This window comes from Segatella copri (genome assembly GCF_002224675.1).
GTDB classification, from domain to species: Bacteria; Bacteroidota; Bacteroidia; order Bacteroidales; family Bacteroidaceae; genus Prevotella; species Prevotella copri_U.
In genome coordinates, this window is the sequence record NZ_NMPZ01000019.1 from 1 (window position 1) to 57,671 (window position 57,671).

The 57,671-nt window shown below is 42.6% G+C and carries 61 protein-coding genes and 1 pseudogene (1 of these 62 running past the window's edge); 17 read left to right on the top strand and 45 right to left on the bottom strand.

Going from position 1 to position 57,671, the window contains the following annotated elements:
* Nucleotides 1-93: 93 nt before the first annotated feature.
* The 4 genes from rplT to thrS form a co-directional block, all read right to left on the bottom strand.
* The gene (gene rplT, locus CFT61_RS11435; protein WP_089544559.1) at nt 94-438 is read right to left on the bottom strand and encodes a 50S ribosomal protein L20; all 345 of its coding nucleotides are present in this window, start codon (nt 436-438) and stop codon (nt 94-96) included.
* Between the two features lie 39 nt (nt 439-477).
* Entirely contained in the window at nt 478-675 is a 198-nt protein-coding gene (gene rpmI, locus CFT61_RS11440) for a 50S ribosomal protein L35 (RefSeq protein WP_006846865.1), read from the bottom strand.
* Nucleotides 676-753: 78 nt separating this feature from the next.
* Nucleotides 754-1,440, bottom strand: coding sequence for a translation initiation factor IF-3 (infC, locus tag CFT61_RS11445; protein ID WP_089544560.1), 687 nt, complete (start codon nt 1,438-1,440; stop codon nt 754-756).
* Between the two features lie 140 nt (nt 1,441-1,580).
* Complete coding sequence (gene thrS / locus CFT61_RS11450) at nt 1,581-3,533, bottom strand: threonine--tRNA ligase (protein ID WP_089544561.1); 1,953 nt, start codon at nt 3,531-3,533, stop codon at nt 1,581-1,583.
* A 285-nt stretch (nt 3,534-3,818) separates the two neighbouring features.
* On the opposite strand from thrS, the gene CFT61_RS11455 reads away from it, so the two are divergent.
* On the top strand, nt 3,819-4,850 hold the full coding sequence (locus CFT61_RS11455; RefSeq protein ID WP_089544562.1) for an asparaginase: 1,032 nt from the start codon (nt 3,819-3,821) through the stop codon (nt 4,848-4,850).
* 830 nt (nt 4,851-5,680) lie between these two features.
* Here the strand turns inward: CFT61_RS11455 and CFT61_RS11460 are convergent.
* Nucleotides 5,681-7,258, bottom strand: coding sequence for a DUF4301 family protein (locus CFT61_RS11460; protein WP_089544563.1), 1,578 nt, complete (start codon nt 7,256-7,258; stop codon nt 5,681-5,683).
* A 665-nt stretch (nt 7,259-7,923) separates the two neighbouring features.
* Between CFT61_RS11460 and CFT61_RS11465 the strand changes: the two genes are divergently transcribed.
* On the top strand, nt 7,924-10,143 hold the full coding sequence (locus tag CFT61_RS11465) for a RelA/SpoT family protein (protein WP_089544564.1): 2,220 nt from the start codon (nt 7,924-7,926) through the stop codon (nt 10,141-10,143).
* A gap of 123 nt (nt 10,144-10,266) precedes the next feature.
* Here the strand turns inward: CFT61_RS11465 and CFT61_RS11470 are convergent, their stop codons facing one another.
* The 4 genes from CFT61_RS11470 to CFT61_RS11485 are packed head-to-tail and all read right to left on the bottom strand — an operon-like array spanning nt 10,267 to nt 13,719.
* Entirely contained in the window at nt 10,267-12,228 is a 1,962-nt protein-coding gene (locus CFT61_RS11470; RefSeq protein ID WP_089544565.1) for a tetratricopeptide repeat protein, read from the bottom strand.
* A complete protein-coding gene (def, locus tag CFT61_RS11475; RefSeq protein ID WP_089544566.1) occupies nt 12,225-12,785 on the bottom strand; it encodes a peptide deformylase in 561 nt (186 codons plus the stop codon). Before def ends, CFT61_RS11470 begins: the two co-directional genes overlap by 4 nt.
* Nucleotides 12,782-13,195 carry a Holliday junction resolvase RuvX gene (gene ruvX, locus CFT61_RS11480; protein ID WP_089544567.1) on the bottom strand — a complete coding sequence of 138 codons (414 nt, stop codon included), beginning with the start codon at nt 13,193-13,195 and terminating at the stop codon, nt 12,782-12,784. Before ruvX ends, def begins: the two co-directional genes overlap by 4 nt.
* Before the next feature lie 41 nt (nt 13,196-13,236).
* Nucleotides 13,237-13,719 (bottom strand): SPOR domain-containing protein, encoded by a 483-nt coding sequence (locus CFT61_RS11485; protein WP_089544568.1) that lies wholly within the window; start codon nt 13,717-13,719, stop codon nt 13,237-13,239.
* Between the two features lie 381 nt (nt 13,720-14,100).
* On the opposite strand from CFT61_RS11485, the gene CFT61_RS11490 reads away from it, so the two are divergent.
* From CFT61_RS11490 to CFT61_RS11500, 3 genes are all read left to right on the top strand, one after another.
* Nucleotides 14,101-14,313 (top strand): YtxH domain-containing protein, encoded by a 213-nt coding sequence (locus CFT61_RS11490; RefSeq protein ID WP_089544569.1) that lies wholly within the window; start codon nt 14,101-14,103, stop codon nt 14,311-14,313.
* Nucleotides 14,314-14,378: 65 nt separating this feature from the next.
* A complete protein-coding gene (locus CFT61_RS11495; RefSeq protein ID WP_089544570.1) occupies nt 14,379-14,729 on the top strand; it encodes a phage holin family protein in 351 nt (116 codons plus the stop codon).
* 9 nt (nt 14,730-14,738) lie between these two features.
* On the top strand, nt 14,739-15,038 hold the full coding sequence (locus tag CFT61_RS11500) for a hypothetical protein (protein ID WP_367379341.1): 300 nt from the start codon (nt 14,739-14,741) through the stop codon (nt 15,036-15,038).
* 300 nt (nt 15,039-15,338) lie between these two features.
* On the opposite strand, the gene CFT61_RS11505 is transcribed toward CFT61_RS11500, so the two are convergent.
* Genes CFT61_RS11505 through CFT61_RS11515 form a run of 3 tightly spaced genes read right to left on the bottom strand, consistent with a single transcriptional unit; the run spans nt 15,339 to nt 18,123 of the window.
* Nucleotides 15,339-16,118 carry an MBL fold metallo-hydrolase gene (locus tag CFT61_RS11505; protein WP_089544571.1) on the bottom strand — a complete coding sequence of 260 codons (780 nt, stop codon included), beginning with the start codon at nt 16,116-16,118 and terminating at the stop codon, nt 15,339-15,341.
* A gap of 59 nt (nt 16,119-16,177) precedes the next feature.
* Entirely contained in the window at nt 16,178-17,233 is a 1,056-nt protein-coding gene (gene murB / locus CFT61_RS11510; RefSeq protein WP_089544572.1) for a UDP-N-acetylmuramate dehydrogenase, read from the bottom strand.
* 32 nt (nt 17,234-17,265) lie between these two features.
* Entirely contained in the window at nt 17,266-18,123 is an 858-nt protein-coding gene (locus tag CFT61_RS11515) for a DUF4348 domain-containing protein (protein WP_089544573.1), read from the bottom strand.
* 181 nt (nt 18,124-18,304) lie between these two features.
* On the opposite strand from CFT61_RS11515, the gene pheS reads away from it, so the two are divergent.
* From pheS to CFT61_RS11545, 7 genes are all read left to right on the top strand, one after another.
* On the top strand, nt 18,305-19,345 hold the full coding sequence (gene pheS / locus CFT61_RS11520) for a phenylalanine--tRNA ligase subunit alpha (protein ID WP_089544574.1): 1,041 nt from the start codon (nt 18,305-18,307) through the stop codon (nt 19,343-19,345).
* 19 nt (nt 19,346-19,364) lie between these two features.
* Nucleotides 19,365-19,916 carry a DUF3332 domain-containing protein gene (locus CFT61_RS11525; protein WP_089544575.1) on the top strand — a complete coding sequence of 184 codons (552 nt, stop codon included), beginning with the start codon at nt 19,365-19,367 and terminating at the stop codon, nt 19,914-19,916.
* Between the two features lie 142 nt (nt 19,917-20,058).
* The gene (locus CFT61_RS11530) at nt 20,059-22,476 is read left to right on the top strand and encodes a TonB-dependent receptor (RefSeq protein ID WP_089544576.1); all 2,418 of its coding nucleotides are present in this window, start codon (nt 20,059-20,061) and stop codon (nt 22,474-22,476) included.
* Between the two features lie 240 nt (nt 22,477-22,716).
* Nucleotides 22,717-24,282: an acyl-CoA carboxylase subunit beta gene (locus CFT61_RS11535; protein WP_089544577.1), complete on the top strand. Its 1,566-nt coding sequence runs from the start codon at nt 22,717-22,719 to the stop codon at nt 24,280-24,282.
* 24 nt (nt 24,283-24,306) lie between these two features.
* On the top strand, nt 24,307-24,456 hold the full coding sequence (locus CFT61_RS16995) for a hypothetical protein (protein WP_176425588.1): 150 nt from the start codon (nt 24,307-24,309) through the stop codon (nt 24,454-24,456).
* A gap of 10 nt (nt 24,457-24,466) precedes the next feature.
* Entirely contained in the window at nt 24,467-24,889 is a 423-nt protein-coding gene (locus tag CFT61_RS11540) for a biotin/lipoyl-containing protein (RefSeq protein ID WP_022252631.1), read from the top strand.
* 177 nt (nt 24,890-25,066) lie between these two features.
* Nucleotides 25,067-25,849, top strand: a complete 783-nt coding sequence (locus tag CFT61_RS11545; RefSeq protein WP_217899091.1) for a HesA/MoeB/ThiF family protein — start codon at nt 25,067-25,069, stop codon at nt 25,847-25,849.
* Between the two features lie 221 nt (nt 25,850-26,070).
* On the opposite strand, the gene CFT61_RS11550 is transcribed toward CFT61_RS11545, so the two are convergent.
* From CFT61_RS11550 to CFT61_RS11580, 8 genes and pseudogenes are all read right to left on the bottom strand, one after another.
* Nucleotides 26,071-26,298 (bottom strand): hypothetical protein, encoded by a 228-nt coding sequence (locus CFT61_RS11550; protein ID WP_089544578.1) that lies wholly within the window; start codon nt 26,296-26,298, stop codon nt 26,071-26,073.
* Between the two features lie 149 nt (nt 26,299-26,447).
* A complete protein-coding gene (locus CFT61_RS11555) occupies nt 26,448-27,614 on the bottom strand; it encodes a hypothetical protein (protein ID WP_089544579.1) in 1,167 nt (388 codons plus the stop codon).
* A gap of 228 nt (nt 27,615-27,842) precedes the next feature.
* Nucleotides 27,843-27,995 (bottom strand): hypothetical protein, encoded by a 153-nt coding sequence (locus CFT61_RS17000; protein WP_176425589.1) that lies wholly within the window; start codon nt 27,993-27,995, stop codon nt 27,843-27,845.
* 356 nt (nt 27,996-28,351) lie between these two features.
* On the bottom strand, nt 28,352-28,597 hold the full coding sequence (locus CFT61_RS11565) for a hypothetical protein (RefSeq protein ID WP_089544581.1): 246 nt from the start codon (nt 28,595-28,597) through the stop codon (nt 28,352-28,354).
* 164 nt (nt 28,598-28,761) lie between these two features.
* Nucleotides 28,762-28,938 carry a hypothetical protein gene (locus tag CFT61_RS17005; protein ID WP_176425590.1) on the bottom strand — a complete coding sequence of 59 codons (177 nt, stop codon included), beginning with the start codon at nt 28,936-28,938 and terminating at the stop codon, nt 28,762-28,764.
* A 534-nt stretch (nt 28,939-29,472) separates the two neighbouring features.
* Nucleotides 29,473-29,646: a hypothetical protein gene (locus tag CFT61_RS17010; RefSeq protein WP_176425591.1), complete on the bottom strand. Its 174-nt coding sequence runs from the start codon at nt 29,644-29,646 to the stop codon at nt 29,473-29,475.
* 464 nt (nt 29,647-30,110) lie between these two features.
* A pseudogene (locus CFT61_RS11575) lies at nt 30,111-30,503 on the bottom strand (sugar phosphate nucleotidyltransferase); the annotation flags it as partial.
* Nucleotides 30,504-30,915: 412 nt separating this feature from the next.
* Entirely contained in the window at nt 30,916-31,401 is a 486-nt protein-coding gene (locus CFT61_RS11580) for a hypothetical protein (protein ID WP_089544583.1), read from the bottom strand.
* A gap of 425 nt (nt 31,402-31,826) precedes the next feature.
* On the opposite strand from CFT61_RS11580, the gene CFT61_RS11585 reads away from it, so the two are divergent.
* The 4 genes from CFT61_RS11585 (at nt 31,827) to CFT61_RS17015 (ending at nt 35,766) form a co-directional block, all read left to right on the top strand.
* Nucleotides 31,827-34,103, top strand: coding sequence for a VapE domain-containing protein (locus CFT61_RS11585; protein ID WP_089544584.1), 2,277 nt, complete (start codon nt 31,827-31,829; stop codon nt 34,101-34,103).
* 221 nt (nt 34,104-34,324) lie between these two features.
* Entirely contained in the window at nt 34,325-34,534 is a 210-nt protein-coding gene (locus tag CFT61_RS11590) for a DUF4248 domain-containing protein (RefSeq protein ID WP_089544585.1), read from the top strand.
* Between the two features lie 257 nt (nt 34,535-34,791).
* Nucleotides 34,792-35,346 (top strand): DNA-binding protein, encoded by a 555-nt coding sequence (locus tag CFT61_RS11595; RefSeq protein WP_089544586.1) that lies wholly within the window; start codon nt 34,792-34,794, stop codon nt 35,344-35,346.
* A 324-nt stretch (nt 35,347-35,670) separates the two neighbouring features.
* Nucleotides 35,671-35,766, top strand: coding sequence for a smalltalk protein (locus CFT61_RS17015; RefSeq protein ID WP_153098218.1), 96 nt, complete (start codon nt 35,671-35,673; stop codon nt 35,764-35,766).
* 15 nt (nt 35,767-35,781) lie between these two features.
* Here CFT61_RS17015 and CFT61_RS11600 read toward each other — a convergent pair whose 3' ends face one another.
* A complete protein-coding gene (locus tag CFT61_RS11600; protein ID WP_089544587.1) occupies nt 35,782-36,156 on the bottom strand; it encodes a GxxExxY protein in 375 nt (124 codons plus the stop codon).
* A gap of 104 nt (nt 36,157-36,260) precedes the next feature.
* Between CFT61_RS11600 and CFT61_RS11605 the strand changes: the two genes are divergently transcribed.
* Complete coding sequence (locus tag CFT61_RS11605) at nt 36,261-36,695, top strand: N-acetylmuramoyl-L-alanine amidase (RefSeq protein ID WP_089544588.1); 435 nt, start codon at nt 36,261-36,263, stop codon at nt 36,693-36,695.
* A 114-nt stretch (nt 36,696-36,809) separates the two neighbouring features.
* Here the strand turns inward: CFT61_RS11605 and CFT61_RS11610 are convergent, their stop codons facing one another.
* The 24 genes from CFT61_RS11610 to CFT61_RS11705 form a co-directional block, all read right to left on the bottom strand.
* On the bottom strand, nt 36,810-37,493 hold the full coding sequence (locus tag CFT61_RS11610; protein WP_089544589.1) for a hypothetical protein: 684 nt from the start codon (nt 37,491-37,493) through the stop codon (nt 36,810-36,812).
* The gene (locus tag CFT61_RS11615; protein ID WP_089544590.1) at nt 37,490-38,653 is read right to left on the bottom strand and encodes an AAA family ATPase; all 1,164 of its coding nucleotides are present in this window, start codon (nt 38,651-38,653) and stop codon (nt 37,490-37,492) included. Before CFT61_RS11615 ends, CFT61_RS11610 begins: the two co-directional genes overlap by 4 nt.
* Nucleotides 38,654-39,013: 360 nt before the next feature.
* The gene (locus CFT61_RS17515) at nt 39,014-39,295 is read right to left on the bottom strand and encodes a type II toxin-antitoxin system YafQ family toxin (RefSeq protein WP_142990626.1); all 282 of its coding nucleotides are present in this window, start codon (nt 39,293-39,295) and stop codon (nt 39,014-39,016) included.
* Complete coding sequence (locus tag CFT61_RS17300) at nt 39,255-39,389, bottom strand: hypothetical protein (RefSeq protein WP_254918957.1); 135 nt, start codon at nt 39,387-39,389, stop codon at nt 39,255-39,257. The genes CFT61_RS17515 and CFT61_RS17300 overlap by 41 nt, the downstream gene beginning before the upstream one ends.
* Nucleotides 39,390-39,859: 470 nt before the next feature.
* A complete protein-coding gene (locus CFT61_RS17305; RefSeq protein ID WP_254918958.1) occupies nt 39,860-39,991 on the bottom strand; it encodes a hypothetical protein in 132 nt (43 codons plus the stop codon).
* Nucleotides 39,992-40,259: 268 nt separating this feature from the next.
* Complete coding sequence (locus CFT61_RS11620; protein ID WP_089544591.1) at nt 40,260-41,057, bottom strand: ImmA/IrrE family metallo-endopeptidase; 798 nt, start codon at nt 41,055-41,057, stop codon at nt 40,260-40,262.
* Nucleotides 41,050-41,391 carry a hypothetical protein gene (locus tag CFT61_RS11625; protein WP_089544592.1) on the bottom strand — a complete coding sequence of 114 codons (342 nt, stop codon included), beginning with the start codon at nt 41,389-41,391 and terminating at the stop codon, nt 41,050-41,052. The genes CFT61_RS11620 and CFT61_RS11625 overlap by 8 nt, the downstream gene beginning before the upstream one ends.
* Nucleotides 41,388-42,044, bottom strand: coding sequence for a hypothetical protein (locus CFT61_RS11630; protein ID WP_089544593.1), 657 nt, complete (start codon nt 42,042-42,044; stop codon nt 41,388-41,390). The genes CFT61_RS11625 and CFT61_RS11630 overlap by 4 nt, the downstream gene beginning before the upstream one ends.
* 643 nt (nt 42,045-42,687) lie before the next feature.
* Nucleotides 42,688-43,404: a WecB/TagA/CpsF family glycosyltransferase gene (locus tag CFT61_RS11635; RefSeq protein WP_089544594.1), complete on the bottom strand. Its 717-nt coding sequence runs from the start codon at nt 43,402-43,404 to the stop codon at nt 42,688-42,690.
* Between the two features lie 35 nt (nt 43,405-43,439).
* Complete coding sequence (locus CFT61_RS11640; protein WP_089544595.1) at nt 43,440-44,933, bottom strand: hypothetical protein; 1,494 nt, start codon at nt 44,931-44,933, stop codon at nt 43,440-43,442.
* 83 nt (nt 44,934-45,016) lie between these two features.
* A complete protein-coding gene (locus CFT61_RS11645) occupies nt 45,017-45,484 on the bottom strand; it encodes a hypothetical protein (protein WP_089544596.1) in 468 nt (155 codons plus the stop codon).
* The gene (locus CFT61_RS11650) at nt 45,471-46,358 is read right to left on the bottom strand and encodes a hypothetical protein (protein ID WP_089544597.1); all 888 of its coding nucleotides are present in this window, start codon (nt 46,356-46,358) and stop codon (nt 45,471-45,473) included. The genes CFT61_RS11645 and CFT61_RS11650 overlap by 14 nt, the downstream gene beginning before the upstream one ends.
* 54 nt (nt 46,359-46,412) lie before the next feature.
* Nucleotides 46,413-46,988, bottom strand: a complete 576-nt coding sequence (locus CFT61_RS17445; protein WP_367379342.1) for a glycosyltransferase family 4 protein — start codon at nt 46,986-46,988, stop codon at nt 46,413-46,415.
* Nucleotides 46,985-47,497 carry a glycosyltransferase gene (locus tag CFT61_RS17450; RefSeq protein ID WP_367379343.1) on the bottom strand — a complete coding sequence of 171 codons (513 nt, stop codon included), beginning with the start codon at nt 47,495-47,497 and terminating at the stop codon, nt 46,985-46,987. Before CFT61_RS17450 ends, CFT61_RS17445 begins: the two co-directional genes overlap by 4 nt.
* Nucleotides 47,498-47,502: 5 nt before the next feature.
* Nucleotides 47,503-48,453, bottom strand: coding sequence for a glycosyltransferase family 4 protein (locus tag CFT61_RS11660; protein WP_254918959.1), 951 nt, complete (start codon nt 48,451-48,453; stop codon nt 47,503-47,505).
* Nucleotides 48,454-48,563: 110 nt separating this feature from the next.
* Complete coding sequence (locus CFT61_RS11665) at nt 48,564-49,664, bottom strand: glycosyltransferase (protein WP_089544598.1); 1,101 nt, start codon at nt 49,662-49,664, stop codon at nt 48,564-48,566.
* Between the two features lie 106 nt (nt 49,665-49,770).
* Nucleotides 49,771-50,694 (bottom strand): alpha-1,2-fucosyltransferase, encoded by a 924-nt coding sequence (locus CFT61_RS11670; RefSeq protein WP_089544599.1) that lies wholly within the window; start codon nt 50,692-50,694, stop codon nt 49,771-49,773.
* A gap of 3 nt (nt 50,695-50,697) precedes the next feature.
* Nucleotides 50,698-51,699 carry a glycosyltransferase family 2 protein gene (locus CFT61_RS11675; protein WP_089544600.1) on the bottom strand — a complete coding sequence of 334 codons (1,002 nt, stop codon included), beginning with the start codon at nt 51,697-51,699 and terminating at the stop codon, nt 50,698-50,700.
* Complete coding sequence (locus CFT61_RS11680) at nt 51,671-52,660, bottom strand: glycosyltransferase family 2 protein (RefSeq protein WP_089544601.1); 990 nt, start codon at nt 52,658-52,660, stop codon at nt 51,671-51,673. Before CFT61_RS11680 ends, CFT61_RS11675 begins: the two co-directional genes overlap by 29 nt.
* Nucleotides 52,653-53,561, bottom strand: a complete 909-nt coding sequence (locus CFT61_RS11685; RefSeq protein WP_089544602.1) for a glycosyltransferase — start codon at nt 53,559-53,561, stop codon at nt 52,653-52,655. The genes CFT61_RS11680 and CFT61_RS11685 overlap by 8 nt, the downstream gene beginning before the upstream one ends.
* Before the next feature lie 5 nt (nt 53,562-53,566).
* A complete protein-coding gene (locus CFT61_RS11690; protein WP_176425592.1) occupies nt 53,567-54,694 on the bottom strand; it encodes a polysaccharide pyruvyl transferase family protein in 1,128 nt (375 codons plus the stop codon).
* On the bottom strand, nt 54,657-55,811 hold the full coding sequence (locus tag CFT61_RS11695) for an O-antigen ligase family protein (protein WP_089544604.1): 1,155 nt from the start codon (nt 55,809-55,811) through the stop codon (nt 54,657-54,659). Before CFT61_RS11695 ends, CFT61_RS11690 begins: the two co-directional genes overlap by 38 nt.
* 206 nt (nt 55,812-56,017) lie before the next feature.
* Complete coding sequence (locus CFT61_RS11700) at nt 56,018-56,794, bottom strand: acyltransferase family protein (RefSeq protein ID WP_176425593.1); 777 nt, start codon at nt 56,792-56,794, stop codon at nt 56,018-56,020.
* A protein-coding gene (locus tag CFT61_RS11705; RefSeq protein WP_254918960.1) for a lipopolysaccharide biosynthesis protein crosses the window boundary here: on the bottom strand, nt 56,791-57,671 show its 3' portion. Its footprint extends 538 nt past the window's final position; 881 of the gene's 1,419 nt are visible here — the last part of the coding sequence; its start codon lies off the right edge, out of view — the gene reads right to left on this strand; the stop codon is at nt 56,791-56,793. The genes CFT61_RS11700 and CFT61_RS11705 overlap by 4 nt, the downstream gene beginning before the upstream one ends.

Here is a 57,671-nt window from a genome sequence, read left to right on the forward strand (position 1 = left end):
TTTCAGGGCGTGTGGGGCCAGTTTGCCATCCCTGGAAAAGAAAAATCCTCAGCTATCAAAGATAACTGAGGATTCCTTTAAAAATCTTTCAAATTACTTCACCTTAGCAACGATAGCCTTGAAAGCCTCTGGGTTGTTAACAGCGAGGTCAGCGAGAACCTTACGGTTGATCTCGATACCAGCCTTGTGAAGAGCACCCATCAACTGGCTGTAGCTCATACCATCGAGGCGAGCAGCAGCGTTGATACGCTGGATCCACAATGCGCGGAATGTGCGCTTCTTGTTACGACGATCGCGATAAGCGTAGGTAAGACCCTTCTCCCAAGTGTTCTTAGCTACTGTCCATACATTCTTGCGAGCTCCATAGTAACCCTTAGTGAGCTTCAAGATTTTTGTTCTCTTTGCTTTAGATGCAACGTGATTTACTGATCTTGGCATAATTTTTTTTCTTTAAAAGTTCGACTAAAAAGTTAATAATTAACGAAGGCAGAGCAAGTCGCGAACCTGCTTCAAGTTTGAACGGTCTACGAGAGTCTCGCCGAGGAGATTTCTCTTCTGCTTCTTTGTCTTCTTAGTCAAGATGTGACTGTGAAAAGCGTGATGACGCTTAATCTTACCTGTACCGGTGAAACGGAATCTCTTCTTTGCGCCGGAATTAGTCTTTACTTTTGGCATTTTTACTTTTAATTTTAAATTGTTATTTATTATAGCGATGGCAACGCATATACCAGGGCGTTACGCATCTTTTTTTTCTTAATCCTCTGTTCCTTCTACGAGCTTCTTCAGGGCATCGCCGCCTTTGGCATTGGCGAGCAAGCCATTCTTCTCGGCATTGGCAGCGCGCTCTGCATCAGCAGCAGCCTTAGCTTCAGCCTCTCGCTTCTCACGGTCCATCTTCTGCTGGCTCTTCTTAGCTGTACCAGCCTTCTTAGGACTCATGTAGAGGAACATCTTCTTTCCCTCGAGCTTTGGCATCTGCTCTACCTTACCGCATTCCTCCAAATCATTGGCGAAACGGAGAAGGAGAACCTCACCCTGCTCCTTGAAGAGAATAGAACGACCACGGAAGAACACGTAGGCACGTACCTTGTTACCCTCATTGAGGAACTCTTTAGCGTGCTTGAGCTTGAACTGATAGTCGTGCTCATCGGTCTGAGGTCCGAAACGGATCTCCTTGGTCTCCACCTTCACCTGCTTCTGCTTCATTTCCTTAGCATGTTTCTTCTGCTGGTAAAGGAACTTAGAATAGTCAACAATACGGCAAACTGGTGGTTGGGCATTAGGAGATATCTCGACCAAGTCAAGCTCTTGCTGACGTGCCAAGTCCAACGCTTTACGTGTAGGCATCACTTCAGCTCCGCCTTCACTTACTACTCTCACTTCACGTACGCGTATCTGTTCGTTTACGCGGTACTGATTTTTCATTTTGTCATTTTTCATTAACTATTCGATATATTCAACGTTTTTTGATTAAACGGCTGCAAAGTTACGCATTTTCCGTGAAACCACCAAATTTTCAGCGGGTTATTTTAAAAAAATCCGCAGATTTCCAAAGAAACCTGCGGATTTATATCTTATTTTTACTCTTCAGCTGCCTTCAGCTGCTCTGCAACCTCGGCGTTGATGCGCTGAGCAAACTCTTCCATGCTCATGGTAGCCTGCTCGCCACCACCCTGCTTACGCATGGAAACGAGGCCCTCAGCACTCTCCTTCTCACCTACGATAACCATATAAGGCACACGCTTCAACTCGTTGTCGCGAATCTTGCGGCCAATCTTCTCGTTACGGTCATCAACCAAGGCACGAACACCCTGCTTGTCGAAGTACTGACGTACCTTCTGAGCATAGTCGTTGAACTTCTCTGAGATAGGAAGAATAGCAACCTGGTCTGGAGTCAACCACAATGGGAAGTGACCGGCTGTGTGCTCGATGAGAACGGCTGTGAAACGCTCCAATGAACCGAATGGTGCACGGTGAATCATCACAGGAGTCTTCTTTGAGTTATCCTCGGCTGTATATTCCAGCTTGAAGCGCTCAGGCAAGTTGTAATCCACCTGAATGGTACCCAACTGCCAGCGACGGCCGATGGCATCCTTTACCATGAAGTCGAGCTTAGGACCATAGAAGGCAGCCTCGCCAACTTCCTCATGAGTCTCAAGACCCTTCTCCTTGCAAGCCTCGCGGATAGCATTCTCGCTCTCTTCCCAAATCTCATCAGAACCGATATACTTCTCGGTATCCTTAGGATCGCGGAGAGAAATCTGTGCCTCGTAGTTCTCGAAACCGAAGATCTTGAATACCTTCAGGATTACGTCGATTACATTCTCGAATTCCGACTTCACCTGATCTGAACGAACGAAGATGTGAGCATCATCCTGAGTAAATGTACGAACACGAGTCAAACCGTGGAGCTCACCGCTCTTCTCATAACGGAACACAGTACCGAACTCAGCGATACGTAAAGGAAGATCCTTGTAAGAACGAGGCTTACGGGCGTAGACCTCGCAGTGGTGAGGACAGTTCATTGGCTTGAGCATATACTCCTCATCCTCCTCCGGAGTCTGGATAGGCTGGAATGCATCCTTGCCATAGTGAGCATAGTGACCAGATGTAACATAGAGGCTCTTGCCGCCGATACCAGGGCAGATAACCTCCTGATAGTTATAAGGCTTCAGAAGCGAACGGAGCAACTCCTGCAAGCGGAGGCGGAGCTGAGTGCCCTTTGGCAACCAGATAGGAAGACCCTTACCTACACGCTCAGAGAACATGAAGAGTTCCATCTCCTTACCGATCTTACGGTGGTCGCGCTTCTTAGCCTCCTCGAGAATAACCAGGTACTCATCGAGCATCTTCTTCTTAGGGAAGCTGATACCATAGATACGGGTCATCTGCTCGCGCTTGGCATCACCGCGCCAGAAAGCACCAGCCACACTTGTAATCTTCACAGCCTTGATAAGACCAGTGTTCAGCAAGTGAGGACCACGGCAAAGGTCGGTGAAATTGCCCTGGGTATATGTGGTGATGGTACCATCCTCCAAGTCCTGCTCAATGTGCTCGCACTTGTAGGTCTGACCGTCGGCCTTGAACTCAGCGAGCGCATCAGCCTTAGCCACCTCCTTGCGAACCACAGGCTCGTTCTTCTTGGCGAGCTCCATCATCTTAGCCTCGATCTTAGCGAAATCATTCTCTGAGATCACCTGACCCTCAGCAGGCATCACGTCGTAGAAGAAACCACTCTCTACAGCTGGACCGAAACCAAACTGGATGCCTGGATAAAGCTCCTGAAGAGCCTCTGCGAGCAAGTGGGCTGAAGTATGCCAGAAGGTATGCTTGCCCTGCTCATCCTCAAACTTGTAAAGTTCTACACTTGCGTCCTCATTGATAGGACGATCCAACTCTACTGTCTCACCATTGACACCGCAAGATACAACGTTGCGAGCGAGAGCCGGTGAGATGCTCTCGGCGATTTGTAAGCCAGTAACGCCCTGCTCGTACTCACGAACAGATCCGTCTGGGAATGTGATTTTTACCATAACAACTTAGTATTTTTATTAAATCGTGTGCAAAAGTACTATTTCTTTTTGTAACAAGCGAATAAAAATGCATTTATTTTGCTAAACTTTGCTAATACCTATTTATATAAGGGGATTTTCGGGGTGAAAACGGTGACATATTGAAGTCTTCATCGGCTTTCTGAGCGATAATCCATAACACTTTGCAAAAAGAAAGTGCTTTTTTAGCCGATAAGTTTTGGAAAAACAAATATTTTCCGTATCTTTGCAGCCGATAAAGTGACAAAATGTAAAGAAACAAAGAAAATGGCAACACCAAAGATTCTCATCATTTACACGGGAGGTACCATCGGCATGGGAAAAGACCCGGTGACAGGCGTGCTGGAACCGCTCGACTTCAACCATCTCGTCTCATCCATGCCCGAGTTCAAACTCATCCAGGCAGAAATCGACGTGCGAAAATTCGACCCACCCATCGACTCCAGCGACATGGACCCAATGAGATGGGCAGAAATCGTGAGCATGATAGCCAACAACTATAATGACTACGACGGATTCGTGATCCTGCACGGCACGGATACGATGGCATACACCTCATCGGCTCTGAGCTTCATGCTTGAGAACCTGACAAAACCGGTGATCCTGACCGGTAGCCAGCTGCCTATCGGCGAACTGCGTACCGACGGCAAGGAGAATCTGATGACTGCCATCGAGATAGCATCGGCAAAGGACGAGAACGGCAGACCGATGGTGCCGGAGGTATGCATCTTCTTCAACGGCAAGCTGATCAGAGGCAACCGTGCCATCAAGATCAATGCCGAGGGATTCCACGCCTTCGAATCGTTCAACTATCCGCACCTCTGCGACGTGGGCATCAATTTCCAGTATCACAAACACCACATCCTCACTCCGGATTACGACAAGCCGATGATACCCCACCTGAGACTCGACCCGAACGTGATCGTGTTCAGTCTCTTTCCGGGCATCCAGGACAACATCGTGCGCCACGTGATGGAATCGCCGGATCTGCGAGGCATCGTGATGCGTACCTTCGGTTCGGGAAACGCCCCTCATTCTCCATGGATCATGCGACTGCTGGACAAAGCTGCCCACCGAGGCGTGAACATCGTGAACATCAGCCAGTGCCTGACAGGTAGCGTGGAGATGGAGAGATACGGCGCCGGATTCCAGTTGAAGACTTCTCACGTAATCAGCGGCCACGACTCTACGGTAGAGGCGATGGTAACGAAGATGATGTATCTGCAAGGCAGATATGATGACAACCGCAAGGTAAGGGAGATGCTGAAGCAATCGCTTGCAGGCGAGATTACGGTATAAGATGTGTAAAATTTAATTCTTTTACTCAGGAGCACTTACCTCTTCGGAAGGTAGGTGCTCTTTTTCAATAAGTTACGAAAAAAGCGCATATTTTTGCAGATAATATTCGGTTTTAATTAAAAAAGTTTAATTCATAGACGTTTTTGGGGCAAAAGAAATCATCGTACCGATATTTTTCTTATCTTTGTAGTGTGAAAAGTTGCTATTGGGAGCAAGAAAGCAAAATTTGTTGCAATCGATTGCACTTCCCCAGCCGTAAGAAACAGAAATAAAATACGACTATAAAGATAAGGAAAGATGAAATGACTATGAATGGGCAGCAATGCCCACGATAATCTATCTCATTCAATCAATCAAATAATAAGTTTAATAAATCAACAAAAAACCTTTTAAATTATGCAGAGTAAAGCAAAGAAGTATGGTGAGTATGTAGAGATTACAGCTCCTGTAGAAAGAACAACATCAGAAGAGTATCCAACTTTATTGGGCGGAGAAATCTGGTACAACTAGAATTCGAGCAAAAAAGTATTATCGGAAAGCCAAACTCCAGGAAATCTCCCGGAAAAGCTAGAATCCAATAATAGAAAAGAAACAAGAATTTTGGTTCAATCAATCATCTGGTACAGCTATCCTGGATAGCATGTACATCAAGAATCCTTTAAGAGTGAAATCAAGGAAGCGCCAAGATCTAGTCCTTGCAGGTTTGTTATCTCGCAGCTAGATAAGTTTCTACGATTTCTAAACCTCTACTCTTAACAAAACAATATAGGCTCAATCCTCGACTGAAGAATCGGAGATTGAGCCTTTATCGTATCTATATCCGTGTGGGATTAGTGCTTGCCGCAGCAGCCACCCTCTCCGTGATGATGCTCGTGCTTGATGCCGCCCTCTACAGCCTGATGCTGGTCGCGGAGCAGATCGTTCACGGTCTTCACTGGGTTGAATGTGCCCAGAGGAACCTCTACGAATACAGTATTCCAGTCGCTCATCGCACCATTCCAGAGACCTGGCAACTCCAAGGCCTTGAGATCCTTACCGTTCTTGCTCTTGCTAGAGATGAAACCGGTAGATGGATCTACGAACTTAGGAAGATCGAAGGCATTGCCCTGGTAATCCTTGGTTGCACAGACGAGATCTACTGGGTTGAAGTGAGTACCCTCGGTAAACATCTTCATATACTCCTCGTTGTTCTTATCAATCTGTGAGCTCTCCAGAATCTGAAGACTTACAGTGCCATCCTGGTTATAGGTAAGGAATGGACCACCACCAGGCTCGCCCACGTTCTTAACGACACCGCAGACACGCATAGGACGGTTCAACTTCTTGCGCAGATAGATAACCAGTTCGGCATCCTCCAGCTCCTTGATATCAGCCTTGCGGCAGCAGAGGTCGCGCTGAACGAAGCGGATAATCTCCTCCAGCTTCTCGTGGTTGTACTGTCCGGAATCCAATACCTTCAAGTAATCGAATGCCTGCTTCTGCAAAGTAACCAATACACCTGCAATCACCTGCTTCCAGGTAACAGTCTCAGCCTTCAGACGATCAGGAACCACGTTGTCGATATTCTTGATGAATACTACATCAGCATCAATCTCGTTGAGGTTCTCGATGAGAGCGCCATGACCGCCTGGACGGAACAGCAATGAGCCATCCTCGTTACGGAATGGAGTATTATCCGGATTGGCTGCGATGGTATCGGTGCTAGGCTTCTGCTCTGAGAAAGAGATGTTGTACTTGATGCCGTAGCGCTGTGCATACTTATCAGCCTTCTCAGCTACCATCTGCTTGAAGAGTTCCAGATGATCGTGAGAAACGGTGAAGTGAACGTTTGCCTCGCCGTTGCTGCTTGCATAGAGCGCAGCCTCTACCAGGTGCTCCTCCATCGGAGTGCGTACCTCATCCTCATACTCGTGGAACTGGAGCAATCCCTTAGGCAACTGTCCGTAGTTCAATCCTTCTGGCTTGAGAAGATTAGCCACGACAGCCTTGTAATCGCCCTTCTTGATGAGGCACATAATGCCCTTCTCGTTGTTTACATGACACTTATCGCAGAGTGCCTTGCGGAAAGCAAACTTCTTGATATTCTCGAAGAATTGTTTTTCAAAGTCAGTAGTAGGAACATCGTATGGAGCATCCAGGAACGCAAACATATTCTTGAACATACGGCTAGCCGCACCTGAAGCAGGTACGAACTTCACAATCTTGTGACCCTCAGCCTTGTAGTCGTTCCACGCTTTCTCGTAGTCCTCTACTTCCTGAGCTGTAGGAGCCATGATACCCTTACCGATGGCAGCCGCACCCTCGAGCTTGAGGAATGGGAAGCCATTCTTGATTTGTTCCAACTGGTGTTCAATCTGCTGCTCGGAGATGCCGCGAGCAGCGATTTGGTTTAGATCTTGCTGATTCATAATACCATATTTATGTTAAATTTACACTATATGTGCTACAAAGATAATAGTTTTTTCTGATAATCAGAAATATTTCCGCTTTTTTTTGTACCTTTGCATTGAAAATTTAACGAAGTACGCGTTTTTTAACGCTGAAACGCCATTGTTTGTCAAATTTAAAATGGAATATTGCGACATGGTTAGTAAATTATCAAAGGAGCACGACCGAAGGTCGGGGCTATCACATTACCTCTATGGGGTATCTACATTATTCTTAAGTGGTGTAGGAATTGGCGGTTTATCGCCACTAGTAACAAACCAAGAATTGAACATATACAATTTACTGTGTTTGTTCATAGGTACGCTATCTGCAATTATCATTGCATATTGTGCTAATAGAATTATGAAGTATAACGATAAATAATATTATTATGGATGGATTAATGTTTATTTTTTCGCTGGGGCTAATTATCAGCAGCAGTTTTGCCATCTGGCTCAACACAAAGTCGGGCCAGAAGTGGATTGATAATTTATAATATAAGTTATGGAACTAATAACATTATTCATGTTTATCATGACAGTTATAGGTGCCAGCTTCGCCATCTGGCTCAACACAAAGTCTGGCCAGAAATGGATAGACGAGTTATAACAACTCAATAATATATAATCAACGGGAGGGAACGACAATGAACGAAACACCTTTTAAATTCACATCCGAAGAAAAGGAACAGACACTCCAAATCCTGGAGCGCCTGAGAACCGCCGTGGGCGACACATTCAAGCCGGGCGATGAGCAGCATCTGCGTGAAGACATACAGCATGCCTTCATCAACCACCAGATCAAGCGCAACGTCTTCGGCATGAACCCTATACTCGCAGCCCTGCAGACAGCAGAAATCGCAGTGAACGAAATCGGTCTGAAAAGAGACGGCATCATCGCCATCCTGATGCAGACCAGCGTCATCGACGGCTATCAGACCATCGAAGACATCCAGAAGAAATACGGCGACAGCGTGGCGCATATCATCAGCGGACTGCTCCGCATTCACGATCTCTACAAGCGCAACCCGATCATCGAGAGCGAGAACTTCCGCAACCTGCTCATCTCCTTCTCAGAAGACATGCGCGTAATCCTCATCATGATAGCCGACCGCGTGAACGTGATGCGACAGATACGTGATACCGACCAGAAGGAGGCAAAGCACGAGGTGAGCGAGGAAGCCAGCTACCTCTATGCCCCACTCGCCCACAAGCTGGGTCTCTACAAACTGAAGAGCGAGCTGGAAGACTTGAGCCTGAAGTATCTGGAGCACGATGCCTACTATATGATCAAGGAGAAGCTGAATGCCACCAAGGCTTCGCGCGATGCTTATATCGCCCGATTCATCCAGCCTATCAAGGAGAAACTGGATGCTGCCGGACTGAAATACCACATGAAGGGACGCACCAAGAGCATCCACTCCATCTGGCAGAAGATGAAGAAGCAGAAGTGCGCCTTCGAGGGTGTATATGACCTCTTTGCCATCAGAATCATCATCGACGCACCAAGAGAGAAGGAATACATGCAGTGCTGGCAGACCTTCGCCCTGATTACAGACATGTATCAGCCGAACCCAAAGCGTATGCGCGACTGGCTCAGCGTGCCAAAGAGCAACGGATATGAGAGTCTGCACACCACCGTACTGGGACCGGAGAAGAAATGGGTGGAGGTACAGATCAGAACCGAAAGAATGGACGATATCGCCGAACACGGACTGGCAGCACACTGGCGCTACAAGGGCATCAAACAGGGAGAAGGAGGCATTGACGAATGGCTTGCCAACATCCGTGCCGCCCTGGAAAGCAACGACGACCTGCAGCTGATGGACCAGTTTACCACCGACCTGAAGGAAGACGAGGTTTATGTGTTCACCCCTAAGGGCGACCTGCTGAACTTCCCGAAAGGTGCCACGGTGCTCGACTTCGCCTACTACATCCACTCTCGCATCGGAAACACCTGCGTGGGCGGAAAAATCAACGGCAAGGCGGTAACCTTCCGACAGGAACTGCACTCGGGCGACCAGGTGGAAATCCTCACCCAGAGCAACCAGAAGCCTAGAAGAGAATGGCTCAACATCGTGCAGACATCGAAGGCGAAGGCCAAGATCCGACTCGCCCTGAAGGAAACGCAGAAGAAGGACGGACTCTATGCCAAGGAATTGCTGGAGCGCCGATTCAAGAACCGCAAGATTGAGATTGATGAAAGCACCATGGCGCGCATCATCAAGAAGATGGGATACAAGGAGAACTCTGATTTCTACAAGGATGTAGCGGAAGAGAAACTCGACGTAAACACCGTGGTGGAGAAATACATCGAAGAGCGTGACCACGACCTCAACCTCAGCAACACCAACAAGCCTGCCGAGAGTGCCGAGAACTTCGAGTTCGAGAACCCTACCGAGGAACTGCTGAAGCAGAGCGACGACGTACTGGTGATTGACGAGCACCTGAAGGGCATCGACTTCGAGCTCTCCCACTGCTGCCACCCTATCTACGGCGACCCTATCTTCGGATTCGTAACCATCAGCAAGGGCATCAAGATCCACCGCATCGACTGTCCGAATGCCAAGGAGCTGCGCCGCCGCTTCGGCTACCGCATCGTGAAGGCGAAATGGAGCGGAAAGGGTACATCGAAGTATGCCATCACCCTGAGAATCATCGGAAACGATGATATCGGTATCGTGAGCAACATCACCAACATCATCTCGAAAGAGGATAAGCTCGTAATGAGAGGCATCAACATCTCGTCCAAGGACGGTCTCTTCTCGGGCAATGTTACGGTGATGATTGATGATGCCGGCAAGACGGATGCACTCATCAAGAAACTGAGCGCCGTAAAGGGCGTAAAGCAGGTTACGAGAATATAAATTGGTTTAAAGAAAATATAAAACCAATCGTATTGGAAAGCATAAAAATCAATGTTACAAAAAAATCCCGCAGACTATCAATCTGCGGGATTTTTTTATTATTATTTCATCTTGTTCAAGCACTTATTTCGTCTTATTCAACCGCTTGATTACCGAGTAGGCATCATACAAGCCCAGCTCTCCAGCCTTCGAGAGATCCTGGATACCAGCCTGCTTGTTGCCACTCTTGGCACGGGCGATACCTCTATTATAATACGCCTCAGCCAGACGGTTGTCTATCTTCAGCGCAATGGTATAATCATCTATCGCCTTGGAAAGCTCGTTTCTTCCGGCATGCAGATTACCTCTGTTATAATAGATGTAGGCATTGTTGCTGTTCAGGCGGATGGCATCGCTGAAATCAGCCTCGGCAGAATGGATATTCACCACTCCCTTGCCCTGAGCCTTGTTGAACTCATCCATCTCAGCCTGGCAGACGGCACGCTGCCAGTAAGCCAGCGCATTCTTATCATCCAGCGAGAGATAATAGGTGAAATCGCTGATGGCTGCCTCGAAATCGCGCAATACGCTATGAGCGATGGCACGACGCATCAATATCGACTTCTTCTGCTCAATATCCTTCGCCACACTCAGTTCTGCCGAAAGCTTATCGATGAGAGAGAAGATCTTCATAGAACTGTTCTCATCCAACTGCTCCTTGGAACATACGATATAAACCTTGTCCTTCATCTTCTGGTTCAGCGCCTCCACATCCTTGTCGAAAGCCTGTACCCCACTCACATTCTGAGTGTTAGGGAAGTAAGAAAGCTGGAACATCGGCAGATAGGCAGTCTCTACCTGGCGGTTCTGGACTCTTCCACGATACTCGCTCTTGTAGTTATGCTCATACTTCGGCTCATCATCCACCACAATGGAAGCGAACTTGTTTGGGTCTATCTCCGAACGCTTGCGCATCTCCTTCTTGGTCTTCGCACTCCAGCGAGGCTGGATACCGAGATGCTTGTTCATCTGTGCCTTGAAGATACGGAACTCATCCAGCTCAGCCTTCGCCGTCATACCCAGTCGGCGATAGCAATGAGCACGGGCGGAAAGACCCGTCCAGAAGTTAGGAAACTGATTGATTACCGTAGTATAATCGCGGATAGCCGCCTTCAGGTTGCCCGTCTTGTCATGCAAAAGCGCACGGTTGAATATCGCCATGAAGTTCTTCGGCTCCATCTTGATGACGAAGTCGAAATCGGTGATGGCACGGTTGTCATCACCCAACTGCACACGCATCAATCCACGGTTGTAGTGAGCGAGGAAGTTGTGCGGATCCAGGTCGATAGCGGCATCATAGTCGCTCATCGCACCTCGTAAATTATTGATGTTGATACGAGCCAATGCCCGGTTGATGTAACTGTTTACATTGTTCGGCTTGAAGTGAAGCGACTTGGTGAGTGCCTCATCAGCCACCTTCCATTCCTTCCGGGCAAGCGCCATATAGGCACGTGTAATCCAGGCATCACCATCGTATGGATTCAGCTTCAGGCTCTGGTCGAGCCATTTCTCAGCCTGCACCGTATCCTTCTGATGCAGATACACCTCAGCCTTCAGGGAGTAGGCATTTGAATAATCCTTCCATTTGGTGATGACCGTATCAAGTTCCAGCTGCGCCTTGTCGTAGTTCTTCGCCTCCATCTGGCAGAGCGCACGGTTGAACCAGTAGTTGCGGTTGCGAGGCTCCAGTCGGATGGCAGAATTATAGTCGGCAATGGCATCATCATAACGCTGCTGACGGATGCGGCAGATGGCACGCAAGTCGTAGATATCGTTGATATACGGATTGAGGTTGATCGCCTCGGAGGCATCACTCTCGGCACCCATATAGTCATCGAGATTAAACTTGGCCACACTGCGGTAATACCAAGGCTCATAGAGATAAGGCTTGGCACCGATGGCTAGATTAAAATACTTGATAGAAAGAACGAAGTCCTCGTAGAAGAGCGCACTTCTGCCCGCCGTAACGAGGCGGTCAACTCTATATTGCGCCGATGCTGACAAAGCCGCCAGCACCAGCACAAAAGTGAAAATAAACTTTTTCATCGACGAATCTTGGTACGATAGCTGCAGCGGAACTTACCCTTGATAATGTTCTTGAGCTTGCCAGCTATCATGTTCTTACGGAGAGGAGACACGCGGTCAACGAACATCGTGCCCTCCAGGTGATCGAACTCATGCTGCATCACGCGAGCCAAGTAGCCGCTCACCCACTCATCATGCTCCTGGAACTGCTCATCCATATACTTCACATGGATGCGGGTAGGACGAACCACCTTCTCATTGATGCCAGGAATAGAGAGACATCCTTCATCAGAAGAATCCTTCTCAGCCTCCTCATCATACTCCAGGATATGAGGATTGATGAAGGCATGACGGAATCCCTTATACTCAGGGAGATCATCACTGAGCACATCGAGATCGATGACAACCAGGCGGATAGCCAAGCCTATCTGAGGCGCAGCCAGACCGATGCCATTGCTCGAATCGAGAGTCTCGTACATATTATTGATTAATTCCTTCAACTCAGGATAATCGGGGGTGATATCTTCAGCCACTTTTCTCAATACTGGCTGACCATAAATATAAATTGGTAAAATCATCTTCTTGATTGCATAAAGTCTTGTAATATGATGGTAGCGCTTATCTCATCTACCAATCCCTTGTTTTCTCTTCTCGTCTTCTTCTTCACGCCGCCGTCTATCATGGCACGATGCGCCAAAACCGACGTAAAGCGCTCATCGTAGTACTCGATAGGCACATCGGGATGAGCCTTGCGCCAGCGGTTGAAGAAATTCTCCACACGCGCCAGGTTCTCGCTAGGCTGCCCATTGGGCTGGGTAGGCTTACCGATGACGATGCGCTCCACCTGCTCCTTCTGGATATAGGCTTCGCAGAATTCGAAAAGTTCGGGCGTAGCAACAGTTGCCAACCCATTAGCAATGATCTGCAATGGGTCGGTAACTGCCAGTCCGGTACGTTTCTTACCGTAGTCTATAGATAAAATTCGCATTCAGTTACGAAATTTCTAATCTTCTATGTGAAACGTGAAAATTACTTCTTCAAAAGCAACCAAGCATCTGGATACTTGCCAGCGCGGAGCTCGTTGCGGCTCTTCACTGCACCAGCCTTATCTACGAATGTAGAAGCAATGACACGATACATGTTACGTGCACTGTTGTAAACGATCTGAGAATCATAACCAGCGCTCTTCAGAGTGCTAGCCAATCCCTCAGCATTAGCCTTCAGAGAGAAAGAACCTACTACTACGCTGAAGTTCTGCAGACCAGAACCTGAGATGAGATCTACATTCTCCTGGCGAACAGTAGCATTATCAACTTCTGTAGTTGTGCTCTCTGTAGGAGTTGTTGTTTCCAATGGAGTAACTACTGGTTCCTGAACAGCTGGTTCCTGCTGAGCCTCCTGCTGCTGTGCCTTCTCGTATGCCTTCTTGTAGGCACTTTCCTTAGATGTACCACAACTTGCGAGTGCCAGAACAGCACACAATCCTAAGCTCAAAACTGATAATTTCTTCATAATCTTTTCTAAAATTGTATTTGTGTTTACTTAAATATTTTATATTGCTTCTCCTTATTATATATAGGTGCCGTCTCAACTTGAGTTCAGCCTACACCTTATTATATATAGGGGCAATACATAGCCTTACGCTTTTATTCTGCGAAAATACAAAATATATCCCAAAGAAAGAAACGTTTTCAGCATAAAGATTGTTAAACATTACGTAAAACAACATTTTTAACGAAATATTAAGACTTAAAAGCTTGTTTTTTGAAGAATAATTAGTATATTTGCAAATGATAAGCGAAATAAGTGCATCTGGACGCAAAAACTCCAAAATGCCATCGCTATCACACAATTAACATCAATATATTGTATAACATTTAAAACTTTTAGATTATGAAGGCATTAGGTTACATTGGCGCATTCCTCGGTGGCGCTATCGCTGGTACAGCACTCGGTATGATTTTTGCTCCTGAGAAGGGTGAAGATACTCGCAGCAAGATTGCTGGAGCTGTAGAAGATTTCTGCAAGAAGCACGACATCAAGTTGACACGCAAGGACGTTGACGACCTGGTTGACGATATCAAGGATGTTGCCCCTGAGGTTTAAGCCCCACCCAACTACCCTGAGATTTCGACAAGTACAACATATTATTACTTGAATAAGCGATAAGAATGTTTTCGAGCGATAAGAATGTAGAAACCATCGGGCAACTCGTAGAGGTGCTCAAGCATTACATCGGGCTCAGATCTGAGTATATGAAACTCGATGTAGCTGACAAGGTGGTAAGACTGCTCGCTGCACTGATCATGGGATCACTGCTGCTGGCTCTCCTCGCCTTGGCTCTGATATATCTTTCGTTTGCTGCCGCATTCGCCATGGCTGATTACGTAGGCTTGGCACCTGCATTCTGCATCGTGGCGGGAGCATACTTATTGATACTGGTTCTCTTCATCCTTTTCCGACATCAATGGATTGAAAAACCACTCGTGAAATTCTTAGCAAGCCTGCTTATGCAAAAATAAATAAAGAGCATGATGATGACAAATGAGCCAAACAATGACAACAGGTACCTGGACGACGACAACAGTTGCCCACAGTATAACAGCCTCAACGACATCAGACTGCGCAAGGAAGCACTTCGCAAAAGCATAGAGGCAGACGACAAGAAGATCAAGACCTTGTGGAACTCTCTCTTCACCAAGCCTGACGCCTTCAAGAAAGACGCAAGCAGAGGCAAGAGACTGCAAAGTATGATGTCTATTGGTATGGGAGCTTTCGATGGAGCTCTGCTGGCGTGGAAGCTCTACCGGAAATTCAAGAAAAAGAAATAAGAGAATCCTTCTATCTCAAGAGAAAGATATGAATGAAAACCATCATAAGAAATGCGGCCTTGCAAAAGACCGCATTTTTTGTGTCTTTACTAGGCTCTTTACTAGGGTATAAAAACAAAAAAGGGTCACCGCCGTGACCCAATACCTTGTTAACCTTAAATCTAATACTATGAAAAACACACATGCAAATGTAGAAAGAATCTGTGAACCTCACAAGCTTTTTCTCAAAAAAATGCTTTTTCTTAGAACTCTTTAACTTTACATGTTGCGTATTTTTATTTATTTCAATTTCATTAAGACTTATTCTTCGTCAATTTCCAGCTCCAGACCATCGTAGGCAAAGCAAAAACCAGCAGGAAGCTGGGCATTGGCGGCATCATGCAATCCTATCTGATGAGTAACGTGAGTAAGGTAGGTCTGCTTCGCTCCTATCCTGCGCGCCACACGGATGGCATCATCCACCAATTGATGACTATGATGAGGTTTATCGAAGCGCAGCGCATTGATTACCAAGGTCTCTACGCCATCCAGATAAGCATACTCTTCATCACTCATCGACTTCATATCCGTGATGTAGGCAAACTTGCCGAAACGATAGCCCAGGATAGGCAGTTGATCGTGCATCACCCGGATAGGCATAAACCCGACATCTCCAATCTGATAGGAATGATGGGGTACGATGGTATGCAGCTTCAACTTGGGAGCACCCGGATAGAGCTTCTCTGCGTCCTTAGGGAAGCAGTAAGGCATCGTATGCGGCAATGTCTCTGTGGTGATTTCATCGCCATAGATATTGATATCACCATACACACAGAAACCACGCAGATCGTCGATACCACCCACATGGTCGTAATGGATATGCGTAATCAGCACACCATCCAGCTTGCGGAAAGGAACCCGCAGGAGCTGCTGACGGATATCCGGTCCTGCATCTATCAGAATACGGGTACGCTCGGTCTCAATCATCGCCGCACAGCGCAAACGGTTATCCCGTGGATCCCTGCTGCGGCATACCTCACAATCACAACCTAAAACAGGAACACCGCTAGATGTTCCTGTTCCCAATATTGTTATCTTCATGAATATTCAAATCTTTCTCTGAAAAACAAACGAATTCTTCACTCTTCGTTCTTCACTTTTCACTTTACATTTACTTCCGGATGGATATCAATGCCAAACTTCTGCTTCACATCTTTCCTGATGGTCTCACAGAGATTGACGATCTCCTCACCCGTAGCACCGCCACGATTCACAAGCACCAATGCCTGCTTGTCATGCACACCGGCACGGCCCAGGCTCTTGCCCTTCCATCCGCACTGATCGATCATCCATCCTGCAGGAATCTTCTCATGCTCCTCGTCGATGGTATAATGAGGCATACCCGGATACTGGGCTGCCAAAGCATCATACTTCGCCTTCTCTACGATAGGATTCATGAAGAAGCTGCCCGCATTGCCCTGCACCTTAGGATCAGGCAACTTGGCATTGCGGATTTCGATGATGACATCACGAAGCTGCTGCGCTGTAGGATGTTCGATATTCTTAGTCGCCAGAGATGCACGGATGTTACCATAGTCCAGATCTGGGGCATAAGTCTTCTTCAGGCGATAGATGACATGGGTAACGAGATACTGATCTCTCCACTCATGCTTGAACTTGCTCTGGCGATAGCTGTACCGGCAATCCTTGTTATCGAAAACTACCAACTTGCCGGTAGCAATCTCCACAGCCTCCACCTTATATATAATATCCTTTGCCTCTACTCCATAGGCACCGATATTCTGGATAGCACTTGCTCCAACTTCGCCCGGAATAATGCTCAGATTCTCAGCGCCATAGAAGTCATGCTCAACCGCATAGGCAACCACATCATCAAAAACCTCGCCGCTACCACAGTTCAGGAACACCCAATCAGGATTCAGCAGGGCATCATCATGCTCAGCAGCAGCCAAGTCGCCATTCTCAAGCACCTCAATGCCCTTGATGGCAGAATGGAGCACCGTGCCCTGATAATCACCTGTAAGCAGGAGATTACTGCCCCCGCCCAGGATGAGCAGCGGCTGATCGGCAGCCGTAAGCCCAGCCACAATCTGCTGTGCCTCTTCTACCGATGAGTATTCCAGGAATCGCTTGCACTTTGCATCAATTCCAAACGTATTGTGAGCCAACAGGCTATAGTCTCGGATATCCTTCATATCTGGTCAAATTATTAACAGTGAACTAAAAACTACATCTCCAGCTTCATCAGCTGCCACCTACCCCCGATTCTCTTAAAGGTAAGACGGGTTTCCATTCCATTGGCAATACCGCGAATCACAAAGATTTTCTGGCTGCTCTCCGTATATTTCTGTCCATAGATGATATTATATATCATGCCATGAGGCAACTGCGGAGCAAAAGCAGGCCAGGTCTCAGGCTCAATCTCGCCCGTCATCGTACTGAAATCATCATCAGGATCTGGACCGGTAAACTTCACCGGATTATGCAGATGGCGAGACTGGAAAGCCGTATCCGTGGCAAAGGATCCATAGAACTTCAGGAAGCTGGAATTCATATTCTGATACATCGGCTTGTAATTGATGCTGGTCATCATCCACTGACCGTTGATGCGGTTGAAGAGGAACTGCTGAACTACTTTTCTACTATAGAATACTTTCTCTATCACCACATGATCGATAGTGGTATCCTTCATCAGGTTCATCTGCTTACGGTTATCGAAAATAAGCGTGTAGTAATCCTGACGCATGAAGAAATGTTCCATCTTCCAATGTCGCTTCGCGATGTGCTTCTTTAATTTATCATTACGATATACTGCCAGAGGGAAATGGATGCGTTCCATCTGAAGTTTGCGACTGGCTGCGAAATTGAACAGGAAATCATCAAACAACTCATCAGCTGCCTTCGGCATCGGAGTCTCCTCTATCAATTTCTCAGTTGAGTCCATAGCTTGTGTGTCGGCTACGGCAGTATCAGCCGCAGTCGAATCAACGGCAGGTGCCGGCTTCTTGTCTGTGCATCCTACAGAGGTGAAGCAAACTATGGTAAGCACCGCCAACATAACTGTTATCAAAGAGAGTTTCTTCATAAACTTATAAAATTTCTCAAATTTTCTATGCAAAAGTACAACTTTCTTTTGAGATATTTCATATTTTAAGCAAAAAATGTTATCTTTGCACTCAAAATAGATGAAATAGTGACTTTTGCGAGCCATTTATGGCGGACAAATCGCTTAAACTTCAATTTTGTAAACAGACAAATAATAAGATATGTTATTAGAGAAAATCGAAGAACTCTTGAAAGAAGTCAACGCTCTCACTGCCCAGAACGCAGAGGAGGTAGAGCAGCTTCGCATCAAGTATCTCAGCAAGAAGGGTGAAATCAATGCCCTTATGGCCGACTTCCGCAATGTGCCAGGCGACCAGAAAAAAGAGGTTGGTATCAAGATCAACGAATTAAAGAACGCAGCCCTTGAGAAAATCAATGGTCTGAAAGAACAGATGGAGGAGGCAGAGTCTTCAAGCGATGACATCGACCTGACCCGTACAGCTTATCCTGTAGCGCTCGGAACCCGCCATCCATTGACCGTGGTGAAGAATCAGATCATCGACATCTTCGGCCGCATGGGATTCACTCTCTATCAGGGTCCAGAGGTAGATGACGACAAGCACGTATTCACCATGCTGAACTTCGCTGCCGATCATCCAGCCCGCGATATGCAGGATACATTCTTCATCGAGAAGACCGACTCCGACGATGTTACCAAGAATGTACTTCTCCGTAGCCATACCTCTAACGACGAGGCTCACTATATGGAGACCCACGAGCCACCTATCCGCGTATTGTGCCCAGGACGAGTATATCGCAACGAGGCTATCAGCGCACGCGCTCACTGCTTCTTCCACCAGGTAGAAGGTCTCTATGTAGATAAGAACGTAAGCTTCACCGACCTCAAGCAGGTGCTCCTCACCTTCGCTCGCGAGATGTTCGGTGCAGATACCAAGATCCGCCTGCGCCCTAGCTACTTCCCATTCACAGAACCTAGCGCAGAGATGGATATCTCCTGCAACATCTGCGGTGGCAAGGGATGTAACTTCTGCAAGCATACAGGATGGGTTGAAATCCTGGGTTGCGGTATGGTTGACCCTCACGACCTCGAGGCTTGTGGTATCGACAGCAACGTATATACCGGCTATGCATTCGGTATGGGCGTGGAGCGTATCACCAACCTGAAGTATCGTGTGAGCGACCTTCGTCTCTTCTCTGAGAACGATACCCGCTTCCTGCGTGAATTCGAATCAGCAAAGTAATTCATTAATAAGAATCAACATGAAAAAAATTACAGTTAACACCATCATTGCGCTCGCATTGGGTTCAATGTGCTTAAGTTCTTGCATCGGCTCTTTCAGCTTGACAAACAATGTGCTCAACTGGAACAAGCGTGCAACAGACAACAAGTTCATCAACGAGTTGATTTTCATTGTCATCAGCCCTGCTTATGCAGTCTGCTCAGCAGCTGACTTGCTTGTACTCAACACTATCGAGTTCTGGACTGGCGACAAAGTGATTGCCAACGTTGGCAAGACTCAGAAAGTTACTGGCAAGGATGGCAGATTGTATGCCATCAAGACTCTGAAGAATGGCTACGAGATTACCGACCCTGCTGGCGAGAAGTCTTACTTCGTGTTCGACAAGAAGAACAAGAGCTGGTCTTACAGCAAGGATGGCGACATCCGTGAGCTCTTCAGCTTCAACGAGGATGGCAGTATCCAGGCTTGCCTGCCTAACGGACAGAAGATGAACGTAGAGCAGAACGAGATTGGTCTTTACCAGCTCCGCATGGCTGTTAACGACGGTTTGTATTTTGCTTGCAACAAGTAAGCTTGCAACAAGTAAAATACTACCCTACTCTATATGAAAAAGGTGAGTCATCAAAGAAATGACTCACCTTTTTTATTTTCATCCATTCCATTATTCTACTTCATTATTATAATAAATAAGGTGTTTCTGCGTTAGATAATGTATGAAACAGAGATTATTCATACTCACGATATGCCTGATTGCCACCCTGAAGATGATGGCACAGGAATTTACACTGCACGGCAGGGTGACTGATGAAGACAGCCATCCTATAGAGCTTGCCACCGTATCCGTGGCAAGCCAGGGAAAGGTAGCCTTTACCTCACTGAAGGGAGAGTTCAGCATGCGCCTTCATTCTGCCGATAGCGTGATGGTCAAGTTCTCCATGATAGGATACAAGAGCAAGGTTAGAGTGCTGAGAAAACCTCGAGGCAAGCAAAACCTGCAAGTCGTCCTCCATACCGATGCAGCCATGCTGGGAGAAGTGAATGTAACGGGAGAAAAGATCCAGACCGACCAGACGCAGGAAATCAAGCTCAAGGATGCCAGACTGGCCCCTTCTGCTAACAGCAATGCCGTAGAAGGCATCATCCAGCAGCAAGCCGGCGTAAGCACTCACAACGAACTTTCATCGCAATACAATGTGCGTGGCGGTGCTTTCGACGAGAACTCCGTATATATAAATAATGTGGAGGTTTATCGTCCTTATCTCGTCCGGAGCGGTCAGCAGGAAGGTCTCTCCATCATCAATCCCTATATGGTAGATAAAATCGGATTCTCTACGGGTGGATATGCAGCCAAATACGGAGACAAGATGAGTTCTGCACTCGACATCACCTACAAGACATTAAAGGCAAAGGGAAAGAACCCCATCCTGGAAGGAAGCGTAGCTGCCAGCCTGCTCGGAGCGGACGCCTACATAGGATTGGGAACCCGGAAGCTGTCCTGGCTCAACAGTGTGAGATATAAGACTACAGCCTATCTGCTCGGTTCGATGGAAACCAAGGGAGAATACAAGCCGAACTATCTCGATTATCAGACCTATCTGAGCTATCAGCCCAACAAGCGTTGGAAGATTGATTTCATCGGAAACATTTCTGATAACCACTACAATTTCGAACCATCCGACCGTGAAACCGCCTTCGGAACAATGGAAAACGTCAAGAACTTTAGAGTATATTTCGATGGTCAGGAGAAGGATCGCTTCCTCACCTATTTCGGAACACTGGGCATCACCCGCAACATCACTTCCAACACCAGCATCTCGCTCCTGGGCAGTGCCTTCTACACCAGGGAACAGGAAAAATACGATATCCAGGGACAGTATTGGCTCGACCAGACCGAGACCTCCGAAAACCTGGGTGTAGGAACTTACTTCGAACATGCCCGCAACTATCTCACGGCTCGTGTGATGAGTGCCAAGCTGATGCTGAAACATAAGGTAAAGAAGCATGATTTGGAGACTGCAGTCACGCTGAAACGGGAGCACATTGAAGAAAATTCCGTAGAATACGAGATGAGAGATTCTGCCGGATACAGCATTCCTCACACCGGGAAAGACCTCTATATGTACTATTCCATGAAGGCTAGAAACAAGTTGAATGCCAACCGCATAGAAGCCTATCTTCAAGACACTTACCATTTCACTAGCGGAGGAGATTCTACCCAGTCTGGCGATATCAGGCAAACACGCTATACATTGAACTATGGTCTTCGTCTGAGCCATTGGAACTTCAACAGGGAAACCATCCTGAGCCCACGCGTCTCCCTCGCCATCATTCCGGCAAACCATGAGAACACGACGCTCCGTTTCGCTGCAGGACTTTATTATCAGGCACCTTTCTTCAAGGAGCTGAGAGATACATCCACCATCAATGGAGTAACCATCGCCTCGCTCAACCGGAAGATCAAGAGTCAGCGAAGCATCCACTTCATTGTCGGTTACGACTACCGGTTCAAGGTGAATGAACAGAGATACAAGTTCTCTGCCGAAGCCTACTATAAGGCATTGAGCAATCTGGTGCCCTACTCTGTCAGCAATGTAAAGGTAGTTTATTACGGCCAGAACGAAAGCAGCGGTCATGCAGCAGGTCTCGACTTCAAGCTCTATGGCGAGTTTGTGCCCGGCACGGATTCCTGGCTCAGCCTGTCGCTGATGGATACCAGGATGAAACTCAACGGCAAGAGCATCCCGCTTCCTACCGACCAGCGGTATGCAGTGAACCTCTTCTTCACCGATTACTTCCCAGGCAGCAGGAAGTGGCTCCTGTCTCTCAAGCTTGCCTTTGCCGATGGACTTCCATTCGCTGCACCTCATAGAGAATTGGAAACCAACAGTTTCCGTGCCACCGCCTATCGCCGAGCAGATATCGGAATGAGCTATCAGTTACTGGACAACCGCCATCATGAGCACAGAACATTCCTCAAGAATGTTACAGTGGGCATAGATTGCCTCAATCTCTTCGGCATTGACAATGTAAACAGCTACTATTGGGTAACGGATGTCACAAATCAGCAGTATGCCGTGCCTAATTATCTCACCGGCAGACAGCTCAATGCAAGAGTGTTGATGGAATTCTGATAAGTCAGAAGTTAAAAGCAGACAGTTAAGGAGTTAAAAGCAGAGAGTAAGAAGTTAAAAGCGGGGAGTTTTAGCACTCAAAAATGGTGATTTTTCACATTATTCTAAATATTTAACCGTAGATAGTTCGCTATCTGCGGTTTTTTTCGTATCTTTGTGCCCGATTTATGCGATGATGGTTCATATCCATCATCTCAAATCACTATAAACGAAAAAAGAAATTATACATAATAATTAATTATGAGCAAACAAGTAGAAAAGATTAAGGAGCTGATCGCTAAGCGCGAACAGGCTCGTCTTGGCGGTGGTGAGAAGGCCATCGAGAAGCAGCATGCACGTGGCAAATATACAGCTCGTGAGCGTATCGAAATGTTGGTAGATGCTGGCAGTTTCGAGGAGTACGACATGTTTAAGCTGCACCGTTGCACCAACTTCGGTATGGAGAAGAAGCAGTACCTCGGTGATGGTGTGGTAGCGGGTAGTGCTACAATAGCCGGCCGCCTGGTTTACGTATATGCTCAGGACTTCACCGTAAATGGTGGTTCTCTCTCTGAGACTATGGCACAGAAGATCTGCAAGGTAATGGATATGGCAATGACTATGGGTGCACCTGTTATCTGTATGAACGACTCAGGTGGTGCCCGCATCCAGGAAGGTATCTGCGCCCTCGCTGGTTATGGTGAGATTTTCGAGCGCAACATCCTCGCTTCTGGTGTCATCCCACAGATCTCTGCTATTATGGGCCCTTGCGCTGGTGGTGCCGTTTACTCTCCAGCCTTGACCGACTTCATCATCATGAAGGAGCAGACTTCTTATATGTTCCTGACAGGTCCTAAGGTTGTAAAGACCGTAACTGGTGAGGACATCGATGCTGAGCACCTCGGTGGTGCATCTGTTCACGCAACCAAGAGTGGTGTTACCCACTTCGCTGCCAAGACAGAGGAAGAGGCTATCGAGATGATCAAGAGCCTGCTCTCTTACATCCCAAGCAACAATACAGAAGAGGCTCCACGCATAGAGTGCACAGACCCTATCGACCGTATGGACGATACTCTGAACGAGATTATCCCTGAGGATCCTAACCAGGCATACGATATGTATAAGGTGATTGGCGCTGTAACTGATAACGGAGAGTTCTTCGAGGTTCAGCCTAAGTTCGCCAAGAACATCATCACCGGTTTCGCCCGCTTCAATGGTCAGAGCGTGGGTATCGTAGCCAACCAGCCAGCAGCTTACGCAGGTGTACTCGATGTAAACGCTAGCCGCAAGGCAGCCCGCTTCGTCCGTTTCTGCGATGCATTCAACATTCCTATCGTATCTCTGGTTGACGTACCAGGATTCTTGCCAGGTACAGGTCAGGAGTACAACGCTGTCATCCTCCACGGTGCACAGTTGCTCTACGCTTACGGCGAGGCTACCGTGCCAAAGATCACTATCACATTGCGTAAGAGCTATGGTGGTAGCCATATCGTGATGGGTTGCAAGCAGTTGCGTGCTGACTTGAACTTCGCTTGGCCATCTTCAGAGATTGCCGTAATGGGTGCCAGCGGTGCCGTTGCTGTTCTCTGCGGTAAGGAAGCTAAGGCTAAGAAGGAAGCTGGCGAGGATGTAAAGGCATTCCTGGCTGAGAAGGAGCAGGAATACACCGACAAGTTCGCTAATCCATATCAGGCTGCTCAGTATGGCTACATCGATGATGTCATCGAGCCACGCAATACCCGTTTCCGCATCTGCCGTGGTTTGGCTCAGCTCGCAACCAAGCGCCAGAGCTTGCCAGCTAAGAAGCATGGCTGTATGCCAATGTAATGATATAATTAAACATTAGAATAAATGGATAAGAATATTTATGCTGCGATTGCCATGGCACTCTATGAGTACCAGGGCAATAACGTACACGACAAGGAGCCTGGCATCATTACGATCAAGCCACGTCAGACGATGTGGAACGCCAAGTTCTTGAGTTTAACAGCCAAACCATAAAGATAAAGAAATGAAAGAGTTTAAATATACAATTGACGGAAAAGAATACAAGGTTCAGATTGACGCTGTTGAGGGTAACATCGCAAGCGTGAACGTAAATGGCGAAGCTTACAAGGTTGAGATGGAACAGGAAGCTGAACCAGAGAAGAAGAAGGTAGTGCTCGGTCAGCCTGCTGCATCTGATGATGCTGAGGCTACTCCAGCTGCCAACGTAAATACAGCCAACGCTGTAAAGGCTCCTCTCCCTGGTACTATCACCAGCATCGAGGTAGCTGTTGGTCAGGAAGTTAAGGCTGGCGATACAGTTGTCGTTCTCGAGGCTATGAAGATGCAGAACAACATCGAGGCTGAGAAGGATGGCAAGGTTACAGCTATCTGCGTAAAGCCTGGTCAGGCTGTACTCGAAGAGGATGCTCTCGTGGTTATCGAGTAATTTGAGAATTCGAGAATTATACTTCCTGATTCGGGAATTTATGATTCGGGAATTTATAAAGAATATCAAAGGTCGCAAGCTACGATAGTTTGCGACCTTTTTCTATACTGCTGTATGAGCATAAACTGCTATACAAAGTATTTTTTTCCAAAGAAAAAAGACATAAAGTACAATAAAATGATAGATTTAACAGAAGAACAGATAAAAAGATACAGCCGCCACATCCTCCTTCAGGATGTAGGCCTCGAGGGACAGGAAAAGCTCCTCAATGCCAAGGTGCTCATCATTGGTGCCGGAGGCTTGGGTTCTCCAGTTGCCCTCTACCTCGCTGCGGCTGGCGTGGGACATATCGGTATCGTGGATGCCGATGTGGTTGACCTCAGCAACCTGCAACGACAGGTCATCCACCAGACCAAGGACTTGAACACCCCTAAGGTGGAAAGCGCCAAGGAGAAGATGATTGCCATCAATCCTGATGTGGAGGTAACAACCTACCATACCTTCCTCGCCTCAGACAATGCCGAGGAAATCATCAAGCCATGGGATTTCGTCATTGATTGCACCGACAACTTCCCGGCGAAGTTCCTCATCAATGACGCCTGTGTGCGACTGGGCAAGGCATTCTCGCATGGCGGCATCCTGAGATTCCAGGGGCAGACCTTCACCCATCTTCCAGGCACGGCTTGTTACCGTTGTTTCTTCAAGGAGCCACCTCCAGCAGGCGCTGTTCCTACCAGTAGCCAGGCAGGAGTCCTGGGTGCCATCGCTGGTATGCTCGGAACCATCCAGGCTGCCGAGGCGTTGAAGTACTTCCTCGGTGTGGGCGAACTGCTCACCGACCGATTGCTCACCTTCGATGCCAAGACGATGAACTTCCGCACCATCAAGCTAAAGAAGCGTGCATCCTGCGAAATCTGCGGCGACCACCCTTCCATCGATCATCTCATCGACTATGAGTAGGCTGCGTGTGATTTGAGATAGAAGAAAGCATCGGGTAAACACGCACAACTTGATAAAAACAATTTAGGCAGTAACGCATCCTTTCGGATTCCGTTACTGCCTAAAATTTACCTATAGATTTTCAACCCATTTTCTCCCACTTTTCGTAAAAGCAGACCACAGGTATAGGCAACATGCAATGATACCTACCCCACCTAAAACAATGTACATTCCTTCCATAATCATTTCTTTTTTAATATGTTATCAGCAAACAGCGCTAAGAAAACAGTAGCAAACAATCCCACACCAAGCAAAAAAGCATATGGTTTAGCATCATCTACACCAAGTACCAAACCTACCGCAGCAACAACAACCATTGCAGTAAAGCAGGTATTTGCAAGTTGATATATAAACTTGCTTAGGTTTTCTCTACGGGTCTTTTCTTTTTCCCTATCTTCTTTTGCCGTCATAGCTTACGTTTTTTATTATTCCTGCAAATATACGATAAAAACCAATACAGTACAACTTATCTCCCTATTTTTTAGCAATCTTTATCTTTTCAAGAGATGTACATAGCGAAGAACATCAATTCGTGTGACTAAGGACCTTTGCATTTATTTTACTTATTCAATTCAAAAAGTTCTTTATACTTCATACTGATTTCACAACCATAATACTTCAATGATTGCATCTCACTCTCATCCAAAAGTTCATTATGCTCTAAATAAGTATAATTAAATCCAAACTTTACCCTTGACAAGTACGCTTTCTTATAAGACAAATTAAAATCAGAATTAGACTTTTCAAATTTTTCAATAAAGAATGCAGAACCAACAGTAAAACCAGAATTCCTTGATTTTACTTCTGAACAATAAAGAAAATTTCCATCAACATAAACATTTGAAAGTTTTGAATTCAATAAGAATAGTTTTACTGCTATTTGATCATATAAAGACAGAATATTCCATTGGGCAAAATATTCTTGCTTCATTTTACGATCAACACATTGATAATGGATAAGCCAATATACAGATTCATTCTGCTTTGGTTGAGACAATAGCCACGAAACAGTATCCTTATAGATTTGTATCTGTTTATATCCCTCTATTACATCATAACCAATATATTTTGAAATGAAGTCAGGTGAAAAAGGTTGAGTTATTAGATCCGGAGAACGCAATACTAAATCATCATCAGCTAATACGACAGGAAAAGCGTCTAGCGATAATCTATATACTGCAACAGCCCCTATACAATCACATAAAATACGTTCATAATCAGTTTGAATCATATTTTTCCAATCAGATAATTCTGTTTCATTCCTCTGCTTTAAATAAAATGATTGATAACCTTGTTTATGAACATATTTATTCATAACAAGTTGATCTCTTCTGATTCTATCAAAGAAAGGAGCCATCAACACCTTCATTTGGGCAAATGTATCTTGATTGTCAACTAACCATTTTACCATTCGTCCGTTTTCAAAACCTTTCTCCAAACTCTTCCATCTTTTCAATTCCTCTGGGTGAGAAGTCAGATAGAGAGTACCTATAGAAGTCTCTAATGATTGCCTCATCTGATAAAATGCACAATCAAAAAATCCCTGCTGAAAAAGATTTATCGAATTTTTCAAACACTGACAAGCCTCATTGAAAAACAAATTAGAATCCCAAGCATAGAAAAATCCCGTAGTTGCCATCTGTATCTGACTGATGGCAAAAAGATACTCATCAATATCTTTCAATTGCATTTTCACTAGAGGCGTATAAGATTTATCAAACTTCATATTTTCAATATGATACTTTATTTTATGGATCGTATCGGTGAATCAGATTACTTCAATACCACAACGTCTTATACATAGGCCACACATCAAATTGTGGAACAGGAGTCAACTTAGCAAAATGATTCTTCTCATCAAAATCATCCATCTACTGATTACCACTTTCGAATGATTTCAAACTTTCATATTCATCAGCCACCTCTATGATCAGTTCTGAATCTTTATTCATAACTAGCGCACAATAAATTTAATCTTCCAAGGACCTTTTGTTGCAGGCTCCTTCCAATTTTCCTTTGCAACCATCGAATCGTGAACAGCTTTGCGAACAGCCTTGGCAAATTCACCTTTAACCAATGGCTTTGGTGCATTAATACCTAACATCATAATCTTATCTCCTATTATTTAGTTTTTATAACTTGCCGTCAAAATTACGCTTTTTTCTCGAAACCACCAAGAAAATCACAAGAAATCTGCAAGTTATCAGCAGATAACCACGAAATCAACCGTAAACTATAAACAATTAACTGTAAACAGCTTTCCCCATGCGGTCCCATCCCGCAAAACATAGCGAGGGCTTTGATGCCCCGCCAACCTTAGAGCGTAGCGGTTCTGAGCACCGAAGGGCGGTTACATCTTCTCCCTTCGGGCAAGAGAAAGGATTGATGAGAGATGTGGCATACCTATTCCATATCCTACCACACTACCTAGCGTATTATGAAACAAATGCCATCAACAATCATCTAAGCCATAGGACATTCCAAAATCTGGGTATGCAATAAATCCAAGAACATGAGCCTGGTATAAACAGGAGATGTTTCCGGAAAATGCTGTTCTGCTCTTTCTAATTCCTCTGTGGCATATAGATACTTGAACTTGTTGCGCTCATAAAAGCTAAGAACTTTTGACTGATTATACGCATCAACAACCAAGAATCTGCATCCAGTCTTGTTGTCCTCCTGAACAAACCAAGTTTTGATAAAGTTCATTACCTGTTGCCCAACTAAGAAATTTCGTCCTTGATATTTCTTATTAACCCCTAGTCTTCCCAATAATACGGCAGGATAAGTACGAAGATGTTTTTGACCTGGTATAGTTCGTTGAACCTTATTAGCAGAAGGCTTTGGAATAAAAGTTGTCTTTACATAATCTATTAATGAGGAAGTTTAATCTTTACATTTTTTGAGCGTTCCATCATACGACGGATTGCATCTTGTGCACCTTCAGGGATTACTGTTGTGGCCGTATTCCTACTACTCTCAGCAATCTCAATAAAGCGCTCTGCGACATCACCTGTCAATACAGGAATTGTTTTAATAGCTATTGCCATAATTCATATCTCCTATTATTTAGTTTATATAACTTGCCGCCAAAGTTACGCTTTTTTTCTCGAAACCACCAAGAAAATCACAAGAAATCTGCAAGTTATCAGCAAATTACTACAAAATCAACCGTAAACTATAAACTATTAACTGTAAACTATAAACTGCTATTTCCAGGCGGTCCCAGCCCGCAAAATCTGGCGAGACCTTTGATTGGTCCGCCAACCTTATAGCGTAGCGGTTCCGAGCACCGAGTAGGGCGGTTTCCCTCTTCTTCCCTGAGGGGAGAAGACCGAGATGAGAGGTGGAGCCTTCCTTAACGGTAAGGAAGGACGGGTAGGTTTTCGAAAAAGCCTTCTTTAACGGTAAGGAAGGTTTCTGTCCCCTAGAAGGGGAACCGAAGGGGTCGAAAAGACTATTGAAGGTAGGTTTTCGAAAACTTCGCTTGAATGAATTGCGGCACTTTCCATGCCATTTTCACTTGTTTTTAGAAAACATCATTATGAGAACCAGTATTAGTCATCACTAAAACCAGCTCATCATTATATTGTTTCCATATCAACAGTCAATCTGGCATAATATGATATTCCTAACTTTTCAAACATGTCATCAGCACTCTTATATTCTGTCACTCTACCATGGCGAATATCATCCATAGCTTCTTCTATTCCAGCCATAACACTTTTGTCCTCCACTTGTATAGTTAATGTTGGCATAATCTCTATTTTAAACGTTTAACTTCTGCCGCAAAAGTACGTTTTTTTCTCGAAACCACCAAGAAAATCAAAAGAAATCTGCAACTCATCAGCAAATTACTACAAAAAACTGTAAACTATAAACTGCTTTCCCCAGGCGGTCCCAGCCCGCAAAACATGGCGCAGACCTTTGATGGTCCGACAACCATAAAGCGAAGCGGTTCCGAGCACCGGAGGGCGGTTTCCCTCTTCTTCCCTGAGGGGGAGAAGATCGAGATGAGAGGTGGAGCCTTCTTTAATGGTAAAGAAGGACGGGATGATTTTAGAACACACTTCTTACAGAAGAAACAGAGTTGCAGAAAACATCCCTTTCTAGAAAGAAAGTAATAAATGAGGCGATTACAAAATCGCCTCTTTATACTTTCTACGATATAACGAATATCCATATACCGGCAATGGCTTGCGATGACGGATGTTGTTGATGGCTGATAAGCAATACCTTCCAAGCAAGCCACCTTCAAGCCCTGGCGCTTCTCCAAGACTTCGATATATGCTTGGCTACTTCCACCACCTTGTTAGGATAGAAGTACAAGCCTACCACAGCACAGTTACTCTTTGGATGTTCAGGCTTCTCCTCGATGCTCAGGCAATTGCCCTGCTCATCAAATTCAGCCACACCATATCGCTCAGGGATCGCTTACCCGATAACCAAAGACGGTAGCTTTGCTATTCTGCTCACGGATACCTGCCAGCATCAAAACCGAGATAGGATAATAAATCATCGGTTTATCAAAGATAGGAATCAGCTGCTTGCTGATACCTTTGGTGATGGGGTACAAGCGTGTTCCGCTTCCTCCTGCTAATACAATTCCTTTCATATAATTATTATTTATTGATCAATAACATTATTCGAAAACCTACCTTCAATAGTCTTTGCGACCCTTTCGGTTCCCCTTACAGGGGACAGAAACCTTCCTTACCGTTAAAGAAGGAGATTTTCGAATCCCTCCGTCTCCCTTTAGCCTCGGTACTTATCGAGTTCTAAAAATAATCTTAACTATCTATTGTGTGTTTCGTATGGTATCATTGAAGGGCCCACACGGATCTCACGAATCTCACGGATTCTTTTTCGTTGCAAGCAACGGGTATTCTCATTTGGTCTCAATGGAAAAACTCCGAAGGAGTAAAAATCCGTGAGATCAGTGAGATCCGTGTGAGAAAACAAAAAACTCCGCAAGGAGTCAAAAATTCGTGAAATTCGAGAGATTCGTGTTCAAAAATCTACATCAATTATTGTTTTCCAATCTCGTCCTGGGCCTTCTTCAAGGCGCGGATTCTTAACTCCTTCTCTACTCGCTTCTTCACCTCCTTCTCTATCTTGTCCTCAATAATCTGGTTGAGAGGACGGGAGAATGGATGCCAACCGTAATCGGCGTTCTCCTTCGTGTGACAGAACAACACCGTGCAAATTTCCAACAATGCCTCCAGGCGAACCTCCTCGCTATCATAATGGGTGAAAATCCAATTGGTGAAACGAACAAACTCGGAGAGCAACATATGATCGCCCTTGTTCAAATGAGTGAAGAAAGTGCGGTTCAGGTGAAACTCTTTCTTGATGTCACTCTTCTTCAACACCCAGGCACGCATGTCTTCGGTCAACTCATGATAAGTCGCCTTCTCTGAATAAATGTGCTTGGCAGACTTCACCAACTGGTTTGAAAACTTGTCGAAACGCTGCTCAGCAGTCTTCGACGAAATCTCAGCCGCGAGCTTCAACTTCTCAGCGGCAGAAAGCAGGAAATTCTTTTTTCCATCGTTCCTTTTTAAATAAAATTAATAATTAAATTATTTATTTTTACCACAATGTGGTAAATTCCGATTTCCTATATCGCCCTTTTGTCGTAACTTTGCCGACAGTTACCGATTGGTGAACAGCGGGGTGAACACTTGCCCCAAGCATTCACCTTTTCGGCTCCGGGGTGAACCCTAGTAAAAAGAACTTTGTATATACAGCGCATGCTAGAAATATAAAGAGTCTCTATTACAATGGGTTACGGGGTGTTTTTAACACATTATTAACGCTAAAGGTTGGCATCGGGGTTCACCCTTCACCGACTTCATCGCCAAGTGTTCACCCACACTCTTAGTTAGAGAACGTTGCAAACAAGAAAATAGTATAAACAACTAATAATTTTATCAATATGGAAGAAGAATCAAACACCAACTGCATGGAAGAGACAGCTACGATGCCCTCGTACTTCCCTTGCATCAAATCTTCGGAGAGCCATCGACTCGTCGACTGGCTGTATTTCAAGAGCATGATTACCTCTGGCACAGAGCTTCGAATGATGACCGAAACTTACCGCAAGCGCCTCGCCATCAGCAAGCAGTTTGCCGACCAGTACAAGCCTGAGATGCCTGCCATCACGGTTTCGGCGCTTATGGACGGCTACGGCAGACAACTTGCCAACTTCCTCAAACCGACCTACATGTTCCAGCTCGACTTCGACCATGTGAAGAAGGAAGATATGGAGCATCTTATCCAACTGGTGAGAGGCGACAACCATACGATGGTAGAGTATATCACCGTGAGCGGCAGGGGATTCAGAGTGTTCTGCGCCTACCATCCTGTGGATGATGACGACATCAGCGTACTGGAACTCTTCGATGCCGTGCTGCAGAAGGCGATGGCTTACTACACCCAGCTCCTGGGTATCGCTCCCGACAAGCAGTGTATAGATATCACCCGATGCGCCGGACTTGCCTACGACCCGGATGCCTATTTCCGTTGGGATGCCGAGCCTTTTGCCATGGGACCGAAGGACCTGAAGCCCCTCTATATGAAGAAGGCGTTGCAGGCGAAGTATTCTGCCAGGCGAAACGCCAAGGGCGGCAAGCGAACCATCAAGGTGAAAGAGGAGGCGAAGTCAAGCGACCAGGGGGCGCCTACCATCGAGGAGGCGGCTTCCCACATCAAGGAACTGCTCGACTTGTGGGGCTACCGATTCGAACCAGAGCATCACAACGAGTACGTGTGGCACTTTGCCGACATCTGCATCTACTATGGCATCCCGCTGGAAGAAGCCCAGTCCTACGCCGACCGTGAGTTTGGCTCCAGTTACCAGGATACGGCTTCCGTCGTCAAGTCTCGCTACAAGCATCTGCACAAGTTTGGCATCTGGCATTTCTATCGCCAGGGCGAGGGTCGCAGCGGCAAGCCATCAGTAAGACGCATCAAGCAGTGGCTACTCACCCACTATCTGTTCCGCCGAAACGTGCTGACGGGATTTTACGAGGTGGAGAGCCGCATCGTTTTAGACGGCAAGTATCCAGACTGGATCCGCATCGACGACAACATCGAGAACTCCATCTGGAGCGAGATGGACGAGTCGGGGCAGCATCTCTCGGAGAAGACCTTGCACAACATCATCAACAGCGACTTCAGCGAGCCCTTCGACCCCTTGGTCGATTACCTGCGCAGTCTGCCGAAATGGAAGAAGGGAGAGGATCCCGACTACATCGAACAGCTTGCCGACCGCATCGAGGTGGAAAACCTGCCCGCCAACGAGCATACGCAGAAACTCTTCCGCTATTTCTTCAAGAAGTGGCTAGTGGCGATGGTAGTGGCGTGGGTAACACCGAAGGTGGTGAACCAGATGATACTCATCTTCGTGGGCAAGGGCGGCATCTTCAAGACCACGTTCTTCCAGATGCAGTTGCCCCCACAGTTGCGCCAGTACTTCCTCAACGACTCGACGGGAGCCTATACCGACAAGGATTTCATGGAGGCTTTCAGCAGCAAGGCTCTGCTCTGTCTCGACGAGTTTGAGATGGTATTCGGCAAGAACCTGAGCGCCTTCAAGAGCAACATGACCAAGGTGACATTCTCCATCCGCCGGCCTTACGACAAGTACCGTTCGGAGATGCCCCACCGCGGATCGCTCTGCGGCACCACCAACAACCAGCAGTTCATCACCGACGAGGAGAATCGCCGCTACTGTCCTTGGCTGGTAAAGAGCATCGAGAGTCCGATAGACCACCCGATAGACTACGACCACGTGTTTGCCGAGGCAGTAGCACTGGGTCAGGAGGTGATGAGCCATCCTAAGGGCGAGCCCCTGGAGTGGACATACTGGTTGACGAGGGATGACATCGAACTGATGCGCAGCCACAACCGCCTCTTCATGGTAGCCAACTATGCTGAGGAGCAGATACTCCGTTTCTACCGGGTACCGGAGCCAGATACGCCGCTACAGTTTATCAAGTTCCGCTACAGTGCCGAGATACTGGAGAGGATAGGTGTGAACCCTGCCCTTCGCCAGAACCTGAACAACCAGAATATCGGTAACGTGATGAAGCGTCTTGGATTCAAGAAGATTCACAAGAAGAACGGCAACGGCTGGGCTGTGATAGAGAAGGAAGGTAGCGAAATCAACAGCGATTCCTTCATCGATCCCAGCGATACCATGGAGGATTAAGTATCTTGGTTACGATAGCTAAGTATCATGGTTACGATGGCTAAGTATCATAGTTACGGATGGTATTTAAGTCGCACACGGATCTCACGGATCTCACGGATTCTTTTTCGTTGCAAGCAACGGTTCTCACCTTGCCTCACAGTAAAAACTCCGAAGGAGTCGAAAATCCGTGAGATCCGTGAGATCCGTGTGGGAAAAATTCAACATTAATAATAAAGTCAATGGATTTACGAAGTTACACCAAGCAGGAGTTAGCCCTGCTCTATTTTCCGGATTCCGACCCGGACGTGGCAAGATCTCATCTGATGAGATGGATAGTAAGATGCACCCAGCTCTATGAGCAGCTGCTGAAGAGTGGATACACCAAGAACAGCAAGGAGTTCAATCCCCTGCAAGTATCCTATATTTTCTTCCATTTGGGAGAGCCCTGATATTTATCAGTGATAATCGGTGAGTATCGTGGAGCAACATTGAGCATCGGTGAGTTGGGAATGAGAAATGTTGTATCTTTGCATTGTGATTCAGAAAGAGAAGTCCCACACGGATCTCACAGATCTCACGGATTCTTTTTCGTTGCAAGCAACGATTATTCTCATTTGGTCTCAATGGAAAAACTCCGAAGGAGTAAAAATCCGTGAGATCCGTGAGATCCGTGTGAAAAAACAAAAACACTTAACATTTAAAAACTATGTTGCTTTACGTACTAAAACTAAATCAGAACGCCAAGATGCCAGAGGCATACGGCAAGTACTACGCCTATCCAGTCATCACGCAGACGGTAGGTACCGACGGCCTGGCCGGACACATGGCTAGCCACAACACTCCTTTCTCCAAGGGAGCCATCAAGGGCATGATTACCGATATGGTATCGTGCATCAAGGAACTCACCTTGCAGGGTATCGCTGTGAAGATCGACGACCTCGCCATCTTCTCCATCGGCATCCGCAACAAGGAGGGAGCTGCCTCGGAGAAGGAGTTCACCATCGCCAAGAACATCGACGGCTTCCGTCTCCGTGCTCGTGGCACCGGTGAGTTCAGCGCCAAGACCATCAACCTCGATGCTACGCTGAAGAAGGCCTCTGCTCTGTTAGGGGATGGCACCACCACGGATACCAACCCGGATACCGGGAAGGATACCACTGGTGGAGACAACACCAGCCAAGGCGGTAGCGGAACCACAGGAGGTGACAACACCGACCAGGGCGGTAGCGGAACCACAGGAGACGATAATGTAAGCTTGTAGTAAGCCTAGCCTCCTGGCATCTGAAACAAGAGAAAGCGCATCGGCAGGATGCAGTCCGGAGTAATCCGAGGGCACATCAGGAATGAGTTCATCACTCAACATTCAACATTGTCAATTCATCGCCCTGAACGGATGCTTGCTCATCCTGCCCGCTTCCTTCTTGGTTTCCCACACGGATCTCACGGATCTCACGGATTCTTTTTCGTTGCAAGCAACGGTTCTCACCTTGCCTCACAGTAAAAACTCCGAAGGAGTCGAAAATCCGTGAGATCCGTGAGATCCGTGTGGGAAAAATTCAACATTTAACATTCAAAATTAATCATCATGAAAGTAAACTGGAAATCCGTCATCAATTTCGTCATCACTGTCCTCACCGCCGTCCTCAGCTCTTTCTGCATGCAGAGCTGCGCCAACCTCTAAGTCGCTCACGGATCTTTACATCACTAGGCGATGAATACCTTTTGCCATGTCATCAACATTAAAGTTTACCAATAAGCCAACTTTCTTATGTGCGATTTTGAGATACGTCATCAACTGCTTATAATGTACCGGATGTAATTCTTCTACAGATTTCAGTTCAATAATCACCTTGTCTTCGACAAGAAGATCCAACCGATAATCACACGGAAGCTTTACTCCGTCATAGATGACTGGAAGCGGAACTTGCTGTTCTACCTTCAAGCCCTCCTTGCGAAGCTGATGAACCAAAGACTCCTCATAAATCTGCTCAAAAAGACCTGGTCCCCAATAGTTGTAAACTTCAAAGATTGCACCGCGAATCTTATAAGTCAAATCGCCATATAATAACATAAGCCATAAAAAAGACTCACACCCATCTTAAACGGAAAATCCGTGAGATCTGTGAGATCCGTGTGCAAAATTAAACATTAATTCTTAATAATCCAAAGAAAGCAATGAAGAATCCAAGAAAAATCGATCTGATTGTGGTACATTGCAGTGCCACACGTGTAAACCAGGACTTCCCAGTAGAAGCCTTGGAAGCCTGCCACAAGGCACGTGGTTTCCACTCCATCGGTTACCACTATTACATTACGAAGGATGGCATGGTCTATCCCTGCCGTCCAGAAACCGAGGTGGGTGCTCACGCCCGCCACTACAACGCCCACAGCATCGGAATCTGCTACGAGGGTGGTCTCGACGAGAAAGGCAAGCCTGCCGACACTCGCACTCCAGCCCAGAAGGATTCTCTGGAAGACCTCCTCTACGGTCTCTCCCTCGACTATCCCGATGCCAAGATCCTAGGCCATCGCGACCTCCCCTGGGTCCGCAAGAGCTGTCCTTGCTTCGATGTCAAGGAATGGCTGAAGGAAATCGACTTCCATCTCTAGAAAGCCCGAACAGACCCCAGAAATTCGTGAGATTCGTGTTCAAAATCATCCCAGCTTGTAAGTCCTAAAAAGCTTATGGGTTGGGATTTTTTCTTTGTTTATTCACATCATTCGTCACCACTTATATTCAGAAGGAAATTTTACTTGGACAAATCTGAAATTGTGCCCAATAATGGAAATCTCCTTGGCTAAAGTTCCACTATTCGCAGAGGGAGTCCTCATAAACGCCAACATATTTCTAGCGGCATCTCCACGTAGAGGAGTTACGTCAGGAGCATAATAATCTCTCCAACCAAACAGGCAGATTTTCTCTGGAAAAGTCAATATGTAATGAGCCATCAATGGGTCTAACAATAATCGTTCCAAGGATTTCTTCATCTGTGCAGAAGCCTTGGCTCTCTTGCCCAAAGGATACTTGCCATCATTGGGATTGACATACTTCTCTTCGGAGCAAGTCAAATCACAAAAGGCAATTTTGTTATGCTCGTCCGTTGCATCGACCAATAAGTAATCGCACCTATCCCTCATCGCAGCTACAGTATTATCAAATTGATTGACATACTTCTCAAAATCCACAATGGCTACAGGACTGGCAGATGTATCCAGTCTCAAATTAACCCTGTCACATTGAGCACGACGTGGACGGTGTCCTTGACAATCATCACAAGCCTTGGAGTCTGACAATTCGACAAGCCCCCTATGGATAGTCATATCAACAACCACCCCATGGGTATCCAAGTCATACTCCTGAGGATAATGCACTTGCAGCAATCGGTCTATCAACAATTCGTCTCTCATCTGCTCAACTCGTTAAACTCATTATATATGGCAGACATCATCTCTGTCAAGTCGTATGTATCAACCAGAGCTTTTCCTTCCTCATCCGTTGCCATGAGAGTTTGAGCATTTCCATCGTATATTCTATATACTGCCAAATCCTCAGGCTCAACTCTCGCACGATCCGCAGCCGTTTGACGAATCAAAACGTTCAAGTAGTTCAAGATATAAGGACTATGTGTAGCCATTATAATTCCCATCTTACGGTCATTGGAAGAAGCTGCATTAACTGTCTTCACCAAATCATCTATTAAGCGGCACTGAGCATCTGGGAAAAGACTAAGTTCAGGCTCCTCTAAATGAATATGCACATACTTTGGTAAGTCAGCCAGCTCGATAACCGGAGAAAACTTAGTCAACAATTCGTTGTCATAAAGGTAGTCAAGCACAGACCGACGGAAAGCCTCCTTAAAGGAATAATCCTTGGCAAAATGCTGCACGATGACGGAAAGAGGAGTGGATGTTTGGATACCAGATGAAGCCTGGGTAAGCTCTATTGGAGCATAGGCATCGTTAACAGGCATAACAGTTAATTTAACAGGACGTCCCTTAGGATGTTTCACGGAAAGTTTCAGTCCCAAATAAGAGAGATCATATTCCTTGTCATCCTTCACCGCCTGGGCAAAGTCATTCATAGTCTCATGAAAATAAAATCCCAAAGACGCATTCTTATTCGTCAAGGCATTAGCCGTCCATGAAGGGATGACATTTCTATTCTCCGAGACAAAAGACTCTTTCCAAAAGGTCAAATCTTCTTCACTTATCTCAGGCAAGAGCGTACGCTTAATCTTGGAATTGCCATACTCTATGCTATACACATTACCAGAATCTGCATGCACCTCATATCGTATATATGAATTACTCTGAAAGAAAGCCACAAGATTAGTAGTCTTTACCAAAGACTCGAAGCGTATTCTGAAAGGAGAGTTTGTTATTTTCGAATGTTTTAAAAAAGATCGAATATTAGCTCGCTTATATAGATAGCGCATTAGGACAAGTACCTTCATCAGTGTACTTTTCCCGATGGCAGACTCACCTATAAGAACTGTAAGAGGAAGAATCTCCAACTGTTCAATATGGCGAAGCGGTCCAACATTGTGTATGGTAATATATTCCTTCATATACTTTTTCTGATTGTATTCACTAAAAAAACATTTTTATGGTTGCAAAATTACATTTTTTTATTGAAACGACCAAGCAAAAGAAGAAAAAAGACCGAACAGGTCCTGAAATTCGTGTTATTCGAGTTATTCGTGTTCAAAATCATCCCAGCTTGTAAGTCCTAAAAAGCTTATGGGTTGGGATTTTTTCTTTGTTTATTCACATCATTTCTCTCCCCCATCAGCACTCTCATCACACTTGGCATATACATTCTCATCCCCCAATACGAATGTCCTGCATCAATCTGCTCAACGGACGTTTATGTATTTCTTTACTTTCACTATATGTTCCCAAGACAAACCTCTTCAAATTTTCATCAGTCAAGTTAAGTTTTCCCCAGGCGGTCCCAGCCCGCATAATCTGGCGTAGACCTTTGATGGTCCGCCAACCTTAGAGCGTAGCGGTTCTGAGCACCGGAGGGCGGTTTCCCTCTTCTTCCCTGAGGGGAGAAGACCGAGATGAGAGGTGGAGCCTTCCTTACTATGAGAACCAGTATTAGTCATCACTAAAACCAGCTCATCATTATATTGTTTCCATATCAACAGCCAATCTGGCATAATACTACATTCCCAACTTTTCAAACATATCATCAGCACTTTCATACTCCGTCACTCTACCATGACGAATATCATCCATTGCTTCTTCTATTCCAGCCATAACACTATTATCTTCCACCTGTATAGTTAATGTTGCCATAACCTATAATTTTAAACGTTAAACTTTTCCGCAAAAGTACGCTTTTTTATTGAAACCACCAAGAAAAAAGCCGAAAATCTGCAAGCTATCAGCAAATTACGAAATGCGCCAGCCGACAAGCACTCGCAACTCTGTTGCGCCAAACAATCGCAATTTTATTGCGTAAGCCCTCCCAGCCAGCCCCTTGTGGGCACAGGCTCCGCTGGCTGACCAAAACTCTGGCGGCGCTATAGCAGAGCCAGCTACATCCTCTCGTCCCTGAGGTTTCTGTCCCCCAGAACTGGGGGAACCGAAGGGGGCGTAAAGACTATTGAAGAGAGGCTTGGAGAGAAAGGTGGAGCCTTCCTTAAGGGTAAGGAAGGACGGGTAGGTTTTCGAAAAACATCTCCTTTTCGAAGTATTCCTTTGTTTCCATAATCCTGATTTTTAAGAATTCGGATGCAAAGGTAAATACTTAATGTGTTAAAACCTTACGCTGTAATGGTGATATACCGACGGTTGCGAGCATTTGCAGACTCACGCATCTCCTTCGCCTCATTGTCGCCGATTACAACCTCGGCGAACTTTGGCTTGCCGTTTAATTGTTTCTTGCCTTGTACCATAATTTGAACAGTTTAAAATCACGGTGCAAAGGTACGAAACTTTTTCTAGGCACACAATACGGCATTCACCGAAGACTTACCGTTCATTTTCCTCTGCCTCACGAACAAATCGTTCGGCAGTCTCACCTGTCAAAACAGGAATGCTTCTTATCTCTAATACCATAATCTTCTCCTTTTAAGCGTTTAACAGAATTAGGTTGCAAAATACATTTTTCCCCTCACAATGCCAAACTTCTTGTTTTATTTTAACGTAAAACAAGCGTAAACGTCATTTTTGCCATAACATACTAAACGCATAATCCTTATAGGCAATACAATATTCATAAAACTCCAATCTGTTTTGTTCTTCTTCATATGTATCAAAGCAATCTCCAGCATAAACAATTTCGTCTTGCTTACAACAACTTTCATCATGATTGAAGAAATAATCCCCCATAACAGTATTCTCAGGAACTTTATTCGTGCCGTATTTAAGCCTATAAAATGGAAAGTCATCACTCTTCATCTGCCACCTGACTTTTCCTTTTTGAGAAAATACCAACATGATGGGAACAATATTGAACTTCAGATATCGTAAAGCACACGCAGAGAAACTTACATTATATTTGTCTGCAACAGATTTGACCAAATCGCCTGATAAAACTTTACCTGCAAAATCAGATTTAAACTGCGTTGTTGGCATGAGTAAGTTCGCAGCGAACTCATCAGCTTCCCGCTCCACCAACCAATCCTCATTTTTACCAAAAGGTTCATAACGATGAATATGAGGTGACATGATTCCATTTTGCAAAGCTCGCCTATGATGATCTATAAAATAGTGACCAAGTTCATGTGCAAGAGTGAAACGCCCTTTAGTATTATTCTCGGCATTGTGTCTTGCCGTATTGATATGCATGTAAAACATGTCTTGCTCTGCCTCATACCATGTCATTCCATCAAAGGTGTTTGTTCCATAGTCATCAAATATGACACAAATACCTTCGTCTTTAGCAATTTCCATCAAAGGGATAGGAATGGGATAGAACGAGCCAATGTCTTCTATGACAACTTGACAAGATTTATTCATTTTTATTGTCTTTATTATGCTGTCTCTTCATTTTATCCAATACATCCTTTGGCAATTTGTCAAAGTTACGAGCTGCCATGGAATACTCCTGCTTTATATCCTCTGCAACTTTTGCCCGTTCAAGAATATGATTGCTTTCAACATATTGGTAATCCGTCACCACATGACATGCACCTCTCAGAATCATATCAACATCAACATAACGATTTTCTATACGAGATTTGTAATCATCGTACATTTCGTCGAAGAAATCCAATTCTTCTTCATTGCGAGGAGGAAGGTAACCTGTTGAACACAGTAGTACATCCCATTCTTCAATTGTCAAATCTTTCATGCCTTTAATAAGTTTAAATCATTAAGAGTTTCACATGCCTCTTTCTTATATACCCTAATCGTTGTCTGAGTCACATCAAGACGCTTCCGTAATTTCTCCAACAACTTTCTTGGGAGTTTCTTACCACTCGTCTGATACGCCTTATATGTCAAATAGATAATACGATGCTTCTCATCAAGAGCTGATATTTTCTTTTCCATACAGCTAACGTATTGTATTTTTTGCTCAGGTGTTAAATATGACAAATGAAAAGAGTCCACGAAATCTTCAGCATTTTCGATAACAGACAAGTCTTCATCGGATTTAATCTGTGCGCACACACCATGCCTTGCAAAATGATACATCTGTGACACTGCTATTCTGATAAGCCAGACAACAATTGCTTTTTCCTGATCCTTATAATAAGACTTGTTCATGTCAAACGTGGGATAAAGCCAAACCTTATTGAAAGCACATTGAATGGCCTCAAAAGCAACTTTTTCATCATAGCCATTTTTATTTGCAATAATGTCAACTTGCTTATTGATCTTGCTCTCAAAGACTTCTACGAATAAGCGAAAAGCCTTGGCTGCCGCCTCTTCATCTTCTTTTTTACGAGCAATTATCTTCAACAGTTGGACACCATCAAGAGAACATTCATCTTTTTTATTCATTGTTTCTATCAAAACTAACGGTTTTGGTATAAAGACGAGCACTCAACGAAGAATGCTCATAAAATTTATCATAAATATGACAAAAATTAAAAATGTGAACGGCTCAAGCCGTTTTTCAAGTCCTGCAGGGTATAATACTTGGTTGGACTATTGGGAAGCTAAAAGCGGTAAAACCGCAAGTAGATGTTCTGCCACAGACTGTCACCAGACTGGCAGATGGAATTTGGTCGGTGCTCATGTACAAAAAGTATACGGCTATGATAATAGCTGGTATATTGTGCCTCTCTGTAGAGGCTGCAACACTCGCACCGATGAGTTTTATGTTGACGAGACTTTGGTTCCAGTACCAAGCAATCTCTAACATTAAACGATTTTTATTAGGATGTGCCTCAAGGAATTGTTTCCTTGGGGCTTTTCTTTTTATTAGCTACCCCTATTATCCTCATGAATACTCCCACCTTCCCCCATGCGGTCCCAGCCCGCAAAACCTGGCGCAGACCTTTGATGGTCCGCCAACCTTAGAGCGTAGCGGTTCTGAACACCGGAGGGCGGTTACATCCTCTCGTCCCTGAGGGAAGAGAGGCTTGGTGAGAAAGGTGGAGCCTTCTTTAATGGTAAAGAAGGACGGGATGATTTTAGAACCCTACGCCTCTTTCACCATGTTCCAGAGGAATAAGCTATTACCGATGATATATCTTCTCCACATACGCTTAGGCTCCTTGATCAAGCGATAGAGCCATTCCAGACCGTGCTCCTGCCACCAGATAGGGGCACGCTCCACAGTTCCAGCGAAGAAGTCGAAGACGGCACCGATGGTACCCACATGGCAATGGATGTTCAACTCATTCCAATGAGAATAAGTCCACTTCTCCTGCTTAGGAGCCGTCATGCCAATCCAAAGCAGATCAGGGTTGGCAGCATTGATGGCATCAATGATAGCCTTGTTGTCCTCATCCGAGAACTCAGGCTTATACGGAGGCGAATAAGTCACCACCTTCAGGTGAGGATAATCCACGGCAGCACGCTTCACTATCAGGTCGAGTACCTTCTGTGAACTACCCATAAACATCACCGTACCACCCTTCTTCTCCAGCTTGTTCATCTCGAAGAAGAATAAGTCCCAACCAGCTATTCTTTCCTTCGGCTGACTCTTCGCCTTAATCCACTTGCACGCCTTCACGATACTCACTCCATCCGGAATCAGCACATCGCCATTAGTCAGAGCATCAGCAAAGAGCTGATCCTTCTTTGCCGTGTTAAAAGAATGAGCATTTACTGTGTTTATGAGCAATTTGCCCTCTGGTAATGAGGCCAATTCCGCCTTACTACCCAAAATTGTTAATGTTTTTAATTTAAACATATCTATATTTTCTTATTTGATTTCATTAGTAAATTCTACTTCAATAACATCTTCAGAGTATCTTCTTCTTCACTCATTGAAGCCAGCATTTTTTCTTTCTGTGTACTATCCGTAATGTTGTTTTCTATCATGCCCTTTAAAGAGGAAAACATATTGCTGATTTTATCTTGTAGCTTCTGTTGTTCAAGAGTAATTTCTTCACCTATTGATGCCAACAGACTATCTAAGAATCTTATAACCTTAATCAAAAGTTCAATCAAATCAATCACTTTATAAAATTCCTTAAGAGGATCTAAAGTATTCAGTATAGACAAAATACCCTTTACATCACCTGGTCTTTTCTTAGAGAATTTCAGATGAACCAGCTTTGCCCTGACCATTCTAACATTTTGGTCCTGTACACTCTCCTTCAAACAAGATTCCAACTTGTCTGCCATATTATGGAGTGGAACGTCTGATTCGGGAATAAGCTGTTTCATTTCATTCCATAGCGATTCACGAGCTTCTTCCTCTGTATATCCAACTATCTGAGTTAAGACAGATGTCTTTATAATCAAGAAATATCGCATATTCAAGGCGGCTTCGAACTCTGTATCAGAAGACAAATAGGAATCCGTGATAGAAAGGAGATCCAACATAGAGTACATCACTAATGAATAAAGATTATTCAACTGATAGAACCTATCCAGTTGCCCATTAGAAGATTTCTCACCTTTTTTGATACCCAAGAATTCATAACCTTTCTGGATTTTCTCAAATAATGCAATACTATCCAGAAACCTTTTACCATACTCGTTTAGATATTTTTCAGTAGAAGCCTTAAACTTCTTCCCTTCAAGTAAAGCCTGGATTGCATGCATATGCCTTCCATCATTACCCAGCAGACCAGTTTCATCAAGATTGACATCACTAAGACCCTGATTATTTCCAATAAGGCTCTGCAGGTATTCTATTGTACAGATAGCATGAAGAATATTCATTATCAGCAAATAATTAGACAATAAGGAGGCATAAGGCTCTTCATTTGTAATAGCCATAGTTTCCTTGATAAGTTTTTCTGCTGATTTGTCATAATGTAGAGCGATATCCCTCATAACCTTGCCATCCCAACCTACCCTAAACTTTTCAAGCAAATCCTGAAGAACAGAAAGAGAGTTTGAGATTTCAGGAGTCACCATACCGGAGTCGTTTAAGATAGTTATCAAATACCCGACCAGAGTTTTCTTCTCGCCCTCTTTAAAGGTGTAAATGTACTTAATACCTTCAGAAATACCTGCAACAACGTTCTTCCAATGATATCGCTTGGCATGCACATTATCAGTCTTCAATGCTGCAAGGGCACTTATGCAGACATTGATATAGACAAAGTCTATCCCCATAAGGCAAGCATTAAAGACATGAGTATTAAAGGCTTCTTTCTTCAACATCAACTCATTTCTATTTATCGCTATCAAGACTTCTTTACTTAATGTATCAACAGTGGCTTGCATAGAGTCAACAAGCCTCGATACATATTCTTCTTTACCCATAATCTACCAATAACTTACTAATTACAGATTACTATTCTAACTCGACAATTATATAATGAGCCCTGATAAGGTTCTAGGAAGAACTAAAATTCTAAGCTAAGTATTCTCTGGTAATAATCTAAGATTTTTCCAACAATGATATCAGCTTGAGCTTTAGTAGGGAATTGACCAGCTGAATGCATATACCTATTCCTCTCATTAGTAATTAAGTTCGTGATATTGGTAGCATCCATACCACTTAACTGCTTAAATGTCTGTCCAGGTCTTTTTTGCTGTAACTCATGAACATATCCACCGATGCTTGGAGTCGCAATATTCCCAAATCGCCCATGCTTTTCTATAAACAATCTCAATCCGCTATCAAAAGCCCTAGTAGAGTGCAAAACTCTGTTAAGTTGCGCTCTGTTAGCTTCACTAATAACTTTGCTAGAGTTTTCACAAAGTTCAAACTCCTGCTCTATAATAGATGCCTTTCGTTGAAAATCTTGATTCTCACCAACAAAAGTTCCCAGCTGAAAACATAATGTCTTTATTTGCTTAGCGATGCCCATGATACAGTTTATTTTGTATATCTATATAGAAACCATGAATACATTCCAATCGTTCTTCATCAAGGATATTCAAAGGAAGCACACCAGCAAAAGCCAATGTTCGATGATACATATTGTGATAGCCTTCATCGGTAAACATATTCCAATCAGTAGCTATGCCAAAAATATTATCTACTACCATATTATAAGGTTCGAGATAACCATCTGTTAGTCGAAAGCTTTTTAAAAAAGACTGGGTCATGATATTCTCAAATCCATCACGGAAAGTTTGCCTTTTACCCTTTCTCTTAATGCACATATCAATGTTACCGCAACGAGCCACATTTTTTATAATCCGTCTCTTATTATCAGTCCAACTAGGAGAGGATACGTTCCCTAAATCTAATTGGAAATTGTCATCCCAATTATATTTCTCAAATGTTTTATCAGCAAAATCTACAGTTAAATTATTGGCATCATATTGTTGGAACATCCATTGTTTCATATCTCCAATAAGACTCCAGTTCCTACCATTATTTATACGCGAAGATAAATAACTTATGGCATCTATTTTCCCCCAAGATATATGACAAAATGCAGCATTCAACACACGTTCGCCATATTCTGACAACTTCTCATCCTCTTTTAAGATGAGAAGAGTATGCAATTTGCTACCATACGCCAATTCCGAAGAAAATAATCTTCTCAGCAGATGATCAAAATTGATTCTCTCATGATACATTGGAACAAATATTGCATAAATAGTTGTGCCTTTTCGAACCAAAGCATCAGGATTATCAATAGAAAAAGGATTCTCTGGGCTAACGAGACAATCGCTAACGAAAGTTTGATCCATTTCTTCTATGATTTTTTGTCTAAAATCTACCTGTTCCATTGTTTATATATGTTCAACTTTAATGAATGAAAGTTAGTTCTAACAAAAATGCGATTAAGTTTCAGAATGAAGACAATCATTCAGGATATCAACCATCGTCTCCTCAAACTTTCTGAGGGTGAACTTATCATTGAACTTGCGATAACCGTTTTCTCCCATACGCTCGGATTCCTCCGGATGCTCTATGAAGTATTCCAGTTTATCTGCAAGAGTATGGAAATCACGCTTCTCTATCAGGAAGCCAGTATCTTTATCATCTATGATACCAGGGATACCACCCTCTGTTGTGGAAATACAAGGCAGATGATGCTGCATAGCCTCCAATAATACTAGAGGAAAACACTCATTGTGATAGAAAGTAGGGAAAACAAAGACATCGGCTGCAGCCCAGAAATCATCCTTCTCCCTGCCATACTTGCCACCATGGGCAAAACAGACTTCTTCCAAATGAGACTCTATCAAAGCACGCTTAAACATCTCTTCGGTGATATCACTCCATTTTCCAACGAAATGAAACTCTACAGGCAAATTCTTTTCATGCAGGATCTTTGCAGCTTCCACTATAGTCCAAACACCCTTTTCAGCAATCATATTGCTAAGAAAGAGTACATTCATCTTATTATTTTTCATTCTTCTGGTATTCCGTTAGGACAAACAAATACATCTTCTCTTTTTACATACTTCTTGACGTCATCATACAAGCACTCCGACAGGAGAATCACCTTGATTCCCTTGAAGAATCGCTGGTATAGGAAGTTATCCAAGAATCTGTTTTGGCGAGTTGACACACCCTTATTATGATAATGTACAACCACCTGATATCCCATTCGCTTAATCATCTGAACAACGATATAGTCTTTATAGAAGGCACCGCCACAGGCATTAGGTGTTACATACACCAAGTCTGGGTTGATTGTCTTCAAACTCCTACGGATTTTACGCAGCAACGCATAAAAATCAACCAACTTTCGGATTCCAACCTTACCAATATCTTGCAGATTCTTTGCCGTGGTAAGATTGATGTAATGACTATCAAACTTATCATTAATCAACTTACTGTCATGGATATATTGCCCCACCATCGCTGCACCATGTACAGGAGGCGGCATGTGCATAATAAATAAAATCTTTGGTTTCATCAATATTACCAACCTAAATAAATATTCTTGTATAATATTTCATATTCCTTTTGCATCTTCTCCAATGAGAAATGCTCTTGAGCATACTTATATGCCTTATCCGCTAACTCTTTATAATCAAAAGATAGCAATTTATTCTTGAACAAATTTATGTAATCGGCAACATTATTGTCCATAACCTTCAAAGGCCAATCCTCCGGGAGAGTTTCATTGACACCTGCACACCAATTTACAATAACTGGTGTTCGAGTTAATGATGCCTCAACAGAAATCAAGCCAAAGCCTTCATGATTTGAAGGCATAAATAAAAAGTCAAAAGAACCCATATATTGAGACAAACCATATACCTTATCATATAAAGATACAAATTCCAAACTTCCCAATGATTCTTTTACCTTTTGTTTTAAAGACCCACTACCTACAATATGAAAATAATAGCGTCCATCATCCTTCAATGCGGTAACAACAGCAATCAACTGGTCGATACCTTTTTGGTCTTCCAATCTCCCCGCAAACAAAACATTTACTTTTTCCTTAACTAAATGAGGAAAAGCTTTCTGCTTCATTTCTTTTACGCCATTATATATCAACGGAATATGATGCTGCCCATACGTTTTTTCATAAACATTACGTACAGCTTTGGATATGGCAACGTTACACTTATGTTTCAAATAGAAACGTTCCACCATACTACCTATTCCTTTCCAATCATTCCACAACTCTGTATTATGAATTGTTCGCACATATCTGGTCTTTATCCAGAAAAACAGCCAAGACAGCTTTCTAAACAGCCACAATGCCAAATCAGGAATTTCCGTATGTGAATGAATGATATTCGGTCTGTATTTCAGATAAATAAAAGAGAACCACAAAGGAAAAAACAAAATGGCCAACTTGCTATGAGATATAGGAGAAGTATGATACATAATGCCATGTACCTCCAATTCACGCTTCATTTTCACAGAGAATTCCGATTTACCTTTTGATACCTCTACAATGTGGTATTCTATAATCTTTATTAGAAGATTCGGCAATGTTAAAAGCAATTCTTTCTGCGCCCCCTATATCAATGAAAGACTCTTAGCACTTGCCTATTAACTTCTTCTTCCATGGACTTTATCGCATCAGCAAATGTTATGGACATTTTAGAAGTCCTGGCAGAATCTACTGATAACCGGCAAGCTTTGCCTATTTGTTTAGCAATATCTTCCACAGAATTTGGATCTGCAAGGAATCCATTTATGCCTTCTTCTATCAAACAAGCAGATCCAGCAAGTTTGGAGATAACACAATTGCAACCACAAAGTAAAGCTTCATTGGTTACTGCACCAAAAGCTTCTAAAATACTTGGAAGCACAAATACATCAGCACAGCAATACCAAGCGGTCAGATCAACACCATTTTTGCGACCTACAAACTCAACATTGACATTAAGCTCTTTTGCCTCATTCTCAAGACAGTCTCTCAATAAGCCTTCACCAACGATTATCAACTTGTATTTAAAAGAAAGCAACGAACAAGCCTTTAACAGGCTGGATAAGTTTTTAACGTCAACCAAACGTCCCACAAACAGGAGCGTTTTCACACCATCAAGCTTATAATGTCTTTTATATTGTTCAGCTTTTGCTCTTACATCGTCATTAATACAAGCCGTGTTATCGTCAGTCAATAAAGGCATAAATATTCCTTTGTGATAATGTTGCTGATACCAATTCTGTGCACGAGAATCCAACAAAATCAAATTGTCCATAAAAGGCATACATAATTTACGAGACCATGCATGAAAGCGAGAAAAGCCTTTACCTATCAACATAGCATAGCTATCATCACACTGTGATATTATCTTATATTTATAACCAAAAAGCTTCTTGATCAATATTACCTGCATAGCAAGAAAAGAAAACTCCGGAACCATAATAAATTCCGGTTTGTTTTCCTTTATCAGTTTTCGAAGTCCCCAAACCAATTGACGGTCTCCCATTAATCGAGTAATTTTCAAGTATTTTGGAGTAAAAGTACATTTCTTCTCCAATTCTTCCGTGGAGAAAAGCTGACCATCAAAACCTCTTAACTGAAAATATATATCACAATTCATATGCTCAGATATATAGTTATAATAATCCAAGCGATAGGGTGCAAGCAAGACTCCTAAAGACAAGTTTTTCATACAAAAACATTTTTATTTAACATAAAGCATAACTTTTCAATAGCTCAGCCAAAGTCGTTTAATCTTGATTATTTGGAACAACAGAGTATTAAAAAATAATACTTTTTCAATTAAAATACTTATAAACAACTTTTTTAAATATTGACAAATATGGAGCAACATAACCCAGAATAAAAGAAAGTTTGTTATGCCCAGTCTTTACTCTAACCCATTCTTTTGGACATATCTCAAATTTATAGTGTCCATGCGGAATTGGCCATATAGATGGACAATAAGTATTTTTACCAATACCTTTTTTGTCCATCAAAGAAGCCATAATACTAAAAGAACTATTACATACAATATGATAATCACATTTAGAAATCAAAGAGAAATCCTCCAAGAGAGATGCATGTAAGGTCTCACAATCAAAACTGTTTTCAAACTTTGACACAAGTTTACTATATCTGTCATAAAACACCAAAAATATTATTTTTTGATTTTTATAGTTCTCTAATACTTTTTTTGCAGCATTCTGCCAATAATCAGATGAAAGCATATAGCCTTTTACACGATAGTCCAGAGCATTTCTAAAGTGTACAGAACAGAACTTTACATTTGGATATTTATCTTGCAATAAATCCATTGTTCTATCTGTTTTTTCATCTATATCTGCCGGCATTTTAAACCACCCCTGTACTTCTTTAAGCCTATGAGAGAAATATCTAGGAGAAATATAATGCCCAAGCATTAAGGTATCATCGCCGACCTTTAAAGCCTCTTCTTCGACATCACTTTTACTATCTATAGTTATATTTTCTCTATAAACAGAATATCCTTCTGGCACATCTTGAATAGTTTCCTTTGCGATATCTGCAAAAACAGAAGTCAGAGTATTTCCATATTTTTTATCTGTGTCATTCTTGAGAAATTGATTATTATATTCTCCGAGAATTCGAAATTCATAGCCTTTATCTAGGGCTATTGACTTTATCGCAGCATAAGCAAACATCTGATTGCCTAACTGATCACTAAGCTTACATATAATCATAACTTATCGTATTATACTTTTAATTTTTTTGAGAAAAGAATATATCACAATTGGTTTGAATGGCAAATACATACACCATCCCAATAATACGGATTGCTTTTTACGTGATTTGCACAATATGTAACTAACAGTCCTCTCTCTTCGACAAAAATTATTCACATCGTGTAAAACTTTTCTATCCATATTACGTGAGGCTTCAAAGAAACCTAAAACGATATCACTCAAACACGCACAAACAAGTTTGATATCCTTCTGCTGTACTTTAGATTTCAAGAAAAGCGAGTAATGACAAATAATCTTCATCATATCATAAACTCTTTTTGGGTTTTTTACCTGAGTTATTGAACCTTCTCGTTGCAAATAATGATATAATGGTTTATGGCAAACCGTTATAGAATCAGCCTTATAAACAACCCTTGGCATCAATTCATAATCCTCGTGCAAAATGCCCTCATAGAACTCAAAATGATTTTCAAACCAAAAAGTTCTCTTTAAGACATAAACTGGAGCCATAAACATCGGATGTAACCCCATCAATTGTTTTCCATCACTGTCATTTAAAGGAATATCAGTAGCACTTACAGACTCACCGTCAACTTTATTTATAAACAATGTAGAGGTATATAAGATTTCCGGATCTTTCTTTAGTAATTCCATTAAATACCTAACACTATCAGGTTCAATCCAATCATCAGAATCAATACACCAAATATATTGTCCTAGAGAATTATTAATTCCATAATTGCGAGCAGAACTTAAACCACCATTTGTTTTTTCTAAAAGATGAAAGTTTCTTCTACTATCAAAATCCACACATTTTTTTAAGACTTCTACACTTCTATCTTTAGTTCCATCATTAACAAATATAACTTCAAAGAGTTCTGGAGAACATGTCTGCGCCAGTAAACTTTCTGCACATTTACAAACATATTGTTCAACATTATATACTGGAACAATAATAGAAAGAATTATTTTATCAGAATGTTTTGTAATATTTTCGTTCATGAAATTGAGATATAATATTTATAAAAACGTCCTTTATGAAAAGAGGCATACAAGATTTTACAATTCTATAAATTAACTTATCCGTATTACCTAAATCCATTCTATCTAATTTTACATTCTTAGCATCGCATAGAATTTTGTAGCGAAGACCTCGTGCCAAGCGATTCTTCTTATAATATGCATATCTAATAATTGATATTTTATATTTCCAAAACTCAGAAAGAAACCACTCAAAATAATGATTATATGGGTGTTTTTCTTCTAAAGCTTTACGTAATTGAAAGATAGCATCATTCGCCGTTTTAAGCTCTTTATAAGATCTTAATCTAGTCATAAGAGAGCCTTCTGATTCAATATAATTATAGAACGCAACATTTCTATATTGAAGAGAATTAGCTGCATTTAAAAAAATCAACGTAAAAATCATATCCTCCCTTAATGAAATACCTACAGGAAAGTAGATTTTATTATTACGAATTATCGAGGCCTTAAACATCTTATTGAATGTCCATCCAAGCAAGTCCTCTTTCTCAATTGAAAATACCTTATCAATTAGCGTTTTACCATTATAGTTTTTTAAAAGGAGTTTTTGTTTGCTAGAGTTTGAACATCTGCATATTCCTTGAAAATTAACATCTCCTAATTCACCATCGAAATATGATGAAATATATTGAGGAGAAATCCAATCATCACTATCAACAAAAATAATCCAATCGCCTACGGATACGTCAAGTCCCTTATTACGAGCAGCACTTACTCCCATATTACTCTGAGTGTACACTATGAACCTCGGATCGGACGCAACAAATTCATTACAAATTGACAAAGAAGAATCCGTAGCCCCATCAACAATTAACAAGCACTCAAAATTACTCCAAATCTGTTGCTTTATACTATTCAAACATTTTGCCAATGATTTTTCCGCATTATACACCGGCACTATTATAGAAACCTTATCCATACAAAAAACTTTTAAGTTTTAACAACATCATCTCTATTTTCCACCTCAGTCGTATATATCTCAAATCTTTAAACTGCATTTGATACAGGAAACATTTCATAGTTTTTCTTTCATTCTCATTGAGTAAGTAACGGTTATCCCATAAAGAATATACAAGAAAACCATATTTTAATCCCATACATACGCCATGCATCTTATTTTCATTATCATAATTTTCAATTATGGCTATGTGTTCAAATGTAATTCTTATTCTTTCACGCGGATTTTTATAAAATTTATTCATGGCAGAAGCATCATGAATGAAATAATTATAATGTCCCACAGCACACAATGCATATCTTTTTATGTTATGAAATATAGAAGTAAAAAACAAAAAATCCTCAGAAATTGAAATTCCTGGAAAAAAACGAGATGTTCCAATTAAACGCCTAGCAATAAGTTTATCCCATAGAGCTCTTTGCGGTTTATTAACCCAAAGGAAAGCGATATCATCCCAATTCTCATATAAATGAGTATGAACTATATATGACTCGATACCATCTTGTTTTATACACTTATATGATTTCTGCAAAACATCCATATTTTTAAATTGCGGAGGTATTGTCAAGAAATCCCTAGAAATCGTGTCATCCGCATCTACGAAACAAACATAATCTCCAGTTACCAAATCCAAAGCTGTATTTCTTGCAACACTTACACCTTCATTTTCTTTATGGATAACATGAAAGCGTTTATCTGCCAAAGCATACTTATCGCAAATTTCTGGTGATGCGTCAGTACTTCCATCATCTACTAAAAAGACTTCAAAATCTTGATTTTCAGAAGACATTATACTATCAAGACATGCTGACAAATATGCTTCAGCATTAAAAACTGGAACAATAATTGAAATATTCACCATATTGTTTACTTTAAGCTATCAACAAGATAGTCCATAGCGTAAGCACGCATCTCATTAATTCTCTTATTTACAGGACTGAAATCTATTGGTGCCATTATATTATTGTTATTCTTTAAATCATCTATCATTTGATATCTATCCATTAATCCCATTTGTTCTAAGATAGCAGTAGCACGGTCATCATCAGGATTATGCATCCCTACCCAATTATAAGACCAAAAATTTCTATTAAACAAAGAAGAGAAAAGAGTTCCATGGAAAGACTGTGTCAAAACGAGAGATGCATTCTTCATCAACCCTAAAAATGCCAAAGGCCCCGTATAATCAAATCTCTTTATACCATACTTATTTAGATGTTGGATAGCATAAGACTTCAAATCTAATGTATATACAGGCATATCTGTTTCTTCAGAAATCCGCTGAATAATTTTATTTGTTTCAGGGCGGTCATAATAAAAAGCATAATTGAAAATGAATTTTCCTGGAATTTCAGGAACAGGGAGCGCCTCGCACCATTCTGCAGGAGAAAGGAGCAATGTAGGATCGGCAACGATTTTCACTTCTCTGCCAGATAATTCTTCCAACCACAATTTTCCATGCGGTTCTCTAACAGAAAGAGAAGAAAACTCATTTAATAATTTACGATATTCTTCAAGATTATCTGCATTTTTAAGAATGTTAGTACCACCTAGACTAGGAGAATAAGCTACTTTCTTAACATTGTGTGTAAAACACAGATAGAACTCTTTTCCTGCGTCAGGACAACATACGTTCCAAACTTGATCACCTCCTGCTATTATGATATCATACTGATTTGCAATCTGGGCAAGATCTTCTTTATTACGATAATAACCATCTGATAAAACAAGATATTTATCAGAAAAATCCTGATATGCACGAGCAGACTCTTTAAAAGTCTTAATATGCAACAACGTGTTAACATTTCTCTTTAATGAACCTCTACCAATACGATGATCAAAAAGGCCATACATATTTCTAGACACATCATTTGCATAATTAATTAATTCACACTCATAGTTTAGCTTTTTTGCTATAACATATTGCAAAGCAAAAGCCTGAAGCATTGACCCACAATTATGGGATGCTGAAAATGTTAGAATTCCAATTTTCATAATATGTTTTGTTTTCAAATAATGCAACATAAGTTAAATAGATAATTACCCATGGGGCTATACCTATAAAACTTTCAGAACTTAAACCAATAATTATAATATCAAGTATTATCACTAATCTATTATTACTATTAATCTTATTAAAGTAATTATACAAATCCTTATATTGAAACAACATAAGTGGTAATGCAATAATAAGACCTCTACTAAGAATTAAAGATATAGGAGTACTCTCAATATAAGAAAATTCATTTTTTTTAAACACATCCTCTATCTTATTCATACCAAACAACCATTCATTTATATCCATATTCAATACATAATCGTATAAATAGAAACGGGTCATAGCACTTCCATCTTGAAGATTTCTAGTGTCTTGTACAAATAATTTTCCTCCAAGTTCACTAGTAGATATATAACCGAACAAATAAAACACCAACAATATCGCCAATGCACCAACTAAAGGGGTATGCACAATAAAAGCGAATACTTTTCTTTTATTAATAAGGCCCAATAATATAAGGCATAATATAGTACTAATAATAGCAGCACGTCCATTAAAAGTAAATAAGACAACAAAACCTACACATACTATCAGCACTTTATATGTACTTCGTATCGAGCTCATTACAACCAACAAAATAATAACACTAACTATTGAAGCATTATGTAAAGGATGCCCCCAAATACCTGAAGACCTAAAGCGACCATACTCTTCAATTGTATAAAACAAATTAGATTGAGTAAAATACTCACATATACATAAAAGAGCTTCGAAACCTAAAATACCAAATATAAGAAATCTAATATATTTGTAATGAGGCAATACAGAGCAACAAAACATAGGTATCAACATGTAACATAATAATGTCAAACTAGAATTACCTGAATCACGCTGAAAAATAACCGACATAAATAAATAGGATGCGGCCGTAAGAAGTATCCATTTTTTATCCAGGCTGAGAGAATACTGTTGTTTATAAAACAAACAGAAAAAAAGAACTGGTAAAATGCTCAAATAATGGTCATAATAAAGCGGAATATTTTCATTACCATATAGGCAACAATTACCCAATACCATTATAGCAAAACAAAAATATACAAAAAGTGTACTCATATTAAAAAATTATCTTCCTCCATTAAGAATTTTCCATAATCTAAAACATCTTTTTTTTACTATATATCCTATTCCAACTGAGATCAACAGCACAATTCCAATACTTACAATATATATATAAAAACTATATGGAAGCTTTTTTATAATTGAAAACAGGAAGAATAGAATGAGACTATGAGAGCAGTAAACAAAAAGTGTATAATTTTTCATATTAATCCAAATGTGCTTGGGGGGGGCATCCTACCCATCAGAACCAAAAATATTATAGGAGTCATTACTCTATAAACATAATATACAAAACTATTTCTATCTGTTATATCATAAAAAGAAAAACAAATAAATAACCAAAGAACTACTCCTAAAATGGAAAGACACAAAAGATTTACATTTCTAAAAACTTTAAGTATAAAATTCCACCATATACTACAATAACATCCAAATATCAGTACAGGAAGCCAAAAGAATATGTTTGAATAACTAAGATTATGGCAATAATAAATAGTAATAGGCATTAACAATAAAGAAAACTTTGTTGTTTTCACTGCATATCCTATAATCGGAGCTAAAAGAACAAATTCAAAAAGAGAGGTTAAATACCATAATGGGGGATTTCCCTTCGATAAACAAATATAAGCAAAAACCTCTTTAAATGAAGTTATATCACATGGTAATATCTCATTTTTAAATATAGCCTTACCTGTAAAAACCAAAAAACCAAAAGAACTAAAAATCACATAAGGAACTAACAACGAAAAGACTCTTTTTTGAATACTTTTTCCATAAGAATAGAGAGGTCTATTCCAGTCAAACTTTTCATAATAAAGATATGATGATATGGCGAAGAAAACTGGAACAGCTGCATCCGATAAAGTTCCTATAATATTATAAAATCCATCATATTCATAACGAGTATGTAGACATATAATTAGTATTGTACATATAATATTTGCACTTACTATTTTTTCAGAAATAGCTCTAGTCATACATTTACCTTTTTTATTACATTTCTTACTTTCATATTTATTAAACATCGTTCCTTAGCATCCATACCCAAACAATATATTGCTATTAAAGTTAATACTAATGACAAGAAGCCAAAAGCCACAAAAGTAAAGATATTATACTCTAAAATTGCATATATATTATACTGCAATACAAAAGAAACTATTGAAACCAATATAATAGGACACAATACATTCCTTAGATACACCTTAAACGGTATCCGTACTTGTTGTTTAGCAAAAAAAAGTTTCAAAAACAGTGCAATCATCGTCATTAGCAATTGGCTGTAGAAAACCATATTAGGATCTGTTTTAAATAATAATGCAATATATCCTATAGGCAGAACTAAAAGCATAAAGGAACCATTAACCAACTGATACAAACGAATCTTACCTGATGCATGAATGGCTGTATTCAATGGTGTAGAAAGGCTGTCTACCATTGTAATAATCAACATAATTTTTATAAAACCTGCTGCATACATAGGAGGTGTCTTCAACCATAATTCCAAAATTTGATCTGTCATTATCAACACAGGCAGAGATAACAAGAAAACCATAAGAAAAGAAAATTTAGCGGCTCTACAAACTAAAGTATGCATATAATCTAAATCATTCGAAGCATAACTTTTCGTTATTTGAGGATTAATTGCTGTTTGGAAATTATTGGCAAATTGCTGAACTGCCCCTTGTACCTGAACAGCAATTCCACGAGCAGCATTTACAACAGGACCAAAGAACACATTAAGCAACATATTCAAACCTTGTGTCACTCCCATCAAAGCTAAATTTCCTATCAAACTCCAACTTGCAAAAGTACCCATTTCCTTTATTTTTTCAACATTCCAAATCCAATTAA

Bases quoted from the DNA above. Each gene is read 5' to 3' on its own strand.
- rplT (WP_089544559.1), bottom strand. From the start codon at position 438: ATGCCAAGATCAGTAAATCACGTTGCATCTAAAGCAAAGAGAACAAAA.
- rpmI (WP_006846865.1), bottom strand. From the start codon at position 675: ATGCCAAAAGTAAAGACTAATTCCGGCGCAAAGAAGAGATTCCGTTTC.
- infC (WP_089544560.1), bottom strand. From the start codon at position 1,440: ATGAAAAATGACAAAATGAAAAATCAGTACCGCGTAAACGAACAGATA.
- thrS (WP_089544561.1), bottom strand. From the start codon at position 3,533: ATGGTAAAAATCACATTCCCAGACGGATCTGTTCGTGAGTACGAGCAG.
- CFT61_RS11455 (WP_089544562.1), top strand. From the start codon at position 3,819: ATGGCAACACCAAAGATTCTCATCATTTACACGGGAGGTACCATCGGC.
- CFT61_RS11460 (WP_089544563.1), bottom strand. From the start codon at position 7,258: ATGAATCAGCAAGATCTAAACCAAATCGCTGCTCGCGGCATCTCCGAG.
- CFT61_RS11465 (WP_089544564.1), top strand. From the start codon at position 7,924: ATGAACGAAACACCTTTTAAATTCACATCCGAAGAAAAGGAACAGACA.
- CFT61_RS11470 (WP_089544565.1), bottom strand. From the start codon at position 12,228: ATGAAAAAGTTTATTTTCACTTTTGTGCTGGTGCTGGCGGCTTTGTCA.
- def (WP_089544566.1), bottom strand. From the start codon at position 12,785: ATGATTTTACCAATTTATATTTATGGTCAGCCAGTATTGAGAAAAGTG.
- ruvX (WP_089544567.1), bottom strand. From the start codon at position 13,195: ATGCGAATTTTATCTATAGACTACGGTAAGAAACGTACCGGACTGGCA.
- CFT61_RS11485 (WP_089544568.1), bottom strand. From the start codon at position 13,719: ATGAAGAAATTATCAGTTTTGAGCTTAGGATTGTGTGCTGTTCTGGCA.
- CFT61_RS11490 (WP_089544569.1), top strand. From the start codon at position 14,101: ATGAAGGCATTAGGTTACATTGGCGCATTCCTCGGTGGCGCTATCGCT.
- CFT61_RS11495 (WP_089544570.1), top strand. From the start codon at position 14,379: ATGTTTTCGAGCGATAAGAATGTAGAAACCATCGGGCAACTCGTAGAG.
- CFT61_RS11500 (WP_367379341.1), top strand. From the start codon at position 14,739: ATGATGATGACAAATGAGCCAAACAATGACAACAGGTACCTGGACGAC.
- CFT61_RS11505 (WP_089544571.1), bottom strand. From the start codon at position 16,118: ATGAAGATAACAATATTGGGAACAGGAACATCTAGCGGTGTTCCTGTT.
- murB (WP_089544572.1), bottom strand. From the start codon at position 17,233: ATGAAGGATATCCGAGACTATAGCCTGTTGGCTCACAATACGTTTGGA.
- CFT61_RS11515 (WP_089544573.1), bottom strand. From the start codon at position 18,123: ATGAAGAAACTCTCTTTGATAACAGTTATGTTGGCGGTGCTTACCATA.
- pheS (WP_089544574.1), top strand. From the start codon at position 18,305: ATGTTATTAGAGAAAATCGAAGAACTCTTGAAAGAAGTCAACGCTCTC.
- CFT61_RS11525 (WP_089544575.1), top strand. From the start codon at position 19,365: ATGAAAAAAATTACAGTTAACACCATCATTGCGCTCGCATTGGGTTCA.
- CFT61_RS11530 (WP_089544576.1), top strand. From the start codon at position 20,059: ATGAAACAGAGATTATTCATACTCACGATATGCCTGATTGCCACCCTG.
- CFT61_RS11535 (WP_089544577.1), top strand. From the start codon at position 22,717: ATGAGCAAACAAGTAGAAAAGATTAAGGAGCTGATCGCTAAGCGCGAA.
- CFT61_RS16995 (WP_176425588.1), top strand. From the start codon at position 24,307: ATGGATAAGAATATTTATGCTGCGATTGCCATGGCACTCTATGAGTAC.
- CFT61_RS11540 (WP_022252631.1), top strand. From the start codon at position 24,467: ATGAAAGAGTTTAAATATACAATTGACGGAAAAGAATACAAGGTTCAG.
- CFT61_RS11545 (WP_217899091.1), top strand. From the start codon at position 25,067: ATGATAGATTTAACAGAAGAACAGATAAAAAGATACAGCCGCCACATC.
- CFT61_RS11550 (WP_089544578.1), bottom strand. From the start codon at position 26,298: ATGACGGCAAAAGAAGATAGGGAAAAAGAAAAGACCCGTAGAGAAAAC.
- CFT61_RS11555 (WP_089544579.1), bottom strand. From the start codon at position 27,614: ATGAAGTTTGATAAATCTTATACGCCTCTAGTGAAAATGCAATTGAAA.
- CFT61_RS17000 (WP_176425589.1), bottom strand. From the start codon at position 27,995: ATGATGTTAGGTATTAATGCACCAAAGCCATTGGTTAAAGGTGAATTT.
- CFT61_RS11565 (WP_089544581.1), bottom strand. From the start codon at position 28,597: ATGAACTTTATCAAAACTTGGTTTGTTCAGGAGGACAACAAGACTGGA.
- CFT61_RS17005 (WP_176425590.1), bottom strand. From the start codon at position 28,938: ATGGCAATAGCTATTAAAACAATTCCTGTATTGACAGGTGATGTCGCA.
- CFT61_RS17010 (WP_176425591.1), bottom strand. From the start codon at position 29,646: ATGCCAACATTAACTATACAAGTGGAGGACAAAAGTGTTATGGCTGGA.
- CFT61_RS11585 (WP_089544584.1), top strand. From the start codon at position 31,827: ATGGAAGAAGAATCAAACACCAACTGCATGGAAGAGACAGCTACGATG.
- CFT61_RS11590 (WP_089544585.1), top strand. From the start codon at position 34,325: ATGGATTTACGAAGTTACACCAAGCAGGAGTTAGCCCTGCTCTATTTT.
- CFT61_RS11595 (WP_089544586.1), top strand. From the start codon at position 34,792: ATGTTGCTTTACGTACTAAAACTAAATCAGAACGCCAAGATGCCAGAG.
- CFT61_RS17015 (WP_153098218.1), top strand. From the start codon at position 35,671: ATGAAAGTAAACTGGAAATCCGTCATCAATTTCGTCATCACTGTCCTC.
- CFT61_RS11600 (WP_089544587.1), bottom strand. From the start codon at position 36,156: ATGTTATTATATGGCGATTTGACTTATAAGATTCGCGGTGCAATCTTT.
- CFT61_RS11605 (WP_089544588.1), top strand. From the start codon at position 36,261: ATGAAGAATCCAAGAAAAATCGATCTGATTGTGGTACATTGCAGTGCC.
- CFT61_RS11610 (WP_089544589.1), bottom strand. From the start codon at position 37,493: ATGAGAGACGAATTGTTGATAGACCGATTGCTGCAAGTGCATTATCCT.
- CFT61_RS11615 (WP_089544590.1), bottom strand. From the start codon at position 38,653: ATGAAGGAATATATTACCATACACAATGTTGGACCGCTTCGCCATATT.
- CFT61_RS17515 (WP_142990626.1), bottom strand. From the start codon at position 39,295: ATGAAAGTGCTGATGATATGTTTGAAAAGTTGGGAATGTAGTATTATG.
- CFT61_RS17300 (WP_254918957.1), bottom strand. From the start codon at position 39,389: ATGGCAACATTAACTATACAGGTGGAAGATAATAGTGTTATGGCTGGA.
- CFT61_RS17305 (WP_254918958.1), bottom strand. From the start codon at position 39,991: ATGGTACAAGGCAAGAAACAATTAAACGGCAAGCCAAAGTTCGCCGAG.
- CFT61_RS11620 (WP_089544591.1), bottom strand. From the start codon at position 41,057: ATGAATAAATCTTGTCAAGTTGTCATAGAAGACATTGGCTCGTTCTAT.
- CFT61_RS11625 (WP_089544592.1), bottom strand. From the start codon at position 41,391: ATGAAAGATTTGACAATTGAAGAATGGGATGTACTACTGTGTTCAACA.
- CFT61_RS11630 (WP_089544593.1), bottom strand. From the start codon at position 42,044: ATGAATAAAAAAGATGAATGTTCTCTTGATGGTGTCCAACTGTTGAAG.
- CFT61_RS11635 (WP_089544594.1), bottom strand. From the start codon at position 43,404: ATGTTTAAATTAAAAACATTAACAATTTTGGGTAGTAAGGCGGAATTG.
- CFT61_RS11640 (WP_089544595.1), bottom strand. From the start codon at position 44,933: ATGGGTAAAGAAGAATATGTATCGAGGCTTGTTGACTCTATGCAAGCC.
- CFT61_RS11645 (WP_089544596.1), bottom strand. From the start codon at position 45,484: ATGGGCATCGCTAAGCAAATAAAGACATTATGTTTTCAGCTGGGAACT.
- CFT61_RS11650 (WP_089544597.1), bottom strand. From the start codon at position 46,358: ATGGAACAGGTAGATTTTAGACAAAAAATCATAGAAGAAATGGATCAA.
- CFT61_RS17445 (WP_367379342.1), bottom strand. From the start codon at position 46,988: ATGAAAAATAATAAGATGAATGTACTCTTTCTTAGCAATATGATTGCT.
- CFT61_RS17450 (WP_367379343.1), bottom strand. From the start codon at position 47,497: ATGAAACCAAAGATTTTATTTATTATGCACATGCCGCCTCCTGTACAT.
- CFT61_RS11660 (WP_254918959.1), bottom strand. From the start codon at position 48,453: ATGAAGCGTGAATTGGAGGTACATGGCATTATGTATCATACTTCTCCT.
- CFT61_RS11665 (WP_089544598.1), bottom strand. From the start codon at position 49,664: ATGAAAAACTTGTCTTTAGGAGTCTTGCTTGCACCCTATCGCTTGGAT.
- CFT61_RS11670 (WP_089544599.1), bottom strand. From the start codon at position 50,694: ATGATTATATGTAAGCTTAGTGATCAGTTAGGCAATCAGATGTTTGCT.
- CFT61_RS11675 (WP_089544600.1), bottom strand. From the start codon at position 51,699: ATGAACGAAAATATTACAAAACATTCTGATAAAATAATTCTTTCTATT.
- CFT61_RS11680 (WP_089544601.1), bottom strand. From the start codon at position 52,660: ATGGATAAGGTTTCTATAATAGTGCCGGTGTATAATGCGGAAAAATCA.
- CFT61_RS11685 (WP_089544602.1), bottom strand. From the start codon at position 53,561: ATGGTGAATATTTCAATTATTGTTCCAGTTTTTAATGCTGAAGCATAT.
- CFT61_RS11690 (WP_176425592.1), bottom strand. From the start codon at position 54,694: ATGAAAATTGGAATTCTAACATTTTCAGCATCCCATAATTGTGGGTCA.
- CFT61_RS11695 (WP_089544604.1), bottom strand. From the start codon at position 55,811: ATGAGTACACTTTTTGTATATTTTTGTTTTGCTATAATGGTATTGGGT.
- CFT61_RS11700 (WP_176425593.1), bottom strand. From the start codon at position 56,794: ATGACTAGAGCTATTTCTGAAAAAATAGTAAGTGCAAATATTATATGT.